This is a genomic window from Streptomyces sp. NPDC050164, from assembly GCF_044459945.1.
Taxonomy (GTDB): Bacteria; Actinomycetota; Actinomycetes; order Streptomycetales; family Streptomycetaceae; genus Streptomyces; species Streptomyces coeruleorubidus_A.
This window is the reverse complement of record NZ_JBITJK010000009.1, coordinates 54567-111325: the sequence shown is the minus strand read 5'-3', so window position 1 is coordinate 111325 and position 56759 is coordinate 54567. Positions and strand designations below refer to the sequence as shown.

Genomic DNA, 56759 nt, shown 5'->3' with positions numbered 1-56759 from the left:
GAGCGCGCCGCGCACCGTACCGCACCCTTCCCGCTGGCCATGCGGGGTGGCGGTCAGTTCGGGCACGGCAAGGCGCTGTGGGCCGGGGCCGAAGGTGACCTGGCGACCCTGCGGCTGCTGGCCGAACGGGCGGAGGCGGCGGGGCGCAAGGCGGGTGTGCCGATGGGGGAGCACCGCCGGTACAGGCCCCACCTGTCGGTGGCACGGAGCCGGGAGGCCGGGGACGTGCGAGCGTATGTGGACGGCCTGGGGGGATTCACGGGCCGGACCTGGACGGTGGACGAGCTGGTGCTGGTGCGGAGCAATCTGCCGACGTCGGGGGTTCCGGGGGAGCAGCCCCGGTACGAGGCGGTCGGCCGGTGGCCGCTCGGCGGCGCCGGTTAGGCTCGGTGTCGTGGACCCGAAAACCCGCAACCGGATCATGGCCGGTGTGCTTGTGCTGATGTTTTTCGTCGTCGCCTTGGCTTCCGTGCTTGGAAAGTAGGGCGGTGGGGGAACTGCGGACGGCCGCTTTTCGGCTGCGGGCCGGTGGGGCTGGTCGCGCAGTTCCCCGCGCCCCTGAAAGAAGGGCATGCGCCCCCACGGAACTACCAGGCGAAGGCCTCCGGTGACGGGCCCGGGCCCGGGAAGATCTCGTCCAGGGCGGTCAGGAGCTCCTCGGACAGCTCCAGCTCGGCCGCGCGCAGGGCGGAGTCGAGCTGCTCGGCCGTGCGGGGGCCGACGATCGGGCCGGTCACGCCTGGGCGGGTGAGCAGCCAGGCCAGGGCGGCCTCGCCGGGCTCGACGCCGTGCTTGTCGAGCAGGTCCTCGTAGGACTGGATCTGCGCTCGCTTGGCGGGGTCGGCGAGCGCGTCGGCCGCGCGGCCGGAGGTGCGGCGTCCGCCCTCGGCCTCCTTCCTGATCACACCGCCCAGCAGACCGCCGTGCAGCGGCGACCAGGGGATCACGCCGAGCCCGTAGTCCTGCGCGGCCGGGATGACCTCCATCTCGGCACGCCGCTCGGCGAGGTTGTACAGGCACTGCTCGCTGACGAGCCCTATGGTCCCGCCCCGCCGGGCGGCGATCTCGTTGGCCTGGGCGATCTTGTAGCCGGGGAAGTTCGACGACCCGACGTAGAGGATCTTGCCCTGCTGGACCAGGACGTCGATCGCCTGCCAGATCTCCTCGAACGGCGTGTCCCGGTCGATGTGGTGGAACTGGTAGACGTCGATGTAGTCGGTCTGGAGCCGCTTGAGGCTGGCGTCCACGGCACGCCGGATGTTGACTGCGGAGAGCTTGTCGTGGTTGGGCCAGGCCGGGCCGTCGGCGCCCATGTTGCCGTACACCTTCGTGGCGAGGACGACCTTGTCGCGTCGTCCCTCGCCCTTGGCGAACCAGTTGCCGATGATGCTCTCGGTACGGCCCTTGTTCTCGCCCCATCCGTAGACGTTGGCGGTGTCGAAGAAGTTGATGCCCGCGTCCAGCGCCGCGTCCATGATGGCGTGGCTGTCGGTCTCGTCGGTCTGCGGGCCGAAGTTCATGGTGCCGAGGACGAGCCGGCTGACCTTGAGTCCCGTGCGTCCGAGCTGCGTGTACTTCATGCTGCCCAAGCCAACGTCTTGAAGTGCGCTCCAAGCAAGCACGTGTTGGGTTCGAGGGGCGCGGAAGTCAGTCGCGGGGGAACTCGTCGGTTTTGAGAACGAGGTCGACCACGGTTCCGGTGAGGTCGATGTCGGCGCCGAAATCGACCCTGGTCCTCATGGCGTAGTCGCCGTCCTTGGGATGGGTGTAGAGGTAGCACCGGCCCTGGTAGGGGTCGGCGATGAGGTAGACGGGGACTTCGGCGGTGGCGTAGGCGGACTTCTTCGGACCGTAGTCGTTGGCCGCCGTGCCTTGGGAGATGATCTCGGCGACGAACTCGACATCCTCGTGGCGCCAGCGCCCCTCGTCGTCCTTTGCCGCGGAGGCGCTGAGCTTGGCCACGTCCGGGCAGAAGCCGTTCTCATGGCCGGGGAAGTCGATACGTACGTCCGAGAACACCCTGACGTCCATCCCGAACCTGTCCTCGACGGCTCGTACGATCCGTCGGATGATCTCCCAGTGGGTGTCGCGCTGCGGCGTCATGTGGACATTGCCCCCGACGATCTCGACCCTGAATCCTTCGGGGACGGGCATCCTCTCAAGCCGCTCGAACCACTCGTCCAGGCGCTTGGTGTTGGCGTCGGCCATGGCGATCCTGTCGTCTACGACGGTCATCGTGGCGCTCCTCCCCGGCCACCCCATGGACGTGGGCAGCCGCGCAGTACAACGATACGCACCGTGACCAGGACACGAGGAAGAGCGCATATGCCAGAGCGGCCCGACATCGACCACCTCGTCCAGCTGCTCCGCACCACCCTCGGCGACAGCCTCCTCGGCATCTACCTCCACGGCTCCGCCACCCTCGGCGGCCTACGACCGCACAGCGACATCGACGTCCTGGCCGTCGTACGGGACCGCACGACGCACGCCCAACGCCGGGCCTTGGCCGAGGAGTTGCTCAAGGTGTCCGGCGTGGACGGGCGGCGGTACATCGAGCTGATCGTCGTCGTGCAGGACGACGTACGGCCCTGGCGCTACCCGCCGACCTGCGACTTCCTCTACGGCGACTGGCTGCGGGCGGACTACGAGCGCGGAGTGATCCCGGCCCCCGAGCCCACCCCCGACCTCGCGCCCCTCCTCACCATGGTCCTGCGCGCCGACGCCCCGCTCCACGGGCCGCCGCCCGCCGACCTCCTCGACCCCGTCCCGCACGAGGACCTCAGGCGGGCCATCGTCGCCGGTGTGCCCGAGCTCATGGAGGAACTGGACATCGACACCCGCAACGTGCTGCTCACCCTCGCCCGGATCTGGACCACCCTCACCACCGGGAGCATCCGCTCGAAGGACGCGGCAGCCGAGTGGGCGCTCGACCGGCTCCCCGCCGAGCACCGGCCCGTCCTCGCCCGCGCCCGGGCCGTCTACCTGGGGGAGGAGGAAGAGCGCTGGGACGACCTGGCGCCCCGGCCCTGCGCGGAGTTCCTGACCCGGATGATCACCGAGAGTCACTCCTCGTAGGGCTCGCCCAGGTCCCAAGCCTGGTACATCGCCTCGGCGAAGGCCGCCGCGATCTTGTGCTCGCCGCTGTCGTTGGGGTGAGTGCCGTCGTAGGTGTCGGCGTGGACGTCGTACGACGGTGGGGTCGAGGCCAGGAGGACGGGGGAGCCGGGCTCGTCGAGGTCCGCGGCGGTCTTCGCCAGCAGTTCGTTGAAGCGGGCGACCTCGGCGGCGAAGGCCGGGTCGGACTCGGCCCGCACGTTCGGGGTGACCGGCAGCCACACCATCCGCACCCGCCGGTTCGCCGCCCGTGCCTCGGCCGCGAAGGCCCGGACGTTCTCGGCGGTCTGCTCGGCGTTCGTGTAGAAGCCCAGGTCGATCAGGCCGAGGGAGACCAGGAGCACGTCCGCGCGGCACGACCGCACCGCCTCGCCGATCAACGGCGCCATGTGCAGCCAGCCCTCGCCCCAGCCGGCCAGGTGGGCACGCGGGAAGTCCGGGTCGGCGTACGCGTACGAGGTCGGGGCGTCGGCGAGCTTGTCGTGGAGCGTCTCGCGCGGGCCGACGAGGGTGAAGGGGCGGCCGTAGGACCGGCACAGGTGCTGCCACATCCGGTAACGCCACGTGTGTTCGCCCGCGCTCCCGATCGTCATGGAGTCACCGACGGGCATGAACCTGAGCATCCGCTCATCATGGACGATCAGACCGCCGGACGGGATGTGAGTCGGACCACGCGCCGCGATCGGCCAGATCCCCGCAACCGCTGGGGGTGTTGGCCACGAGCGTGTGTCCATCCAGTCCCGCTCCTGCGCCGACCGGGCCACTCGGCGCTGCGCGGCCTGCTGGACGCCGTCGCCCCCGGCGGCACGCCGCTCTTCGCCACCCCCTACCAGCCCGACGACACCGTGCTGCGAGCACTTCGCCTGCCGTGGCACCCCCTCGCCGCACTCTTCGTCATCGAAGGTCCAGCGTGATCTGTCCGCCCGTGATCCGTTACGCGCGATGAACCGCGGAGCGGGATGGCAGGCTTGGGGGCATGCGCCGACCGTTCGCCACTCTTGCCGCGGCTCTCCTCGTGGGCGTCTTCGCCGTGCCCGCCTCCGCCGCCGACGGCGACGAGGACTTCACGATCAAGGACCCGCGCATCACCGAGTCCAGCGGTCTGGCCGCCTCCCGCCTCCACCCCGGCATCTACTGGACGCACAACGACAGTGACGACGGTCCCTACATCTACGCCGTCGACAGCAGGACGGGCGAGACCGTCGCCCGCCTCACCCTCACCGGCGTCGGCACGCCCCGGGACGTGGAGGCCGTCTCCGTCGGCCCGGGCAACCGGATCTACGTCGGCGACATCGGCGACAACCTCGGCGGCAGCTGGCCCCATGTGTGGATCTACGAGCTGCCCGAGCCCAAGACGCTGAAGGACCAGACGATCCGGGCCACGCAGTACGTCGTGAAGTACTCCGACGGGGCGCGGGACGCCGAGTCCCTCGTCGTGCATCCGAAGACGGGCCGCGTCTACATCGTCGACAAGAACGAGCAGGGCGGGCACCTGTACGAGGGGCCCGCCGAGCTCTCGGCCTCGGGCACGAACGTCTTCCGGCCCGTCGCGGCCGTGCCCGACCTGGAGGCCACCGACGCCACGCTCTCCCCGGACGGCGAACACCTCGTCGTACGCAGCTACTTCGGGGCGATCGCGTACGACTGGAACGGCGGGAAGATCAAGCGGAAGGAGCGGCTCGGCGTGCCGTTCCTCGGGCAGGGGGAGTCCGTCACCTACACCGCCGACGGGACGAGGATCATGTACGGCGCCGAGGGGGCCGACAGCTCGGTGGAGGGGCAGGACGTGCCCGGTGGCTCCGATTCCTCCTCCGGCAGCGGAAGTTCGGCCGCAGGGGGCAAGGACGACGACGGCGACGGGCTCGGCGGCAACCTCAAGACCGGCGCGATCGCCGTGGCCGTGGCCTGCGCCGCCCTGCTCGGTCTGCGCGGGCTCAGGCGGCGCAAGTAGCAGCCGGAGGCGACGGCTTACGAGGCCGACTCGCCTCGGCGCTGCGCCACCAGCACCTCCAACCCGTCCAGGATCCGCTGGAGTCCGAAGCCGAAGTGGTCGAAGTCGGGCCCGAAGGTGTCCTCGGAGAGGGAGGCCATGACCGGGTAGCGGCCCGAGGCCAGGACCTTCTCCAGCACCGGCACCTGCGCCTGCCAGAACTCCGCGTCCGTCAGGCCCGTCCGGCGCTCCGCCTCCTGCTGGTAGAGCTGCGTGCGCGCGGCCCCGACGACGTACCCGTCGATCATGATGATCGCGGAGACCAGCTCGGGGTCGGTCAGCCCCATGGGGCGGATCAGGGTCAGGACCTTCTCCATGCCGTCCAGGGCGCTCGGGCCGAGGATCGGGCGGGACTGGTTGACCTGGAGCAGCCAGGGGTGACGGCGGTAGAGGGCGAGGGTCTCGCGGGCCATGGCCTCCAGGGCGGCGCGCCAGCCGCCGTCGCCCAGGTCGGCCGGATTCTCGGAGGGGCGCTGGACCCGGTCCAGCATCAGGTCGAGCAGCTCGCCCTTGCCGGGGACGTACCGGTAGAGCGACATGGTGCCGGTGCCGAGTTCGGCGGCGACGCGGCGCATGGAGAGCCCCTCCAGACCCTCCGTGTCCGCGACCTGGACGGCCGCTTCCACGATCCGGTCCACGGTCAGGGTCGGTTTGGGGCCGCGGCTGGGGCGTCGGCCGGTGTCCCACAGCAGTTCGAGGGTGCGGGCGATATCACCGCTGCCGCTGGTCTCCGTACTGCCCGTACTGCCCGTGCCGCTCGTACCGCTCGTGCCGCTCTCCATGGAGCCCAGCTTAGGTCCCCGGCGAAAAACTGGGTACGGCGTACGCGTAATCGGGTACGCTGTACCCAGTTCGCGGCACAGGGCACGAGCACACGGGAGGGGCGGCATGGACGGATACGCGGTGCGGGCCGAGGCGCTGGAGAAGCGGTACGGCGAGAAACGCGCCCTCGACGGCTTCGACCTGGCAGTACGCGAGGGCACGGTGCACGGCCTGCTCGGGCCGAACGGGGCGGGCAAGACCACCGCCGTCCGCATCCTGTCCACGCTGATCCGGCTGGACGGGGGCAGTGCGACGGTCGCCGGCCTCGACGTGGCCCGGCAGCCGCGCGAGGTGCGGGCCCGGATCGGGCTCACCGGGCAGTACGCGGCGGTGGACGAGGTGCTCACCGGCCGGCAGAACCTGGAGATGTTCGGCCGGCTGTTCCACCTGGGCGGCAAGCGGGCCAGGCTCCGAGCGACGGAACTGCTGGAGCAGTTCGACCTGACCGACGCCGGCGACCGGGGCGTCGGCAAGTACAGCGGCGGCATGCGGCGCCGCCTCGACCTCGCCGCGTCGATGATCCTCGCCCCGGCCGTCCTCTTCCTCGACGAGCCGACGACCGGTCTCGACCCCCGTAGCCGCGGGGAGGTCTGGGAGTCCGTACGGGCGTTGGTGGCCGGCGGCACGACCGTGCTGCTGACCACGCAGTACCTGGAGGAGGCCGACAAGCTCGCCTCCCGCATCACCGTCATCGACCAGGGGCGGGCCATCGCCGACGACACCCCGGACGGGCTGAAGAACCTGGTCGGCGGCGACCGTATCGAGGTCGTGGTCGCCGAGCGGGCCGAGATCCCGCGGGTGGTGAAGGTGGTCGCCCGGGTCACGGACGGCGAACCCGAGGCGGACGAGACCGAGTTGCGGGTGCACGCCCCGGTCACCGACCGGGTCACGGCGCTCACCGAAGTGGCGCGGACCCTCCAGGACGAGGGCGTCCGCGTCGAGGACATCGGGCTGCGCAGGCCCAGCCTCGACGACGTGTTCCTGCGCCTGACCGGACACCGGACCGAGAAGGAGGCCGCAGCGTGAGTGCCGTCGACCTGAGCACCCCGAGCACGCGGAGCGGTGCGTACTGGCTGCTCGCCGACTGCTGGAACATCGTCCGCCGCGGCCTGACCCACTACCAGCGCCAGCCCGTCAACATCGCCTGGCAGCTGGGCTTCCCGATCCTCTCCGTGCTGCTCTACGGCTATGTCTTCGGCAGCGCCATGAAGGTGCCGGGCGGCGGGGACTACACGGACTACCTGATGCCCGGCATGTTCGCGATGACCATGGCGTTCGGCTTCATCAACACGGCGACCCTCGTGGTCCACGACTCCACCAAGGGCGTCATCGACCGCTTCCGCTCCATGCCGATGGCGTCCTCCGCCGTGGTGGCGGGGCGCGGTGTCACCGATCTGATCGCCGCCTGCGCCGAGTTGGCCATCATGATGCTCACCGCGCTCGCCATGGGCTGGCGGCCGGACGGTGGCCTCGGCTTCCTGGCCGCGTTCGGGCTGCTGCTGTGGCTGCGGTTCGCGCTGATCTGGATCGGTGTGTGGCTCGGCCTGCTCGTGCCCAACCCGGAGGCGGCGGGCGGCCTGTTCGCGGTCGCCTTCCCGCTGACCATGATCTCCAGCATCTTCGTCGCGCCGCAGGACATGCCCGACTGGCTGGGCTGGGTCGCGGTCTGGAACCCGATCTCCTCCACGGCGGCGGCGACCCGCGAACTGTTCGGCACGCCGGTCGGCGGTGACACCTGGGTCGAGCAGCACGCGCTGCTGATGGCCGGGGTGTGGCCGGTGGTCCTGACGCTGATCTTCCTGCCGCTGGCGGTGCGGCGGTTCAGGAAGCTGAGCCGTTGACGCACGAGGCCACAGGCGGCTCGGGGCGAATCAGCAGGGCGGTACGAACTGGTCGACCGTGATCTCGGTGGCGTGCGACCAGCCTCAGTAGCCCTTGTCCTCGGCGGTCGTCCGGGTCGGGTCGTACACGCGCCACCAGATGCGGTTGCCGTCCGGCCCGCGCTCGCCCAGGATCGAGCAGTGCACCTCGGCCGTGTCCCCGGCCAACTTGTTGTAGCCGCCCTGGGAGCCGAAGGACGGAACGTCGCGCGGGATGGGCCGCACGCCCGGCTGCGAGTCGGTGAACCATCCGACGGCGGGCGCGGCGGGTGCGGCGGGCGCCGGCTCGGCCGCGTGTGCCGCGCCGGGCAGCCCGCCCACGGTGAGGACGGTGGCCGCGGCCACCGCCGCGGCGCTCAGGTTGCGTATCGACAGGCGTCGCACTGTTCTCCTCGTGGACGTGGATCACTGATGGCCGGCAAACGACGCCAGGCGGGGCAGCGGAGCCTTGTCACCCTCAGAGGTCTCCGGGTCCACCCCTCCGTTCGTATTGACGTGCTCATTGCGACATGGCTTCCATGGGGGTGCGGGAGTGGGAGCGCTCCCACTGGATTCCGGCCCGCGCCCCCGAGAGGAAGCAGCCATGTTCCGCACTCTGCGAAGAGCGCTGTGCGTCGCCGCGGCGCTCCTGTTGCCCCTGGCCGGTACGCAGTCGGCACACGCCGACGTCGACGCACGGGCCGGCGCCGGCTACTGGCACACCAGCGGCCGGCAGATCCTGGACGCGGCCGGGCAGCCGGTCCGTATCGCCGGCGTCAACTGGTTCGGCTTCGAGACCGCGAACCACGTCGTCCACGGCCTGTGGGCCCGCGACTACAAGAGCATGATCGACCAGATGAAGTCGCTGGGCTACAACACCATCCGGATGCCCTACAGCGACGACATCCTCAAGCCCGGCACCATGCCCGACAGCATCAGTTACGACGGCAAGAACACCGACCTGCGCGGGCTGACGTCCTTGCAGGTCCTGGACCGGATCGTGGCGTACGCCGGACAGGCCGGGCTCAAGATCGTCCTCGACCGGCACCGCCCGGACGCGGCGGGCCAGTCGGCGCTCTGGTACACGGCGTCGGTCCCCGAGTCGACCTGGATCGCCAACCTCAAGTCCCTGGCGACGCGTTACCAGGGCAACCCCACGGTCGTCGGCATCGACCTGCACAACGAGCCCCGCGACCCCGCCTGCTGGGGCTGCGGCGACACGGCCCGGGACTGGCGGCTGGCCGCCCAGCGCGCGGGCAACGCGGTGCTGTCGGTCAACCCCGAGCTGCTGATCATGGTCGAGGGCGTGCAGTCGTACAACGGCGCGGGCGGCTGGTGGGGCGGCAATCTCATGGGCGTCGCCCAGTACCCGGTCCAGCTGGACGTCCCGAACCGGCTGGTGTACTCGGCGCACGACTACGCCACGTCGGTGGCCCAGCAGCCGTGGTTCAGCGACCCGTCCTTCCCCGCCAACATGCCGGGGATCTGGGACAGGTACTGGGGCTACATCTTCAAGCAGAACATCGCGCCGGTGTGGCTCGGCGAGTTCGGTACGACGCTCCAGTCGGCGGTAGACCAGAAGTGGCTGTCCACGCTGGTGACGTATCTGCGGTCGACGTCGGCGTACGGCGCCGACAGCTTCCACTGGACGTTCTGGTCCTGGAACCCCAACTCTGGTGACACGGGCGGGATCCTGAAGGACGACTGGCAGACCGTGGACACCGTGAAGGACGGGTACCTGGCGGCCATCAAGGCGCCGGGCTTCGCGGGCGGCGGTTCCGGGCCCGACCCGGGCGGCCCGGGTGGTGGCACGGCCGCATGTTCTGCCGCCTACACCGTCAGCAGCGACTGGGGCGGCGGTTTCAACGCCGAGGTCAAGGTGACCAACACGGGCAGTGCGCCGCTCAAGTCCTGGAAGGTGAGCTGGACCTGGACCGGCTCCCAGAAGGTCACCAGCATGTGGAACGCGTCGCACACCCAGAGCGGCGCGGCCGTCACGGCTGTGAACGCCACGCACAACGGGAGCGTGCCGACGGGAGGTTCGGCGAGCTTCGGCCTGGGCGGTGCGCCCGGGGGCGGGGGTGTGCCGAGCGTGAGCTGCACGGCGACCTGACCGCGGGGTGAGGCGGGGGCGCCCGACGCCGGTGTTCGCGCGGCGCGGGGTGCGGACGCGGGCGCCTCCGTCGGTGGGGAGACGTGTCGGAAATCGCCAGAACACCCCTATTTCTTAAGGGGCTTGAAGCGTGCGATGACTCGATTCGGTCAAGTCTTGGTCGAATACGTACGTGCATGGCGTCCTCTTCCGAAACGATGCGGCACGGACCGTGTGACACACGGTCCTGACCCCCCTCACCGTTCTGAGAGAACTCCATGAGAAGAAGCGCAGCCGTCCTGTGCGGCGCGACCGTCGTACTGGCCGGGACGCTCACCGCCGTCCCCGCCAGCGCCAGCGCGTCGCACTCCGCGAACACCGCCCAGGCCACGAAGGTCACTTGGAAGAAGTGCGGCACGGAGGACTACCCGACGCTCCAGTGCGCGTCGGTGAAGGTGCCGCTCGACTACGCGAAGCCGCAGGGGAAGCAGATCACGCTGGCGCTGTCCCGCGTGCCGCACACCGCGAAGAAGTACCAGGGCCCGCTGCTGGTCAACCCCGGCGGCCCCGGCGGCAGTGGCCTGACGCTGGCCGGTTTCGTCGCGTCCTCCCTGCCCAAGGAGGTCGCCGCCCAGTACGACGTCGTCGGCTTCGACCCGCGCGGCGTGGGCAAGAGCCAGCCCGCCCTGGACTGCAAGCCGGGCTACTTCAACCCGGTGCGCCCCGACTCCGTACCCAGCACCCCGGCGATCGAGAAGGCCAACCTCGACCGCGCCAAGTCCTTCGCCCAGGCTTGTGGCAAGAAGTACGCGGACGTCCTGCCGTACATCAACACGGTCAGCGCCGTGAAGGACATGGACTCGATCCGCAAGGCCCTCGGCGCCAAGAAGATCAACTACTTCGGCTACTCGTACGGCACCTACCTCGGCGCGGTCTACGCCAAGCTGTACCCCGAGCGGGTGCGGCGCCTGGTGCTGGACTCGATCGTCGACCCGACCGGGGTCTGGTACGACGCCAACATCAAGCAGGACTACGCCTTCGACAAGCGCCACAAGGCGCTCATGGCGTGGATCGCCAAGTACGACTCCACGTACAAGCTCGGCACCGACCCGGCGAAGATCGAGGCCAAGTGGTACGCCATGCGGGCGGCCCTGGCCAAGAAGCCCGCGGGCGGCAAGGTGGGCGCCTCCGAACTGGAGGACATCTTCATACCCGGCGGCTACAACAACGCCTACTGGCCCACCCTCGCCCAGACGTTCGCGGCGTACGTCAACAAGAAGGACACCGCCGCGCTGGTCAAGGCGTACGACAGCATCGCCGCCATCGACGCCTCCGGCGACAACGGCTACAGCGTCTACACCTCGGTGCAGTGCCGTGACGCGTCCTGGCCGCGCGACTGGAACCAGTGGCGCAAGGACAACTGGGCGGTGTACGAGAAGGCGCCGTTCATGGCCTGGAACAACGCCTGGTACAACGCCCCGTGCGCGTTCTGGCCGACGAAGTCGCTGAAGCCGGTGAACGTCTCGAACGCCAAGCTCCCGCCGGTGCTGCTGTTCCAGGCGACGGACGACGCGGCCACCCCGTACCAGGGCGGTGTCACCATGCACCGGCTGCTGCGCGGCTCCAGCCTGGTGGTGGAGCAGGGCGGCGGCAACCACGGCATCACGCTGAGCGGCAACGCCTGCCTCGACAAGCACCTGGCTGCGTACCTCACCAGTGGCAAGGTGCCGCACGGCAGCGGCGTGGCCGATGCGGTCTGCCAGAAGCTGCCCGACCCCAAGCCGCAGGCCTCGGCGCAGAAGACGCCGAGCACGACCCAGTCGGCCGTCGCTGCGGTCGGCGACACCCTGCGCGGGATCCTGGGGTCCGGGGTCTGAGCGTGCCCGTGTGAGCACCGCCTGACGTGACATGAGGGGCGCCCGGTATCTGCCGGGCGCCCCTTGCGTCGGCTACGTGCGACCGCTGCCTGCGTACGACGCGATCAAGCGCGCCAGATGCCGCCCAGCCGCCTCCAGCGGGGTCTCGCCGCGGGCGACCAGGGACGCCGGCGGGCGAACGCCTCGGCCGCCGCCTGCTCGATGCCGGGGCGCCGGCCGCCGTGCCGACGACGGTGGAGGTGACCGGGCAGCCGTCGAGCCAGGGTCCCGCCCTCGACTTCTGCACGCCGCGGATCGAGACGGGGCGGCACTCCGGCGACGCCGAGCGGAGCGCGAGAAGGGCGCCCCGCACGAGCGGGGCGCCCTTGTGTCACGTACGGGAGAAGATTCAGAGCTTCTCGATCACGTAGTCGACGCACTTCGTGAGGGCCTCGACGTCCGCCGGGTCGATCGCCGGGAACATCGCGACGCGCAGCTGGTTGCGGCCGAGCTTGCGGTAGGGCTCGGTGTCGACGATGCCGTTGGCGCGCAGGACCTTGGCGACGGCGGCGGCGTCGACCTCGTCCGTGAAGTCGATCGTGCCGATGACCTGGGAGCGCTTGGCCGGGTCGGTGACGAACGGGTTCGCGAACTTGACGTCCTCGGCCCAGCCGTACAGCGTCCGCGCGGACGTGGCGGTGCGGCGGACCGACCAGTCCAGGCCGCCCTGGCCGTTGATCCACTCCAGCTGCTCGTTGAGGAGGAACAGGGTGGCGAGGGCCGGGGTGTTGTACGTCTGGTTCTTGCGGGAGTTGTCGATCGCGGTGGGGAGCGAGAAGAACTCCGGGACGTGGCGGCCGCTCGCGTGGACGCGCTCGGCACGCTCGATCGCGGCCGGGGAGAAGACGCCGATCCACAGGCCGCCGTCGGAGGCGAAGGACTTCTGCGGGGCGAAGTAGTAGACGTCCGTCTCGGCGATGTCGACGGGGAGGCCGCCGGCGCCGGAGGTGGCGTCCACGAGGACCAGGGCGCCCTCGTCGGCGCCGGCCACGCGCTTGATCGGCATGGCGACACCGGTCGAGGTCTCGTTGTGGGTGAAGGCGTAGACGTCGACACCCGCCTCGGCGACCGGCTCGGGGTGGGTGCCGGGGTCGCTGGAGATGACGTCCGGCTCGGCCAGCCAGGGCGCGAGCTTGGCGGCCTTGGCGAACTTGGAGGAGAACTCGCCGAAGCTGAGGTGCTGCGACTTGTTCTCGATCAGGCCGTGCGTCGCGATGTCCCAGAACGCGGTGGAGCCGCCGTTGCCGAGGACCACCTCGTAACCGTCGGGGAGCTGGAACAGCTCGCGGATGCCCTCGCGCACCTTGCCGACCAGGTTCTTGACGGGGGCCTGGCGGTGGGAGGTGCCCATGAGGGAGGTGCCGGTGGCGGCCAGGGCGTCCAGCGCCTCCACCCGCACCTTGGAGGGGCCCGCGCCGAATCGACCGTCGGCGGGCTTGATGTCAGCAGGAATCTGGATCTCAGCCACGCTCTGGAGGTTAGCCGGTGAGGAAACCCGGGCGAAACGTGGTCCGTCGGGTGAGACGGGTTTCGTGTCGGTGTGGGACTGGTTTGCTGGACCCATGACGGATCTCGAGGTCGGGTTGCGCAGGGCCGTCCGAGGTGACGTCCGCTTCGACGTCACCTCCCGGGCACTGGTCACCATGGACGCCTCCAACTACCGCCGGGTCCCGTTCGGCGTTGTCGCCCCACGCGACGCCGACGACGTGGCCGGCGTGCTGGAGGTGTGCCGGGCCCACGGTGTGCCGGTGGTGGCGCGGGGCGGGGGGACGTCGATCGCCGGGCAGGCGACCGGCACGGGGGTGGTGCTGGACTTCACCCGGTACATGAACCGGCTCGTGTCGCTGGACCCCGAGGCGCGTACGGCCGTCGTGCAGCCGGGGCTGGTGCTCGACCGGCTCCAGGAGGCGGCGGCCCCGCACGGGCTGCGGTTCGGGCCGGATCCGTCCACGCACAGCCGGTGCACGCTCGGCGGCATGATCGGCAACAACTCCTGCGGCTCGCACTCGGTGGCGTGGGGGACGACCGCGGACAGCGTGCGCGAGCTGGACGTGGTCAGCGCGCGCGGGCGGCGGCTGCGGCTCGGGCAGGACTGGGCCGGCGCGCCGGACGGCCTGCGGGATCTGGTGGACGGCGAACTGGCCCGGTTGCGCACGGGCTTCCCGGAGCTGCCCCGCCGCATCTCCGGGTACGCGCTGGACGCCCTGCTGCCCGAGCGGGGCGCCGACGTGGCCCGCTCCTTCTGCGGTTCGGAGGGCACGCTGGGCGTGCTGACGGAGGCGGTCGTACGACTGGTCGAGGCCCCCCGCGCGCGTGCGCTGGCCGTGCTGGGCTACGCCGACGAGAGCGCGGCGGCCGAGGCCGCTGCCGGGCTGCTGCCATTCGGCCCGCTGACGGTGGAGGGCATGGCGGCGGACCTGGTGCCGTCCGCGGCCGCGCTGCCGCGCGGCGCGGCCTGGCTGTTCGTGGAGAGCGGCGGGGAGTCGGCCGAGGAGGCACGCGCGCGTGCGGAGGCGATCGTGCGGGCGGCCGACGTCGCGGACGCCCTGGTGGTCACCGACCCGGCCGGGCAGCGCGCGCTGTGGCGGATCCGGGAGGACGCGAGCGGTACGGCGACGCGGATGCCCGACGGGAGCGAGGCGTGGCCGGGGTGGGAGGACTGCGCGGTGCCGCCCGCCCGGCTCGGGGCGTATCTGCGGGACTTCCGCGCGCTGCTCGGCGCGCACGGGCTGCGCGGGACGCCGTACGGGCACTTCGGGGACGGCTGCATCCACGTCCGTATCGACTTCGACCTGCTGACGGAGCCCGGTGTCGCCCGGTTCCGCCGCTTCTCGGAGGAGCTCGCGGAGCTGGTGGTGGCGCACGGCGGTTCGCTGTCCGGGGAGCACGGGGACGGGCAGGCGCGGGCGGAGCTGCTGCCGAAGATGTACGGGCCGGAGATGGTGGGCCTGTTCGAACGGGTGAAAGGGGTGTGGGACCCCGACGACCTCCTCAACCCCGGCATGCTGGTCCGCCCCGCGCCCCTGGACGCCGGCCTGCGCTTCTCCGTCCTCCCCCGCGAGCCCGTCGACGTCGCCTTCGGCTACCCGTCCGACGGCGGTGACTTCTCGGCGGCGGTGCGGCGCTGCGTGGGCGTCGCCAAGTGCCGTACGACGTCGGTGTCCGGCTCCTCGGTCATGTGCCCGTCCTTCCGGGCGACCGGCGCGGAGGAGCACTCCACGCGCGGGCGGGCCCGGCTGCTGCACGAGATGCTCGCGGGTGAGGTGGTGACCGACGGCTGGCGTTCCACCGAGGTGCGGGACGCGCTGGACCTGTGCCTGTCCTGCAAGGGCTGCCGCTCGGACTGCCCGGTGGAGGTGGACATGGCCACGTACAAGGCGGAGTTCCTCCATCACCACTACGCCGGCAGGCGCCGCCCGGCCGCGCACTACGCGATGGGCCGGCTGCCGGTGTGGCTCCGGGCCGTGACCCGTACGCGCACGGCGCCGCTGGTCAACGCCCTCGCCCGGATGCGGCCCTTCGCCTGGGCCGCGAAACGGCTGGGTGGGATCGCCCCCGAGCGGGAGCTCCCGCGGGTGGCGACACGGACGTTCAGCCGGTGGTGGGAGCGCAGGCGGGGCGAGGCGGCTGCCGCCGGGCGCGGCCGTCTCGTCGTGTTGTGGCCCGACACCTTCACCGAGTACCTCTCGCCCTCCGTCGGACAGGCCGCCGTCCGCGTGCTGGAGGCGGCCGGGCTGCGCGTGGCGCTGCCGCCGACCGTGCACCTGGCGAAAACGCCGGTGGGCGACGGCAGGACGGTCGCCCTCGACCCGCTGTCCCTGCTGCGGGGCCGGGGCCGGGTCTGCTGCGGCCTGACGTACGTGTCGACGGGGCAGCTGGACCGCGCCCGGGCCGTCATGCGGCGCACGCTCGACCTGATGGAGCCGGTGCTGGAGACCGACGCCCCGGTCGTGGTCCTGGAGCCGAGCTGCGCCGCCGCCCTGCGCACGGACGTCCCCGAGCTGCTGCACGACGACCCGCGCGCGGCCCGCCTCGCCGCCAAGGTCCTCACCTTCGCTCAGACGCTGGAGCGCCACGCCCCCGGCTGGACACCGCCGCGCGTGGACCGCCCGGTGGCCGGCCAGACCCACTGCCACCAGCACGCGGTGCTGGGCGACGCCGCCGACCGCCGGCTGCGTGGGGCCGCTCTGCTCTCCGGCGAACTGAGTGGCGGCTGCTGCGGTCTCGCGGGAAACTTCGGCTTCGAGAAGGGCCACTACGAGGTGTCCGCGGCCTGCGCGGAGGAACAGCTCCTGCCGTCGGTACGGGGCGCCCCGGACGGCACGGTGGTCCTGGCGGACGGCTTCTCCTGCCGGACGCAGCTGGAGCAGCTGGCGGGGGTGCGGGGGAGGCATCTGGCTCAGGTGCTGGCGGCGGCGCTGGAGGGAGCAGACAGTGAACGGGAGGCCGAGCGGTGAACCGGGGCGGGTGGCCGTACTGTCCGACATCCACGGCGTTCTCCCCGCCCTGGAGGCCGTGCTCGCCGAGCCGGACGTCGCCGCTGCCGAGCGCATCGTGCTCACCGGCGACATCGCGGCCGGCCCGCAACCGCGGGAGGTCGTCGAGCTGCTGCGGGCGCAGGGCGACCGTGTGCTGTGGGTCGCCGGGAACGCCGACCGCGAGCTGGTCGAGATCCGCAGGGGAGAGCGGACCCGGTTCCCCGACGCGATCAGCCCGTACGCGGCACGGCAACTGACCCCCGGCCAGGTCGACTTCCTCGACTCCCTGCCCACGTCCCTGACTCTCACCGTCCCCGGCCACGGCAAGGTCCTCTTCTGCCACGCCACACCCCGCGACGACGAGGAGATCGTCCTGGTCGACTCCCGCCCGGCCCGCTGGACCGAGGTGTTCGCCGGCCTGGACGACGACATCCGCACGGTGGTGTGCGGCCACACCCACATGCCCTACGCCCGTCTGGCCCACGGCCGCCTGGTGGTCAACCCGGGCAGCGTCGGCATGCCGTACGGCCGACCCGGCGCCCACTGGTGCCTGCTGGGCCCGGGCACCGACCTGCGCGTCACGCCGTACGACATCCCGGCCGCGACCGCGCGGCTGATCGCCGAGTGCGCGTACCTGGACATCGCCGACTGGGCCGGCTACCACCTCAACGCCCGCGCGAGCGACGTGGACGCGCTTGAGGCGTTCGGGCCACGGGACGGGCGGACCCGAGTGTCTGAACCGGGGCAGGGACGGAGCCGCTCCTAGGCTCGCGGGACCAGCCACCGCCCGCCGAGGGCCGCTGCTCGAAGGAGCCCGCTCATGAGCGTCCGCGTCCAGCCGATCACCCGCGACGAGCATCTCGCGTTCGTCACGGCCCGCCCCTCCGCCAGCCACACCCAGGTCCCCTCCTGGGGCGAGGTGAAGCCCGACTGGCAGGCCGAGAGCCTCGGCTGGTTCGACCAGGGCGGACAGCTCGTCGGCGCGGGACTGGTGCTGCTGCGGCCCCTGCCCGGGCCGCGGTTGCCCGGACTGCCGCGGTACCTCGCGTACCTGCCCGAAGGCCCGCTCCTCGACTGGCACGAGCCCGGCCTCGAACGCCTGCTGGAGCCGATGGTCGCCCACCTCGGGCGACGGGGCGCCTTCGCGGTGCGGATGGGCCCGCCGGTCGTGGTGCGCCGCTGGAGCGCCGAGACGGTCAAGGCGGCGATCGCGGACCCGGCCGCCCGGCGGCTGCGCGACGTGCGGGCGACGTCGTACGAACCCCGCGCCGGCCAGGTCGCGGACAGCCTGCGCCGCATGGGCTGGCGGCAGACCGCACCCGGCGGCGAGGACGGCTTCGCCGCCGGTCAGCCCCGGTACGTCTTCCAGGTGCCGTTCGCCGGACGGTCGCTGGAGGACATCCACAACGGCCTGAACCAGCAGTGGCGGCGCAACATCAAGAAGGCGGAGAAGGCCGGCGTGAAAGTCGTGCGCGGTGCTCTGGAGGACCTGCCGGCCTTCCACGAGCTGTACACCGAGACCGCCGAGCGGGACGGTTTCCTCCCGCGCCCGCTGCCGTACTTCCATCGCATGTGGAACGCGCTCACCGCCGAACACCCGGACCGGATGCGGCTCTACCTCGCGTACCACGACGGCGAGGTGCTCGCCGCCGCCACCATGCTGACCGTCGGCGACCACGTCTGGTACTCCTACGGCGCCTCCGCCGACCGTCGACGCGAGGTCCAGCCGAGCAGCGCCGTGCAGTGGCGCATGATGTGCGACGCCCACGAACTCGGCGCCGCCGTCTACGACCTGCGCGGCATCACCGACACCCTGGAGGAGTCCAGCGATCTGGTGGGCCTGCTCCGCTTCAAGGTGGGCACCGGCGGCGAGGCCGTCGAATACCTCGGCGAATGGGACTACCCGCTCAACGGGCTGCTGTACAAGGCGCTGAACCTGTACCTCGCCCGCCGCTGAGAGCCCGCATTCCGAGACAGTGGCATAAGCGGTTTACGCGCCTGAGTGAGTCCATTACTCTGAACTCGACAGTACATCGTGATGCACACGAGCGTGCACAACGGTGTACGTACGCAGCCGAGCCGAGCACAGGACCGCCCGTGACCACCCCCGACAGCGCCATCACGCCCCAGCCCGCGACAACGACCACTGCCGCCGCTGCGGCCGCACCGGCCGCCGGGCCGGGGCGGCTGGGCTCCCTCGGGCCGGTGGCCCTGGTGTTCGCGGGCGGGATCTCGGTGCAGTTCGGCGGTGCGCTGGCCGTGATGCTGATGCCGAGGGCGGGCGCCCTCGGGGTGGTGGCGCTCCGTCTGCTCGTGGCTGCGGTCGTCCTGCTGCTGGTCTGCCGACCGCGGCTGCGCGGCCACTCGCGCACCGACTGGGGCACGGTCGTCGCCTTCGGCATCACCATGGCCGCGATGAACGGCCTCTTCTACCAGGCCGTCGCCCGCATCCCGCTGGGCCCCGCGGTCACCCTGGAGGTCCTCGGCCCGCTCGCCCTCTCGGTCCTGGCGTCCCGCCGCGCGATCAATGTGGTGTGGGCGGCGCTCGCCCTGGCCGGTGTCTTCCTGCTCGGCGGCGGAGGCTTCAGCAGCCTCGACCCCACAGGAGCGGCCTTCGCCCTGGGTGCCGGCGCCATGTGGGCGGCCTACATCATCTTCAGCGCTCGTACGGGCCGCCGCTTCCCGCAGGCGGACGGCCTGGCGCTGGCGATGGCGGTGGGGGCGGTGCTGTTCCTGCCCCTGGGCATCGCCGAGTCGGGAGCGAAGCTGGTCGACCCGGTGACGCTGGGCCTGGGCGCGGCGGTGGCCCTGCTCTCCTCGGTCCTGCCCTACACCCTCGAACTGCTCGCCCTGCGCCGCCTGCCCGCCTCCACTTTCGCGATCCTCATGAGCCTGGAACCGGCCATCGCCGCGACGGCCGGCTTCCTCCTCCTCGACCAGGCCCTCACCACCATGGAGGCCGCCGCGATCGCCCTCGTCATCGCGGCGAGCATGGGGGCGGTACGGACCCAGGTCGGCCGCGGCCGCGGGAAGCCGGCGGCGCTGGAGGATGCGGGGCTGGAGGGGTGACAAGGGCTGACACGACGAGCTGAGTTGCCGATGGGTGATGAGGCAGCAGGCGAGTTTCAGGAACGCCAACAGGACCACCTACCGGCAGCGCAACACCGTCGAGCGGTGCATCGACAGGCCCAAGCAGCGGCGCGGTCTGGCCACTCGATAAGACAAGACCGCCACGATGTACCCGGCCGCATTCCGACCCGTCCCTGGAAATGACGGTCTCGGCGTGTGCCGCCCTTGGTCCGTCCGCTGATCCGAAGAAACGGCCGAGCCCCAAGGCGCCTCTACCGCGGCTGGTATGCGCGCGCCACCCGAAATCCCACGTCGTCGATCCGGTACGTCGGATGACTGCGGCGCCGGACAGAGGAACGGCAACTCCAGTGCTCGTCCGCCCAGCCACCGCCCCGCAGCACCCGGTAGGTGCCATAGACCTCGGCGTCATAGACGTCCCAGCACCACTCCCAGACATTGCCCAGCATGTCGTAGAGGCCCCACGCGTTGGCCTGCCTGCCGCCCACGGGACGGATCCGCTCCTCCGAGTTGCCGCGGTACCAGGCGATCTCATCGAGCCGCCCGTACCGCGGCCCACTGCTGCCGGCCCGACAGGCGTGCTCCCACTCGGCCTCGGTCGGCAGCCGGTACCCGTCACCGGAGACGTCCCAGTCGACCGACTCGGAGTCATCGCCCAGGCGATACGAGGGCGTCAGTCCTTCCGCCCGGGACAGCGCGTTACAGAACCGGACCGCGTCCCACCACGACACGCCCTCGACGGGCAGCCGGTCGTCGTGAGCGGCACTCGGCCGCTCACCGGTGACCTGGGCGTACCACGCCTGAGTGACCGGGACCGCCGACATCCGGAACGACGCGACCTCGACGCCCCAACTCCGCTGCGTCCGCCGGTCGGACAGCGTCACCCGCCCCGCCGGAACGGTCACCATCTCGTTCCGCACGCCCACGCCTACCCCCATGCCGAGCCACTCTATGCCTCGGTTCAAGCGTTGCTCGCGCTGCGGCGCGCCTGACCGCCATTCCTCGTACAGCCGCTCGGCGACCGGGCACCCCCTTGCCAGGCGCGGGTGAGCTTGCACGCCGTGACCACCCAAGTGACCACGGACATCACCGGGTTGGTCGCGAACTTGCCGTCGACGAAACCGGTGAGTACGGACGCCGGGAAGACGAAGACCCCGGCGATGAGGGGCACCATCGCCCCGAACGACTTCGCGGCCCGGCGCAGCAGGTCCCGGCGGGCCGACGGAGCCGTCAGGGCCGTCAGGGCGCCCACGACCACCGGGAGCGTCACGGACAGCACGAGCACGCTGATCCATGACTGGTTGGCCCGGGCGCGCGCGATGTCCCCGACGGAGTGGGAGATCTTGTAGGCCACCGGCACCCACACCACCGAGGACCGGGCGAGGGCGGGTAGGGGCGGGGTGGAGGCGACGGTACGGCCCGGGCGGAGGCGGCGGGTAAGGCTGCCCGCCGTGCGGGTCGTAAGGCGGCTGCCCGCCCGGATTCCAGTCGCTCATCCTTGTGTCTCCCTCGATGCGTGACCACTGCGCGACCAAGTGAACGAGCGCGCCCCAGAATGTATTGATAGCGCCCCGAAGCACACGCTTTCAGCTACTCCACACTTTCATGCAAGCACGCTTGCTTGTTTCTGCCCTCGCTGCCATGCTCCTCAGCACGCCGCACCACCCCGCATCACCCCGCACACCGCCGTGCCTCGAGGGGAGCGCCCGTGTCCGATCCGACGTCCGTGATCGACGACCTGCACGAGGAGAGCGAGGAACTCGACCGCTTCGTGGCCGGGTTGGGCTCGCCGCGCTGGGCGCTCGCCACCCCCGCGCCCGGCTGGACCGTCGCCCACCAGATCGCCCACCTCGCCTGGACGGACCGCTCGGCCCTGCTCGCCGTCACGGACGCCGACGGCTTCCGCGCCCTGGTCGAGAAGGCCCTCGCGGCACCGGGCTCCTTCGTCGACGAGGGCGCCGAGGAGGACGCCGGTCTCCCGCCCGCCGAACTGCTCGCGCGGTGGCGCCACGGTCGTACGGCGCTGGAGAAGGCGCTGCGGGCCGCCCCGCCCAAGGCGCGCTTCCCCTGGTACGGCCCACCCATGTCGGCCGCCTCCATGGCGACGGCCCGTCTTATGGAGACCTGGGCCCATGGGCGGGATGTGGCCGACGCCCTCGGTGTGGTGCGCCCACCCACCGACCGGCTGCGGCATGTGGCCTGGCTCGGGGTGCGGACCCGGGACTTCGCCTACGGCGTGCACGGACTGACTCCGCCGACCGATCCCTTCCGCGTCGAACTCCGGGCCCCCTCCGGCGACTTGTGGACATACGGCCCCGAGGGCGCCCCGCAACGCGTCACCGGGCCCGCCCTCGACTTCTGCCTCCTGGTCACCCAGCGCGCCCACCGCGCCGACCTCGCCCTGCGCGCCGAGGGTCCCGACGCCGACCGCTGGCTGGACATCGCCCAGGCCTTCGCGGGCCCGCCCGGCACCGGCCGCCCCGCGAACGGGGCCGCGCGGTGACCCTCCGCATCGGCAACGCCTCCGGCTTCTACGGCGACCGCTTCGACGCCATGCGCGAGATGCTCACCGGCGGCGACCTGGACGTCCTCACCGGCGACTACCTCGCCGAGCTGACGATGCTCATCCTCGGCCGGGACCGGCTGAAGGACCCCGGCGCCGGATACGCCCGTACCTTTCTGCGGCAGTTGGAGGACTGCCTGGGGCTCGCCCACGAGCGGGGCGTGAAGATCGTCAGCAACGCCGGCGGGCTCAACCCGGCCGGACTCGCCGCCTGCGTACGGGCGTTGGCCGACCGGCTCGGCATCCCTGTGCGCGTCGCACATGTGGAGGGTGACGACCTCACCGCCGCCTTCCCCGGCAGCCTCGCCGCCCACGCCTACCTCGGCGGCTTCGGCATCGCGGCGTGTCTGCGGGCGGGCGCCGACATCGTCGTCACCGGGCGGGTGACGGACGCAGCACTCGTCACCGGGCCGGCCGCCGCCCACTTCGGGTGGCAGGAAACGGACCACGACCGGCTCGCGGGGGCCGTCGTCGCCGGGCATGTGCTGGAGTGCGGGGCGCAGGCCACCGGCGGCAACTACGCCTTCTTCCGGGACGGCGACGTCCGCCGGCCCGGCTTCCCGCTCGCCGAGCTCCACGAGGACGGCTCTTGCGTCATCACCAAGCACCCCGGCACCGGCGGCTTCGTCGACGTCGGCACGGTCACCGCCCAACTGCTGTACGAGACGGCCGGCGCCCGGTACGCGGGGCCGGACGTCACCGCCCGGCTGGACACCGTGCGGCTCGGCCAGGACGGGCCCGACCGGGTGCGGATCGAGGGAGTGCGCGGTCAGGCGCCGCCGCCCACCCTCAAGGTCGGGCTCAACAGGCTCGGCGGCTTCCGAGGCGAGGTCGTCTTCGTGCTCACCGGCCTCGGCATCGAGGCCAAGGCCGCCCTCGTGCGGGAGCAGATGGAACCCGCCCTCGGCAAGGCCGCCGACGTGCGCTGGGAGCTGGTCCGCACCGACCGGCCCGACGCCCCGAGCGAGGAGACGGCGAGCGCGTTGCTGCGGCTCGTCGTACGGGACCCCGACCAGGAGGTCGTCGGGCGGGCCCTGAGCGGGGCGGCCGTGGAGCTGGCGCTCGCCAGTTACCCCGGCTTCCATGTACTGGCGCCACCCGGAAAGGGCTCGCCCTATGGGGTCTTCGAGGATGTGTACGTCCCCCATGGTGCCGTCGACCATGTGGCCGTCCTCCATGACGGGCGCCGGGTCTCCGTGCCGCCGGTCCACGACACCGCCGTACTCGACGAGGTGCCACAACCGCCCCTGCCACAGCCGCTGCCGCCCGGGCCCACCCGGCACGCCCCCCTCGGCCTCGTCGCGGGCGCCCGCAGCGGCGACAAGGGCGGCAACGCCAACGTCGGTGTGTGGGCCCGCACGGACGACGCCTGGCGGTGGCTCGCGCACGAGCTGACGGCCGACCGGCTGCGGGAGTTGCTGCCCGAGAGCCGTGAACTGCCCGTCACCCGGCACGTCCTGCCCAACCTCCGCGCCCTCAACTTCGTCGTCGAGGGCATCCTCGGCGCGGGCGTCGCCGCCCGGCACCGCTTCGACCCGCAGGCCAAGGCCCTCGGCGAATGGCTGCGCTCCCGCCACCTGGACATACCGGAGGCCCTTCTGTGACCGTCCTGACCTCCGCGCTCGACCCGAGCAGCCCCGAGTACCGGGCCAACCGCGAGGCCATGCTCGCCAAGCTCACCGAACTCGACGCCGAGCACGCCAAGGCCGTCGCGGGCGGCGGCGAGAAGTACGTCGAGCGGCACCGGCGGCGCGGCAAACTCCTCGCCCGCGAACGCGTCGAGCTGCTCCTCGACCCCGACACGCCCTTCCTGGAGCTGTCCCCGCTGGCCGCCTGGGGCAGCGATTACACCGTCGGCGCCTCGCTCGTCACCGGCATCGGTGTCGTCGAGGGAGTGGAGTGCCTGATCACCGCCAACGACCCGACCGTGCGCGGGGGAGCGAGCAATCCCTGGTCGCTGAAGAAGGCCCTGCGCGCGAACGACATCGCCCTCGCCAACCGGCTGCCCTGCATCAGCCTGGTCGAGTCCGGCGGCGCCGATCTGCCGTCCCAGAAGGAGATCTTCATCCCCGGGGGCGCCGTCTTCCGGGACCTGACCCGGCTGTCCGCCGCCGCGATCCCCACCCTCGCGGTCGTCTTCGGCAACTCCACCGCCGGAGGCGCCTACGTCCCCGGCATGTCCGACCACGTGATCATGGTCAAGGAGCGCGCGAAGGTGTTCCTCGGCGGTCCGCCGCTGGTGAAGATGGCCACGGGGGAGGAGAGCGACGACGAGTCCCTGGGCGGTGCCGAGATGCACGCGCGCGTGTCGGGCCTCGCCGACCACTTCGCCGTCGACGAGCACGACGCGCTCCGGCAGGCACGCCGCGTGGTCGCCCGCCTCAACCACCGCAAGGCGTACGGCGATCCAGGACCGGCCACCTCCCCGAAGTATGACGAGGACGAGCTTCTGGGGATCGTGCCCGGCGACCTCAAGATCCCCTTCGACCCGCGCGAGGTCATCGCCCGCATCGTCGACGCCTCCGACTTCGACGAGTTCAAGCCGCTGTACGGGACGAGCCTGACCACCGGCTGGGCCACCCTCCACGGCTATCCCGTCGGCATCCTGGCGAACGCCCAAGGCGTCCTCTTCAGCGAGGAGTCCCAGAAGGCCGCCCAGTTCATCCAGCTCGCCAACCAACGCGACATCCCGCTGCTCTTCCTGCACAACACCACCGGCTACATGGTCGGCAGCCAGTACGAGCAGGGCGGCATCATCAAACACGGCGCGATGATGATCAACGCGGTCAGCAACAGCCGCGTCCCGCACCTCTCCGTCCTCATGGGCGCCTCCTACGGCGCCGGTCACTACGGCATGTGCGGTCGGGCCTACGACCCGCGTTTCCTCTTCGCCTGGCCCAGCGCCAAGTCGGCCGTGATGGGCCCGCAGCAGCTCGCGGGCGTGCTGTCGATCGTCGCCCGGCAGTCGGCGGCGGCGAAGGGACAGCCGTACGACGAGGAGGCGGATGCCGCCCTGCGCGCCATGGTGGAGCGGCAGATCGAGTCCGAGTCGCTGCCGATGTTCCTGTCCGGGCGGCTGTACGACGACGGCGTCATCGACCCGCGCGACACCCGCACCGTCCTCGGCCTGTGCCTCTCCGCCATCCACACCGCCCCTTACGAGGGCGCGCGCGGCGGCTTCGGCGTCTTCCGGATGTGAGGGAACAGATGATTTCCACCCTGCTGGTCGCCAACCGGGGCGAGATAGCCTGCCGTGTCTTCCGCACCTGCCGCGAGCTGGGCATCCGCACGGTCGCCGTGCACTCGGACGCCGACGAGAACGCCCTCCACGCGCGCGTGGCCGACACGGGCGTACGACTTCCGGGGGCCGCGCCCGCCGACACCTACCTGCGCGGCGACCTGATCGTGAAGGCCGCCGTCGCGTCCGGCGCCGACGCCGTGCACCCCGGCTACGGCTTCCTCTCCGAGAACGCCGGCTTCGCCCGGGCCGTCCTGGAAGCGGGCCTGGTCTGGATCGGCCCGCCCCCGCAGGCCATCGAGGCGATGGCGTCCAAGACCCGCGCCAAGCGGCTCATGGGCCTGAAACCCCTCACCGACGTCACCGAGGCCGACCTGCCGGTCCTGGTGAAGGCGGCAGCGGGCGGCGGCGGCCGTGGCATGCGCGTCGTACGGCACCTGGCGGACCTGGACGCCGAACTGGCCGCCGCACGCGCCGAAGCGGCGAGTGCCTTCGGCGACGGCGAGGTCTTCGTCGAGCCGTACGTGGAGAACGGCCGCCACGTCGAGGTGCAGATCCTCGCCGACACCCACGGCACCGTCTGGCCGCTCGGCACCCGCGACTGCTCCCTCCAGCGCCGCCACCAGAAGGTCGTCGAGGAGGCCCCCGCACCCGGACTGCCCGAGGCGCTCCAGGAGGAGGTGAGCGCCCTCGCCGTACGGGCCGCCCGAGCCGTCGACTACGTGGGCGCCGGCACGGTCGAGTTCCTCGTCGCCGACGGCAGGACCCACTTCCTGGAGATGAACACCCGCCTCCAGGTCGAACACCCCGTGACGGAAGCCGTGTTCGGCCTCGACCTGGTCGCCGAACAGATCCGCGTCGCCGAGGGCCACCCCCTCGAAGACACCCCGCCACGCGCGCGTGGCCACGCCGTGGAGGCCCGCCTCTACGCCGAGGACCCGTCCCGCGACTGGTCCCCCCAGACCGGCCGCCTGCACCGCCTGTCCGTACCGGAAGGCATCCGCCTCGACACCGGTTACACCGACGGCGACGACATCGGCGTCCACTACGACCCCATGCTCGCCAAGGCCGTGGCCCACGCCCCCACGCGCACGGAAGCCATCCGCAAGCTCGCCTCCGCCCTGGAACGGGCCGTGATCCACGGCCCCGTCACCAACCGCGACCTCCTGGTCCGCTCCCTGCGCCACCCGGAGTTCACCGCGGCCCGCGTGGACACCGGCTTCTACGACCGCCACCTGCCGGACCTGACCGACCCGTCCCCCGACCCGCACGCCCCCCTGGCAGCCGCCCTCGCCGACGCCAGGAGCCGCTCCCGCTTCGGCGGCTGGCGCAATGTCCCCTCACAGCCCCAGACCAAGCGCTACCTGATGGCGGGCGAGGAGCACGAGGTCCACTACCGGCACACGCGCACGGGCCTGGAGGCGGACGGCGTACGGGTGGTACAGGCCGACGCGCACCTCGTGGTCCTCGAAGTGGACGGAGTCCGGCGCAAGTTCGAGGTGGCGCGCTACGGCGACCGGATCCACGTGAACAACACCGCCCTGACGGCGCTGCCCCGCTTCCCCGACCCGACGACCCAGCACGTCCCCGGCTCCCTCCTGGCCCCCATGCCGGGCACGGTCGTCCGAGTGGCCGACGGCGTCACCGCGGGAACGCCCGTGAAGGCCGGAGCCCCCCTGCTGTGGCTGGAGGCGATGAAGATGCAGCACGGGATCGCGGCACCGGTTACAGGAATTCTGAGTGAGCTGTGTGTTGTACCCGGACAACAGGTAGAGCCGGGCGCGCTGCTGGCGGTGGTGACAGAAGCCTCTTAGGGGCGCGGGGAACCGCGCGACCAGCCACATACGGCTCGCACCCGAAAGGACTCCCCATGGACACCGAAGACCACAAAGCCCTGCGAGAGGCAGTCGCCGCACTCGGCAACCGCCACGGCCGCCCCCACGACCCCGCACAACTCTGGTCCGAGGCAGGCAAACTAGGCTATCTGGGCGTCAACCTCCCCGAGCAGTACGGAGGAGGCGGCGGAGGCATCTCCGAACTCTCCATCGTCCTGGAAGAGCTCGGCGCGGCCGGCTGTCCCCTCCTCATGCTGGTCGTCTCACCGGCCATCTGCGGCACGGTGATAGCCCGCTTCGGCACAGACGCCCAGAAACAGCACTGGCTCCCCGCCCTGGCCGACGGCACCCGCCTCATGGCCTTCGGCATCACGGAACCCGACGCCGGCTCCAACAGCCACCGCATCACCACCACGGCACGAAAAGACGGCGACGACTGGGTCCTCACCGGCCGCAAGGTCTTCATCTCCGGCGTCGACATCGCGGACGCGACCCTCATCGTCGGCCGCACCGAGGACGCCCGCACCGGCCGCCTCAAGCCCTGCCTGTTCATCGTCCCGCGTGACGCACCCGGCTTCACCCGCCGCCCCATCGACATGGAACTCAACGCCGCCGAGAAGCAGTTCGAGCTGACGCTGGACGACGTGCGGCTGCCCGCCGACGCACTCGTCGGCGACGAGGACGCCGGGCTCCTCCAGCTCTTCGCCGGCCTCAACCCCGAACGCATCATGACGGCCGCCTTCGCGATCGGCATGGGCCGCTACGCCCTCGCCAAAGCCGTCGAGTACGCCCGCGAACGACAGGTCTGGAACACCCCCATCGGCGCCCACCAGGCCATCGCCCATCCCCTGGCCCAGGCGCACATCGACCTCGAACTCGCGCGCCTGATGATGCAGAAGGCGGCCCGGCTGTACGACGCGGGCGACGACATGGGCGCGGGCGAGGCCGCCAACATGGCGAAGTACGCGGCGGGGGAGGCCTGTGTGAAGGCCGTGGACCAGGCCGTGCACACCCTCGGCGGCAACGGCCTCACCCGCGAGTTCGGCCTCGCCTCGCTGATAACGGCCGCGCGTGTGGCTCGTATTGCCCCGGTGAGCCGGGAGATGATTCTCAACTACGTCTCCCACCAGAGCCTGGGCCTGCCCAAGTCGTACTGAGACGGCCCGCGCGCGAGGAGGAACCATGTTCCGCAGCCAGTACGCAGACGTTCCGCCCGTCGAACTGCCCATCCACGACGCCGTCCTCGCCCGGGCCGCGGAGTTCGGCGACATACCTGCGCTGATCGACGGCACCGACGGCACCACCCTCTCGTACGAGCAGGTGGACCGGTTCCACCGGCGCGTCGCCGCCGCCCTCGCCGAGGCCGGGGTGCGCAAGGGCGACGTCCTCGCCCTGCACAGCCCCAACACCATCGCCTTCCCGACCGCCTTCTACGCCGCCACGCGCGCGGGTGCCACCGTCACCACCGTGCACCCGCTCGCCACCGCCCAGGAGTTCGCCAAGCAGCTGACGGACTGCGCGGCCCACTGGATCATCACCGTCTCACCGCTGCTGGACATCGCCCGCCGGGCCGCCGAACTCGCGGGCGGCGTACGCGAGATCTTCGTGTGCGACAGCGCGACCGGACACCGCTCCCTGATCGACATGCTGGCCTGCGCCGCCCCCGAGCCGCAGGTTGCCATCGACCCCGTGGAGGACGTGGCGGCCCTGCCGTACTCCTCCGGGACCACCGGCACGCCCAAGGGCGTGATGCTCACCCACCGGCAGATCGCCACCAACCTCGCCCAGCTCGAACCGGTCATGCCGGCCGGCCCGGGCGACCGCATCCTCGCGGTCCTGCCCTTCTTCCACATCTATGGTCTGACGGCCCTCATGAACGCGCCCCTGCGCCGGGGCGCCACCGTCGTCGTCCTGCCCCGCTTCGACCTGGAGACCTTCCTCGCCGCCATCCAGAACCACCGCATCACCGGCCTGTACGTGGCCCCGCCGATCGTCCTCGCCCTCGCCAAGCACCCGGCCGTCACGCAGTACGACCTGTCGTCGCTGAAGTACATCCTCAGCGCCGCCGCCCCCCTGGACGCACGGCTCGCCGTCGCCTGCTCCGAGCGGCTCGGCCTGCCGCCCGTCGGCCAGGCCTACGGCATGACGGAACTGTCGCCCGGCACGCAAGCCGTACTGGGAGTACCGAAAGGGGCGACACTGGTCTGTGATTACCCTGTTACGATTAGTGATACGTTCGGCCCTCTCAGAAGCCGCACGTCTACCGCCGGGCTGGCGGGAAGTCAGGTCTGTGGAGCTGGTGTGAGACTGCTGGGCGGGACACCGCCCCTCGCCTTGACCGGGGCAGCGACTGGCGTCGAAGCAGAAAGGCCGATCCGTGAGGGTCGGTCTCCTGCCGCTCGCGGCGGGGGCAGGCCAACAAGTACAAGGGCTTCCTTGGGAGCCTGGTGCACGGCGGCACAGCGAAAACCAAGCCGTTGCCGTGGGTACGACAAGGCGCTCCGGCGGTCAGCCCCGGAGCGCCACGTCGTACGCCACCCGACTGCCACCGACCTCTCCGAGGCGGAGATCATGATGTACGTCGCCGAACGCGTGGCCCCCTACAAGCGGATCCGGCACGTCACCTTCATCGACGGCGTCCCCCGGGCGGCCTCCGGCAAGATCCTCCGCCGACAGCTCAGGGAGCGCGCATGACCCTGGTCGGCAGGGCACGCGCGCGTGCCGTCGAGACCCTCACCCTCGACTCGCCCCACAACCGCAACGCCCTGTCGGCGGCCCTCGTCGGTGAACTGGCCGACGCGCTCACGGACGCCGGCCAGGACAGCGACGTCCGCGCGGTCGTCCTCACCCACACCGGCAACACCTTCAGCGCGGGCGCCGACCTCCGCGACCCCCCGCCCCCCGAGGCGCTGGTCGGCCTGCTGCGGCGGATCGTCGAACTGCCCAAGCCGGTCGTCGCCCGGATCACCGGCCACGTCCGCGCGGGCGGCCTCGGCCTCGTGGCCGCCTGCGACATCGCGGCCGCCTCCACCGAGGCCACCTTCGCCTTCACGGAGGTCCGCATCGGCGTCGCCCCCGCGGTCATCTCCCTGCCGCTGCTCCCGCGCACGGACCCGCGCGCGCTGGCCCGCCACTACCTCACCGGCGAACGGTTCGACGCGGCGGAGGCAGCCCGCACGGGCCTGCTCACCACCCACGCCGACGACGTGGACACGGCACTGGCCCCCATCCTGGACGGCCTGCGCAGATCCGCCCCCGACGCCCTGGCCGAGACGAAACGACTGCTCACGGCTAGGGTGCTGGAAGCCTTCGACAGGGACGCGGCGGGTCTGACCGCGCTCTCGGCCCGGCTGTTCTCCTCCCCGCAGGCCCGCGAGGGGATGACGGCCTTCCTCGAACGACGGGATCCGGCATGGGTGGTGTGAGGACATGGGCGGTGTGAGCACGGCCGACCGCGCGGAGAGAGTCCCCAAGCAGGACCGCAGCCGGGCCACCCGGAAGCGGCTCCTGGAAGCCGCCGTGGCCTGCCTCGCCGAACACGGCTGGGCCGGCTCCACGGTCTCCGTCGTCGCCGAACGCGCCGGTGTCTCCCGCGGCGCCGCCCAGCACCACTTCCCGACCCGCGAGGACCTCTTCACGGCGGCCGTCGAGTACGTCGCCGAGGAACGCTCCACGGCCCTGCGCGCCCTGTTCCCCGAGGGCGCGGCCGGAGACCGCCACGCGGTCGTCGCGGCCCTGGTCGACCTCTACACGGGACCGATCTTCCGCGCGGCCCTCCACCTCTGGGTGGCCGCCTCCAACGAGGACCAGCTCCGCCCCCGCGTCACCGAACTCGAATCCCGCGTGGGCCGCGAGACCCACCGCATAGCCGTCGACCTCCTGGCCGCCGACGAATCCGTCCCCGGCGTCCGCGAAACCGTCCAGGGCCTCCTCGACATGGCCCGGGGCCTGGGCCTGGCCACCCTCCTCACGGACGACTCGGCACGCCGGGAGCGGGTGGTCGAGCAGTGGGCGGGGCTGCTGGAGCAGGCGCTGGGCGGCGTCAGGGACTGAGCCGCTCCACGCGCCAGCTCCCGTCGGCCCGCTCCACGTACCGCAACCGGTCGTGCAGCCGGTTCTCGCGGCCCTGCCAGAACTCCACCGTCTGCGGAGCCACCCGGAAACCGCCCCAGTTCGGCGGCACGGGCACCTGCTCGCCCTCGGGGTAGCGGGCGGCCAGCTCGGCGTACGCCCCGTCGACGTCGGCGCGCGTGGCGATCACCGAGGACTGCGCGCTGGCCCACGCGCCGAGCTGCGAGCCGTGCGGCCGGGTGCGGAAGTACGCCGCCGTCTCGTCCCGCCCGGTACGCCGCGCGATCCCGGACACGATGACCTGCCGGGCCATCGGATGCCAGGGGAACAGCAGCGAGACGTACGGGTTCTCCGCCAGGTCACGCGCCTTGCGGGAGTCGTAGTTCGTGTAGAAGACGAAGCCCTGCTCGTCGAAGTGCTTCAGCAGGACCGTGCGGGAGCTGGGCCGGCCCTCGGCGTCGGCCGTGGAGACGATCATGGCGTTCGGCTCGAACAGCCCGCCGTCCGTCGCGGCCTGTTTGAACCAGCGCGCGAACTGCTCGACGGGGGTGGCGGCCAGCTCGGTCTCGGAGAGGCCCTCGGCCCGGTACTGCTTGCGCATCGAGGCCAGGTCGAAGGGGACGGCGTCGCGGTCGGTCACCCGGTCATCTTGCCGTATGGACGGTGTCCTTCGTCACTGCCTGGCACTGAGTGCCGTGAACCCTCCCCAACAGTGGCACTCGGGGTTATCGTTTCCGTGCCGTTCCGGTTGGGTGACCGCCAGCCGCACGGGGCATCACAGGGGAGACCGGCCAGGACCGCGAGTCGCCGCACACGACCGTGGATCCACTGGACGGCCGCCCGCTTCGCAAGCTGACTGACACATGGTTCGTTCGTCCCACCCCACATCACACCATCTGTCGCTTACATCACGAGGAGCCGCCTGATGTCCGACTTCGTACCCGGGCTCGAGGGAGTCGTCGCATTCGAGACGGAGATCGCCGAACCGGATAAGGAGGGCGGCGCACTCCGGTACCGGGGCGTCGACATCGAGGACCTCGTCGGACACGTCTCCTTCGGCAACGTCTGGGGCCTGCTCGTCGACGGCGCCTTCAACCCCGGCCTGCCCCCCGCCGAGCCGTTCCCCATCCCCGTCCACTCCGGCGACATCCGCGTCGACGTCCAGTCGGCCCTGGCCATGCTCGCGCCCGTCTGGGGCCTGAAACCCCTCCTGGACATCGACGCCGAACAGGCCCGCGAGGACCTGGCCCGGGCCGCCGTCATGGCCCTGTCCTACGTCGCCCAGTCGGCCCGCGGCCAGGGCCTGCCGATGGTCCCGCAGCGCGAGATCGACAAGGCCCACTCCGTCGTCGAGCGCTTCATGATCCGCTGGCGCGGCGAGCCGGACCCCAAGCACGTGGCGGCGGTGGACGCGTACTGGACGAGCGCCGCGGAACACGGCATGAACGCGTCCACGTTCACGGCGCGCGTGATCGCCTCGACGGGCGCGGACGTGGCGGCGGCCCTGTCGGGAGCCGTCGGTGCGATGTCGGGTCCCCTCCACGGCGGCGCCCCCTCCCGCGTCCTGCACATGATCGAGGAGATCGAGCGCACGGGCGACGCCGAGGCCTACGTCAAGCAGACCCTCGACAAGGGCGAACGCCTCATGGGCTTCGGCCACCGCGTCTACCGCGCCGAGGACCCGAGGGCGAGGGTCCTGCGCCGCACGGCCCGCGAACTGGGAGCCCCCCGCTTCGAGGTCGCCGAGGCCCTGGAGAAGGCGGCCCTGGCGGAACTCCACGCCCGCCGCCCCGACCGGGTCCTGGCCACCAACGTCGAGTTCTGGGCAGCCATCGTCCTGGACTTCGCCGAGGTCCCGGCCCACATGTTCACGTCCATGTTCACCTGCGCCCGCACGGCCGGCTGGTCCGCCCACATCCTCGAACAGAAGCGCACCGGCCGCCTGGTCCGCCCCTCGGCCCGCTACACCGGCCCCGGCACCCGCAACCCCCGCGAGATCGAGGGCTATGAGGACATCGCCCACTGACCCCTCTCACACACGGCCTCACCCGGCTCCGGGTGAGGCCGTGTGCACGTCTCACCCCGTGAGCCGGTCCAGCTCCTCACCGATCGCCTCCCGCAACGGCTGATGCCGCGCCCCGAGCGCATACCGCTCCTCGCTCCACATCTCCCGCGGATAGAGCCACACGGGCAGCCGTACGAGATCCTCGGGCTCCCAGTCGTACCGCGGCCACACATGCGCGTGCAGGAACCCGTCGGCGTTCCCGAGAATCTCCAGATTGACCCGCAGAAACCCCGACTCCATCCGCCGACAGGCCCGCTCGACGGCGTCACCCAGCCGCTCCATGCCCCCGAGAAACGCCAGCCGCCTGCTCCGCGGCAGCTCCGACAGCCGCTCCACCGCGGGATCGTCGGTCAGCAACACCGAGTAGCCAGGCAGAAACTGCACATCGCCGATCACCGCGAACCCGGCGTCCAGCCTCCGCATCACGGCCGGATTCCCGCCCTGGAGAGCGCTGCCGATCCGATCGTCGCGCCACTCACCCACCACCATCCCCCCCCCCGGAAAACGCAGACGACCCGCGAGCCTGGTCCTCCAAAGGAGGAGCCGGCCGGACGTACCGGCGACTCGCGGGTCGGGTGACTGCTGGAGATTGGGCCGGCTGCACGTTTCGCTCACGTGCTGGTCCGGCACCGCACTGTGTGTGGTGTCGGGCCGCTAGCCCGCAGCCACCTCACGCGTCCGGTATTCATACATCTGCCGAACCACCTCCTCTCTCGTGTACCTGGAACCCTAGGAAACGGTCCGGCCTCGGATCAACCGTTTTTCTGAGACCTTGACCCCATGACGCGACGACGGGCGATTCTCAGCGGTTCGGTGTTCGAGGAGCGGATCGGGTACGCCCGGGCCGTGGTGGACGGGGACTGGGTGCATGTGTCGGGCACGACCGGGTTCGACTACTCGGACATGACGATCTCCGACGACGTCGTGGAGCAGGCCGAGCAGTGCCTGCGGAACATAGGGGCCGCGCTGGAGGAGGCGGGGTGTTCCTTCGCGGACGTCGTGCGGGTGCGGTACCTGCTGCCGGAGCGGGAGGACTTCGAACCGTGCTGGCCGGTGCTGCGGAAGTGCTTCGGTGAGGTGCGGCCGGCCGCGACGATGTTGGTGTGCGGGCTCGCGGATCCCCGGATGAAGATCGAGATCGAGGTGTACGCGCGGCGCGGGAGTGGTACTGGGGCCTTGTCGTTGATCGACTGAGCCCGCGGCAGGCCGCCCTCCGGGCGTTGACGTGGGGATCGCCGCCGTACAACGATTCCTTCAATGTTGTGGGAACTCGGTGTGCGCTGGGTCACGTTCGAGTTGAATGATTGCAAGTAGCGAACCGACGTGCCGTACGTGCGGACGCAGCCTGCAGGGGGTCCAGGTGAGTGCTTCCCGGCGTAGTGGGACCACCGACGAGCTGGGGCCGGACGAGCCCGAGCGGGACAATTCGGATGGTTCGGATCTGCTTGCCGCGCTGCTGGACGGCATGGACGCGGCGCTGTGCGCCTTCGACGCGGACGGGGTCGTGACGCACTGGAACCGCGAGGCCGAGCGGATCCTGGGATGGAGCGCCGACGAGGCCGTGGGACGGCGAGGCCTCGCCGGGTGGGCCGTGCGCAGCGCGGACGCCGAGGAGGTCGAGGGGCGGCTGCTGTCCGCCATGCACGCGCCGGGGCGCCAGGTGCACGAGTTCGCGCTGCTGACGAAGGACGGCGGGCGGATCCTCGTACGGACGCAGTCGGCGGCCGTACGGGGTCCGGACGGAAAGCCCGCGGGTGTGTACTGCGCCTTCAGCGAGGTGCACGCGCAGATCGATCTGGAGCGGTCGATCGCGCTGAGCGAGGCGCTGTTCGAGGACGCCAGCTGGGGTGTCGTGCTCGTGGACGTCGACCTGCGGCCCGCCGTGGTGAACGCGCACGCGGCCAAGGCGCTGGGCACGGGGCGTACGTCCGTGCTCGGGCGGCCCCTCGGGGAGCTGCTCGCGCAGGGTGTGGAGGAGCTGGAGAGCGCGCTTCAGCATGTGCTGGCGGAGGGCGCGCCGCCCGCGCCCGCCGAGGTGTGGGTGACGGTGCGTACGCCCGAGGGGGAGCGGCGGCGGTGCTGGCGCAGCGGTTTCCTGCGGCTGGCCTCGCCGCTGGCGGAGGAGCCGGTTCCGCTGGGCGTGGGCTGGCTGTTCCAGGACGTGACGGAGGCCAAGCAGGCCGAGCAGGAGGCGTCGCTGCTGCGGTTCCGTACGCAGCAGCTGCACCGGGCCGCCCGGGCCGCCGCCGAGTGCGAGGACCCGGCGGAGGCCGCGACCGTCCACCTGGACTTCGCCCTGGCCGGTTTCGCCGACCACGCGCTGATCGACCGGGTGGCCGGCGGTGCGCTCACCGACACGGAGACCGAGGGGCCGGTGCGGCTGGTGCGGGTCGCCGCGACGCCCTCCGGAGCGCCGGGTCCGAGCAATCTCGCCGACCGCGCGGGCCTGCCCGTGCGGTACGCCGAGGGGCATCCGGCCCTGCAGTGCGTGGAGCGGGTCGGCGCGCTGCGGGCGAGCGCGGGCGGCGCCTCGCCCGAGCAGGCCCGGGAGTGGGCCCTGGCCCGCCAGTGGCCACCGAACGCCGTGCACGCCCTGTGCGCGGTGCTGCGCAGCCGGGGGCGGACGCTGGGTGTCGTGACGTTCCTGCGGGGCGCGGGGCGCAGTGCCTTCGAGCGGTCCGACGCGATGTACGCGGAGGACGTGGCGGTGCGGATCGCCGCGGCGCTGGATCTCGCGGGGTTGTCGGACGAGCAGTGAGGCGTTGGCCTCAGTGCCGGTAGAAGATCCGGTCCCGGTACTGCTCCATCACTCGCCCGTTCCAGTCATGGCCCCCGTCGACGTTCCCGGAGCGCAGGAGCGGGGGCTCGACGCCGCGGTCGGCGAGCGTGGCGGCCGTCGTCGCCATGACGGCCTGGAGGAGGGCCGAGGTGACGACCGTGGAGGCGGGGGCGAAGGGGGCGGGCACGTTGTCGAGGGTGAGCTCCGCGTCGCCGACCGCGATCTTCGAGTCGAGGACGAGATCGCAGTGGTCCTTGAGATGCGTACCCGAGGCGTGCCGGGACTTCGTCTCCGAGGCGTACGCCACCGACGTCACGCCGATGACCTTGACGCCCAGGGCGCGCGCGGTCATGGCCATCTCCACGGGGAGGGCGTTGCGCCCCGAGAGGGAGATGATCAGCAGGGCGTCGCCCTCGCGCAGCGGGGAGCTGTCCAGGACGGCGCTCGCGAGGCCGTCGACGCGTTCCAGGGCGGAGCCGAGCGGCGCGGGCATGACGTCGACGCCGACGACACCGGGCACGGCGAGCAGGTTCATCAGGGCGAGACCGCCGGCGCGGTAGACGAGGTCCTGCGCGGCGAGTGAGGAGTGCCCGGCGCCGAAGGCGAAGAGGCGGCCGCCGTTCTCGACGGTGTCGGCGAGGAGCGTCCCGGCCGCCGTGATGCCGTCGGCCTCCTCGTCGCGGACCCGCCGCAGCAGGCCGATCGCGGCGTCGAGGAACTGGCCGGCCGGCGCGCGGTCGCTCATACGGGGTCCCTTCGGGCTGGCCTCGGGCGAGTGTCGCGCATCACGGTGCGGTCTGGACCAGTGCGGTGTCAATACGGCCGTGAAAAGCTCGGCAGGGGCCGTGAGCGCGCTTCGTACGGCTGTGAAAGGCTCCGTCCTACCCCTGCGCGGGCCGGGGTAACCCCCGCTTTCCCTCCCGCGGCACGGTTGTCGGTGGTATCCGGCAGAATTGGGTGCAGGGCCAGCGCACACGCCGGTGAGCCGTCCAGCCTCCGGCAGATCTCATTCGAGGGGCACGTATGTCCGGACTGATCGACACCACGGAGATGTATCTCCGCACCATCCTCGAGCTGGAGGAAGAGGGTGTGGTCCCCATGCGCGCCCGTATCGCCGAGCGGCTGGACCAGAGCGGACCGACGGTCAGCCAGACCGTGGCGCGGATGGAGCGCGACGGCCTGGTGTCCGTCGCCAGCGACCGGCACCTGGAGCTCACCGACGAGGGCCGCCGTCTCGCCACGCGCGTGATGCGCAAGCACCGGCTCGCCGAGTGTCTGCTCGTCGACGTGATCGGTCTGGAGTGGGAGCAGGTCCACGCCGAGGCGTGCCGCTGGGAGCACGTGATGAGCGAGGCCGTGGAGCGCCGCGTCCTGGAGCTGCTGCGGCACCCCACGGAGTCGCCCTACGGCAACCCGATCCCGGGTCTGGAGGAGCTCGGCGAGAAGGACGGCGCCGACCCGTTCCTGGACGAGGGCATGGTGTCGCTGGCCAGTCTCGACCCGGGTGCCGAGGGCAAGACGGTCGTGGTGCGCCGGATCGGCGAGCCGATCCAGACGGACGCGCAGCTGATGTACACGCTGCGTCGGGCGGGCGTGCAGCCCGGCTCGGTGGTGAGTGTGACGGAGTCGGCGGGCGGCGTGCTGGTCGGCAGCGGTGGCGAGGCGGCCGAGCTGGAGTCGGACGTCGCCTCCCACGTGTTCGTCGCCAAGCCCTGAGCCCGGCCACGGACCCGGCCCGGGGTGGTCGCCAACTTCTGTTGTGCGTGGGGCGGTTGTGGTATTGGCGGGATCCCGTCGGATCCAGGATCCAGTCCGTCGAATGGCAGCGCTCGCACGCTTCCCGTGCGACGCTGTCGCGTGAGGCATATGACCTGAGGGCTCTTGGCCGCGGCTCGACAGCGATGTCGCCCGGCCGGGGAGGGGGCGCAAGGATGTGCCGTGGAGACGCAGAGGGCCCCGGCGCCGTGTGGCGCCGGGGCCTGTCCTCCCCTGTGCTGACCCGGAGCCCCGAGCTCTCAGGGTCATCCCCCTCGGACCGGTTTCCCCGAGCGGTCCGCCTCCCGCTGAAGATCTCCCCGCGGTCGAGGCGATCAATCCTTGAGGGTGGTCACTCGAACGAGGGGTGTTGCCCGCGAGAACGACATCCTCGAATGCTCATTCGATAATCTGCGGTGACGAACCAACCGGAATGTGCGCTACAGGGATGTGCACACCGACAGGAACCACAAGGAACGGCAACAGGCACAGCAGGCAGAACAGTTCACAGGACCGACCGGTCCGAGACGGCCGCGGTCCGCGCGAAGCTTGGGGGGTGCCAGGACATGGCGCGACGCATCGACGTGACCGGGACGGGCGGCGTACGCCTCGCGGCCTGGGAGTTCGGCGACCCGCCAAAGACAGATCCGGCCGGATCCGATCCGGCGCGGGACGTGCCGGACGGCTCCCCGGGCGTGCTGTTACTCCACGGCCTGATGGGCCGCGCCTCGCACTGGGCGTCCACCGCCCGCTGGCTCTCCGGCCGGTACCGGGCAGTCGCCCTCGACCAGCGCGGCCACGGCCGCAGCGACAAGCCCCCGCAGGGCTCCTTCACACGTGACGCCTACGTCGACGACGCCGAGGCCGCCCTCGAACAGCTCGGCCTCGCCCCGGTCGTCCTCATCGGCCACGCCATGGGCGCGCTGACCGCCTGGCAGCTCGCCGCCAAGCGCCCCGACCTGGTCCGTGGCCTGATCATCTGCGACATGCGGGCCTCCGCGCTCGGTGCCGCCTCGCAGCGCGAGTGGGCCCAGTGGTTCAAGTCCTGGCCGCTGCCGTTCGCCACGCTCGCCGACGTCCGCAAGTGGTTCGGCGAGGACGATCCCTGGGTGGAGCGGCCCAACCCGGCCCGCGGCGAGTTCTACGCCGAGGTGATGGCCGAGTCCCCGGACGGCTGGCGCCCGGTCTTCGACCCGGAGCAGATGCTCCGCTCCCGCGAGACCTGGGTGTACGACGCGCACTGGGAGGAGCTGACCCAGGTCCGGTGCCCCGCCCTGGTGGTGCGCGGCCTCGACGGCGAGCTGGGCCGGGCCGAGGCCCAGGAGATGGTCCGCGTCCTGTCCCGCGGCCAGTACGCGGAGGTCGCCGACGCCGGCCACCTGGTCCACTACGACCAGCCGGAGGCCTGGCGCGCGGCGATCGAACCGTTCCTGGACTCCCTCGGCACCGGCTGACAACCCCTAGTCACCCCTTGCTGACCGCCGTCAGGATCTCCGGCAACCGCCGGGCCGTCTGCGGAGCGGCGAGCCGCAGACCCACCGCCGTGAGCGCCGCCGCGTACGCCGTGCCCACCGGCAGCAGCAGCCACGTCCAGTCGTCGCCCTCGGCGCTCACGTTCAGCCAGATCGTGAGCGCGATGACGGGCGCGCACAGCACGGCGGCGGCGATCATCCCGCCGAAGATGGAGATCCAGGCGAGCCCGGTCTGCCCGGGGGCGACGTTCTTGTACCCCTCCTGCGGGATGGAGTACGGGAAGCGGGCGGACGTCCACGCCCCGGTCGCGAGCATCGCGCCGAGCAGCGCGAAGGACAGCCCCAGCGCCTCGGGCAGCCGCCGCCAGTCGCCGAGCATGGCGGTCGTCACCACGGTGACGAGCGTGGCGTACGGCAGGGTGATCAGCAGCAGGGCCAGGGCGCGGGCACGCAGCTCGACGTAGGCGTCGCGGGTCGACGAGATCGTCATCGCGACCATCCAGAACGCCGAGGTGTCCTGCCCGAACTGGTTGTACATCTGGATGCCGAGCATCCCGGCGGCGAAGCAGGCGAAGTACACGGACCCGGTGCCCTGCCAGGCGTTGAACACCGGCACGATCAGGCCGATGGCCAGCGACGTCACCCAGGCCGCCTTGGTCTTGGGGTCGCGCCACACGTACCGCAGGCTGCGCTCCATGACGGTGCCCGTACGGCCCGCGGGCAGCAGCCGCCCGAGCCCGGTCGACGTCCGCTGGCGGGCGGCCGACTCCGCGGCCGGCAGGGTCGATCCGTCGGGCGAGGTCATCAGCCGGGTCAGATGCCGCGACCACACCGCGAGCAGCGCGGCCAGCGCGCCCGCGGTCAGCGCCAGTTGCGCGGCGGCGAGGCCGTACGACCCCTCGCCCACCGCGTGCACGGCCGCGATCGCCGACGCGGGCGGCACCCACTGGAGCACGTCCGCCGCCGGGTCGAGCTCGCCCAGCCCGGACGCCCCGAGCCGCTGCGCGCCGAAGTTGACGACCTGCGCCCCGATCGCGATGACCAGTCCGCTCAGCACCGCGAGGTCCCGCCCCTTGCGGCTGGTCAGCAGCCGTACGTTGGCGGCGGCGACGGCCCGCGCGAGGGCCACGCACACCAGCAGCGCCAGGGCGACCGCGACGACGCCCACTGCGAACGCCGCCCCGCCCCGGGCCACCGCGACCACGGACCCGATCAGCAGACACAGCGTGAACAGCGGCCCGATGCCGACCAGCGACGCCGTGAGCAGGGCCTGCACCAGCGGCCGGGGCCGCAGCGGCAGCATCACCAGCCGGGTCGGATCCAGCGTCTCGTCACCGCTGGGGAAGAACAGCGGCATCACCGCCCAGCCGAGCCCCAGCACCGCCGCCACCAGCACGACCAGCGACTCGACGTGCGCGTGGCCGCGCAGCGCGATCAGGCCGATCAACTGCAGCGCGGCGAACAGCAGGGCGAAGACGGCCGACGCGATGTAGGCGGCCTTACGCCCGCCGGACTGCCGCAGCCCGTTGCGCAGCAGTGACAGCTTCAGCCGTACGAAGACCGGTGTGATCGTGGAGTCGCTCACCGGGACCCGCCGCCCAGCCAGTCGAGATCGGACCCGGCGTCCCGGCTCTGCGCCCCGACGAGCTCCAGGAACGCCCGCTGCAACGAGGGCGCGTCACCCCGCACCTCAGCCAGCGTCCCATGCGCACGGATCCGCCCGGCGGCCATGACGGCCACCCAGTCGCACAGCGACTCGACGAGCTCCATGACGTGGGAAGAGAACACGACCGTGGCGCCCGAGGCGGTGTACCGCTCCAGGACGCCCCGGATGGTCTGGGCGGAGACAGGGTCGACGCCCTCGAACGGCTCGTCCAGGAACAGCACTTCGGGATTGTGGAGGAGAGCCGTGGCGAGCCCGATCTTCTTGCGCATGCCGGTCGAGTAGTCGACGACGAGCTTGTGCTGGGAGCCCGCCAGATCGAGGACGTCGAGGAGCTGTGTGGTCCGCTTGTCGACCTCGGCACCGGGCAGCCCGCGCAACCGCCCGCTGTACGCCAGCAGTTCCCGCCCCGACAGCCGCTCGAACAGCCGCAGCCCCTCCGGCAGCACCCCGATGCGCGCCTTCACCTCGACGGGGTCCCGCCACACGTCGTGCCCCACCACCTCGACGGTCCCGTGATCGGGCCTGAGCAGCCCGGTCACCATCGACAACGTGGTGGTCTTCCCGGCCCCGTTCGGCCCGACAAGCCCGATGAACTTGCCCGCGGGCAACTCCAGATCGACCCCGGCAACAGCGACCTGCTGCCCGAACCGCTTCCAGAGCCCCTGTACACGCACAGCGCTGGAACCCACCGCATCTCCCTCCGTCAGCCTGAACCCTACGGTGGGAAAGCGAACCCAAGACGCCGCTTCTTATGGCGTGATTGTTCGTACCGGACGATGTGGGTGCTGTTCCGGCGGGTGGTGCCGCCGATCGAGGTGAAGCGTCCACAGGGCGGGGCAGGCGGCGGGCGGGTGACCGCGAAACGCTCGCCGCGATCATCTTCGTGGCCACCTCGGGCTGTACCTGGCGGCATGCCCGCCGAGCCGCTCAGCCCTTGTCGGCGTGGAGCTTGTCGAGCTCCGTGTGCGGGGCGGTCAGGGGAAGCCGGGTGAGGCTTGCGTCGGTCAGGCTCCTACCACCCGGTGCACAATTCACCAGCACAGCCCTGCGAGGAATGCGAACCGCCACGCAGTTGACCGCCCCAACACACTCATTCGGATTCAGCGACGGATAATCGTGATCTGCTCTTCGAAGGAGCTTTGGGTGCGGGACTCCGTCCTGATTTGATTTGACTCGTCCGAACCGACCGGCGGCAGGTTCACCTCGATGTTGCATGTCTGTGTCTGCGCACCGGCCACGGTTGTGGTGGCTGTGTTGCCTGTTCCCGTCCCACCGGTAGCATTACCCACGCTTTGGGTGCACAGAGCGCCCGCCGGTACCGGTACGGCGACGACGGGGGCGGGCCTGCTGGTCTCTTCGACCTTGCTGAAGTGCTTCTTGCGGTGATACTTCTTGACAAAGAGATCGTCGGAGTGGCCGTGGTGGGACTTTCCGGCGTGCGCGGGGCGGGAATCGTGCTCGTGCCCGGCGGGGAGATCCTCGGCATGGGCGCTGCCCACGGCGGAGACAGTGAGCGCGCCGATCGCTGCACTGAGTAGGGCGGTCTTCGTGCCAAGGCGCATGTGAGCCTCCATGCAGTAGGTGTCCAAGGTTTTGTCCATGGGCGCCCTGTCCAACGCGGCTGTGGCAATTTCGTTCTCGTGCATTCACCCGTTTGCTTCACGAAAATGTGTGGCGACCTACAACGGCTATCACAAAGAGGCGGATCGGCCTTGATGGCCGTCTCCGGGGCGGAAGTGAACGTTCGGTCCTGCGTGGGGACATCGCCGTGGATCGTGTCGGATGAGTTTGGGACCGAATGGAGCCGTAGCTGCCGCAGCCTGAGCGGCGCTTTCGCTATCCAGGCCGCAAGCCGCACGAGGTCCTGCTCGCTGAACTCAACGGCCTCGTCCCCGTGGCGCAGGAGTCCGACGGTGGACAGCAGGCCGCTGCGGGTTCCTGCCGTCCGCGGCTGCTCGTCGAAGGTGACGACGACCTTCTCCGCGGCGCTCGGGGTCAGCGTGAGCTGATTCCCGTGGGGTAGCCCTAGGAGGCGACGAGGGTCAGTTCGCTGCGGAGCATGCCGCCGAGGCCGATGTCCGAGCCCTTCTTCTGCCGTGCAGCTCCGTCAGCCGGGCGGTGACGTGCTCGGCGGCCGAGTTGATGACCGCGTCGGCGCCGACCGCCAGCGCGGTCTCCAGTCGCTCGGGGATCACGTCGTCGACGACGACGTGATCGACGCCGCGGAGCTTCAGTCGGATGGTGGCGCCCAGGCCGATGGGCCCGGCGCCGAACACCACGACCTTGTCGGTCGGCTTGACCTCGGCGCGGGTGACGCAGTGGCGGGCGGCGGCCATCGGTTCGTTCAGCGCGGCGTCCTCGATGAGCAGGTACTCGCTCATGCCGCCGAACTTCCCGCCAAGGCTTGGACGGTGGGATCAACGGCTCGGCGATCTCCCACAGTCCGTCCGGAACCCGCAGCCGCCACGAAACGGCAACCAGGCAGACCAACAGGCGCTTACCGGTCCCTGCCGCATGCGTAGGCCAACGGCGAGATCAACTCCTCCGCGTCCGGCAACCACCGATTCGCAGGCGTAGGCCGGCAGGCCCACTGCACAGCCCCCCGAGACCCGAACCGCGTAGGCGGCGCGGCCACATACGCGCCCTCACCCAGCACGGTCAGATCCAGCGACGACAACGACCACCCCAGCTTCCGCACCAGATCAGGCACCTTCACGGACGCCCCCGGCAGCACGAAGAACTCCATCCGCCGATCCGGCGTGAGCGTCACCGGCCCCAGCGTCAGCTCCATCCGCTCCATCCGCGCCAGCGCGAGAAACCCGGCGGTCTCCGGCACGGAAATCGCATCGAACGTACGCCCCGTCGGCAGCAGGATCGACGCCGTCGACTGCTTCTGCCACATCCGCCGCGCGACGGTCGCACTGCCCGTCGCCTGCGACTCCCAGTCCGGGCGCGCCGGGTGCGACCCGGGTGCCGGGCACGCGGCGTCACCGCAGGAGCAGCGCTGAGCGCCGTCGGCGGCTTCCAGCCAGGTGCCGGGGAACACGTCCCAGTGGCGCTCCTCGGCGTAGCGGACAGCGGTCTCCAGCAGCGATTCCCCGCGCTGCTTCGGGATCTGAGCGGCTTCGGTGCCGGCGATCGTCTCTTCCACGATGAACACAACTCCGGGCGTCAACAGGGGTTACGCCCACCCGCGTGCGCGGGGAGGAGCATCGCCCCTGTAGTCGGGGCGCATGGGTGCATGTGCGGGGGCGCGCGGGAGGAACCGTGGCCGGAGGTGGGTAGCCACGAGTGGGGCCGGCAGCAGCCGTTACCCCGGCAATCCTCACATGCCTCGCATTTTCGCCTGGTCGGCGGGGCATTGATCTTCACGGCCGGATCTTTTCGCCGGGACGTGAGAGGGCTCGGCCGCGGAAGACACGTCAACTCGGTGCGTGGGCAGGCACCGCAGCCACAGGGGGTACGCCATGGCCGCAAGGCCGCTCGTCGCCCGGCAGCCGAACGAACGGCTCCAGGCGCTCATCCAGGAAGCCGGATGCTCCAACGCCGGCCTCGCCCGCCGGGTCAACATGTGCGGTGCCGAGCACGGCCTCGACCTGCGCTACGACAAGACGTCGGTGGCGCGCTGGCTGCGCGGGCAGCAGCCGCGGGGACGGGCCCCGGCGATCATCGCCGAGGCGCTCGGCCGCAAGCTCGGCCGTACGGTCACGATCGACGAGATCGGCATGGCCAACGGCAAGAACCTCGCCTCGGGCGTGGGTCTCCAGTTCTCGCCGACGGTACTGGGGGCCATCGAGCAGGTCTGCGAGCTGTGGCGCAGTGACGTGGGGCGGCGGGACTTCCTGTCCGGCTCCTCCGTCGCCGCCTCCGCGCTGGTCGAGCCCAGCCGTGACTGGCTGATCTCCGCACCCGACAGCCAGGTGTCGCGCTCGGCGGGGCCGCGGGTCGGGCAGTCCGACGTACAGGCGGTGCGGGCCATGACGCAGGCGCTGGTGGATCTCGACCACCAGTACGGCAGCGGGCATGTGCGGCCGGTCGTCGTGCACTACCTCAACAGCGTCGTCTCTGGGCTGCTGGCGGGGTCGTACCGGGAGGCGGTCGGGCGGGACCTGTTCGCCGCGGTGGCCCGGCTGACGGAACTCGCCGGGTACATGGCCGTGGACACCGGGCAACCCGGTCTGGCCCAGCGCTACTACATCCAGGCGCTGCGGCTCGCCCAGGCGGCCGGGGACCGGGGCTACGGCGGGTACGTGCTCGCCGCCTCCATGAGCCATCTCGCCGCGCAGCTCGGGAATCCGCGGGAGATCGCGCAGTTGGCGCGGGCGGCGCAGGAGGGGGCGCGGGGGCGCGTGACACCGCGTGCGGAGTCGATGTTCCACGCGGCGGAGGCGCGCGGGCACGCCCTGATGGGCGACGCGCGCGCCGCCCAGACCGCCGCCGGGTGCGCGGTGAGCGCCCTGGAGGCGGCCGATCCGGCCGCCGGGGACGACCCGGCGTGGATCGCGCACTTCGACGAGGCCTATCTCGCGGACGAGTTGGCCCACTGCCACCGGGATCTGGGGCAGGCCGAGGCGGCGGCCCGGTGTGCGCAGGAGTCGCTGGCCGGGCATCCCGAGACGCGGGCGCGCCGCCGGGCCATCGGTTATGTGCTGTTGGCCACGGCGCAGGTGCAGCAGCGCGAGATCGAAGAGGCGTGCAGCACCGGGATGAAGGCCGTCGAACTGCTGGAGGGGCTGCGCTCCAACCGGGGCGCCGAGTACCTGGAGGACTTCCAGCAGCGGCTGGAGCCGTACCGGGACGAGGCGGTGGTCAGGGAGTTCGGGGCGCGGCTGGACCTTCAGGCGGCGGCGTGAACACAGCATCTGCGGATGCGTGAACGTTCGGGAAACGGCCGCTTGACGCGCGGGAGGTGACATGAGCGGCGTGCCGTGACCCGGTTTTGTTACCGCGATCACAGGGCAGGAGGTCACGTCCTGTGCTGCGTGGCACCGGGCTCCGGGGACCCGGTAGCGTGACCCGACGATTCACAAGGTCCCCCATTAGTAGGAGTCCCGGTGACGCAGAGTGGACAGGGCGAGGAGCCCTCGGCGCGCCCCGCGCGCGAAGGCATCGTGCTGCCCTCCGACGGTGGTGAGCCCCTGCTGCCGGGTATGACGGGCGGATCCGGTGACGCGCCCTCCGGCCGCCGGTCCGGCCCGCCCCCGACCGGCCAGACCCCGGCCTCCGCCCCCGCCGAGGGGCAGACCTGGGGCCAGCCGTGGGGCCCCGACCAGCAGACCCCGCCCGCGCAGCCGGGCCAGAGCTGGCAGTCCCCGCCGCCCCAGCCACCGGCATGGGACGCCCAGCACCCCACCTCCGGCACACCGGGCCCGGGCGCGCTGCCCCCGGAGGGCACCCAGCCCCCGAACCCGTACGCCGACCCGTACGCCGACCCGTACGGCGCACCCGCGGGCGACCCTCGGTACGGCGCTCCTGCGGGCGGAGCGCCGCTGCCTCCGGAGGGCGCGGGCGGGCAGCCGCCTCAGCAGGCCGACGCGTACGGGCCTCCCGCTGGGGGCGCCCTGCCTCCGGCCTCCGGTGCGTACGGGCCCGCCGGCGCGGGTGGTCCGCAGCCGCAGGCCGCTGACGCGTACAACTCCCCTGCCGGGGCGCCGGGCCCTCAGGGGATCGGCGGGTACGGGACCGGACCTGCCGGGGGACAGCCGCCTCATCAGCCCCACGGGTACGGGACCGGCTCCGCGGGTGGGCAGTCGCCTCAGCAGGCTGACGCCTACAACTCCCCTGCCGGGGCGCCGGGCCCTCAGGGGAATGGCGGGTACGGGACCGGACCTGGCGGCGGGCAGTCGCCGCAGCAGTCCGACGCGTACGGATCTCACGCCGGGGGCGCCCTGCCTCCGGCCTCCGGTGCGTACGGGTCCGCTGCCGCGGATGGGCCGCAGCTGCCGGGTTCCGACAGACACGGTCCCGCTGCCGGACGTGCCCCCCTGCCCCCGGCCGCCGACGAGGGGGCGACCCAGTATCTGCCGCCCGTCGCCGCCAGCCCTGCCGACGAGGGGGCGACGCAGTACATACCCCCGGTGGGCCCGGGTGCGCTGCCGCCCGAGATGCCCGCCGAGCAGAACTCCGAGGCGACGCGGTTCCTGGGCACCGGGCCGCTGCCGCCCGCCTCGAACCCGGACTCCGAGGCGACGCAGTACATCGCGCCGGTGCCCGGCGGGGACCAGCAGCCGCCCGCCGGGTTCGAGAACCTCTTCCGCAGCGAGCCCGGCGCCGAGAGCCCGGCCGCGGCCACCCAGCAGCTGCCCCGCTTCGAGCAGCCGCAGCCGCCGCCCCACCCGCAGTCCCACCCCCAGCCCTCCTACGCCCCGCCCGGCGGCGGCCACTCCGGCGGCGGCCGGTCCGGTCGCGGTGGCCGTAGCTCGCGCGTGCCGGTCATCGCGGCCGTCGGCATCGGCATCGCCGTCCTCGGCGTCGGCGCCGGCGCGCTGCTCGCCGGCGGCGGAGGCGGTGACGACGACGGCGGCGACAACAAGGCCGTGGCCGCCTCGGCGCCCGCGTCGGACGGTTCCGCCTCGCCGTCCGCCGACCCGGCCCGCGCGCAGGCGGTCGAGCTGGACAAGCTGCTCGCCGACAGCGGCGACAGCCGCAGCACCGTGATCAACGCGGTGGCCGACGTCAAGGGCTGCGACAACCTCGCCCAGGCCGCCAAGGACCTGCGCGACGCGGCGAAGCAGCGCACCCAGCTGGTCACCCGGCTCTCCGGCATCACGGTCGACAAGCTGCCCGACCACGCCGCGCTGACCACCGCCCTCACCAAGGCGTGGCAGGCCTCGGCCTCGGCCGACAACCACTACGCGGCCTGGGCCGACCAGACCGCCGGCAAGAAGGGCTGCAAGAAGGGCCAGGCCCGTGTCACCGGCCAGACGCAGGCCGGCAACCGGGCCAGCGGTGTCGCGAGCGCCGAGAAGGCCAAGGCGGCCAAGCTGTGGAACGGCATCGCGAAGACGTACGGCCTGACCGAGCGGCAGCCGACGCAGCTGTGAGGTGATCCCGATCCGGGAGTGGACTGCCGAGCCCGGGCTCAGTAGTTCACGTCGGCGTTCTCAAGCGTCTTCGTCGTGTCGACGAAGCCCTTCCGCGCCGACACCAGCCGTCCCTCCCGCACCACCTGAAGGGTCACGTTCGCATTGACCAGGCGCGGGAAGCCGACGGAGGCGAGCTTGTCCTGGAACTGCCAGCGAAGCGTCGGCGTGAGCCCGCCCGTGCTGATCCTGAGGCCGTCGTCGAGGGCCTCCGTGACCGTGTCGGCGGTCACCTCCCCGGCGCCGAGCGACTCGACGACCTCGCGGAACACGGTGTAGGCGATCCACGTGGTCTGCACTCCGGCGTCCGCGGGGTCGATGCGGTTGTCGCCGAAGGCCTCCTCCTTGATCACCCGCTTCATCGCGTCCCAGCGGGGATCGCTCGCCACCGGGTACCAGCCGGTGATGTACGAGCCCTCGTACGGCCCGGACGCCCCGCCGGTCGCGTCGATCACCGTCTGGTCGACGCTGCCGAGCACGGTGGCCGTCCGTACGTCGGGATAGTCCCCGCGGGCCCGCCGGAAGGAATCCATGAAGGTGCCGTTGCGGTCCCCGAGCGCGGGCACCACACAGCCCTCGTTCCCCGGGGCCGTGGTCGTCGTCCGCAGCGCCAGATCGGCATGGCCGTCGTACTCGGTGGCGTCCTCCGCCGCCCGCTGGTCCCTCGCGGCCTTGTGCCCGCCCGCCTTCAGGCCGGAGTCGAGCAGCGGGGGCAGCTGGTCGCCCGCGATGGTGTCGGGCCGGATCAGCGCGACCGGCCCGCAGGCGCCGGCGAGCGCGCTGCCGAGACCGGCGAGCAGCGCGGGCTGGCCGCCGTTGACGGGGTAGGACAGGGGGCTGGTGAACTCGGCGTTGGTGATGCCGTAGCCGCCTATGTACGGGATGCCCGCGCCCTCCAGGGAAGGGAAAAAGGAGTCGGCGTACTGGCTGTAGGATCCTACGACCGCGACGACGTTCTCCTTGGCGGCCCGCCGGGCGCACTTGGCGGCGGCCACGCTGTCGTTGTGGTCGTTGCAGGTCAGCACGTTGAGCTTGCGGCCGTTGATCCCGCCGTGGGAGTTGACCCAACGGGCGTAGGCGCGGGCGAAGGCGGGCATGCCGGGCTTGTTGGTGGCCTTGGTCTCCTCCGGAGCCCAGGTCATGACGGTGATCGGGTCGCCCCCGGCATCCCCCGTGGTGCCGGGGACGACCCCGCAGCCGGCGAGGAGAGCCGCGCACGCGACCGCCGTGCCCGCGGAGAGGACGCCGTTTCTGGCGTGACGGGTGAGGAGGCCGGGGAGGAATGTGCTGCGCTTGCGTCGCCTGCCGGTCATGGTTCCGCACGATTCCGCCACATCGCTAACCCGGGAGTGATCTTGAGTCAACAATTGGTGACGCACAGGTGAATTGCAGGGGTCGGTGTGACCGATGTGGAGGGGAACGTACGATCGATGACCGTGCAAGCTTCGGAGAACTCTTCCCGTCGTGGCCGTCGCTCATCCACCATGGGCGGCATGCCTGTCAATGACATGCCGTGGTGGCGCTGGCGCAGCAACGTGCGCTCGGCGCTGCACATGCTCTCCGATCCCGAGTTCCAGCGGGACGTCTGGCTGGCCGGCGTGGACGGCTACGGCGACGTGACCGACGCGGTGTACCGGCTGGTCGAGGACACCTGGCTGGACCACTGGTCCGCCGAGAAGTACGTCGGCACGATCTTCCGCGACTCGCAGGAGGCGGCCCTCGTCGACACCGCCGTGCTGCGGGTGCTGCGGATCATGCACCAGGTGGGGCCGGACGCTCCGGTCGCCACGTACCTCGAACACCAGGCCTGGTCCGAGGCGGTGCGGGCGGCCCGGGACGCGCATGTGCGGCTGGCCACGAGCGACGGCGAGGAGCCGGACACGCCGCCGCGCAGCCTGGACGTGCTGCGGATCATGACCAGGTCCGCGTAAGCGGGACGTTTGCCGCTCGTGTCGGTCCTTGTGGGAACCTGTCCTGCATGAACGAGCAGTCCACCCGCGCCGAGGTCCCGGCCGACCAGTACGTCCTCACCCTCTCCTGCCCGGACAGGAAGGGCATCGTGCACGCCGTGTCGAGCTATCTGTTCATGACCGGCTGCAACATCGAGGACAGCCAGCAGTTCGGCGACCACGACACGGGACTGTTCTTCATGCGCGTCCACTTCTCGGCGGACGCGCCGGTGACCCTGGACAAGCTGCGGGCCAGCTTCGCGGCGATCGGTGACTCCTTCCAGATGGACTGGCAGATCAACCGGGCCGACGAGAAGATGCGCATTCTGCTGATGGTCAGCAAGTTCGGGCACTGCCTGAACGACCTGCTGTTCAGGGCGCGGACCGGGGCGCTGCCGGTGGAGATCGCGGGCGTGGTGTCCAACCACACGGACTTTGCGGAGCTGGTGGGCTCGTACAACATCCCCTTCCACCACATTCCGGTGACGAAGGACACGAAGCCGGAGGCGGAGGCCCGGCTGCTCGACATCGTGCGTGATGAGGGTGTCGAGCTTGTCGTTCTCGCGCGGTACATGCAGGTGCTCTCGGACGACCTGTGCAAGGCGCTTTCCGGGCGGATCATCAATATCCACCACTCGTTCCTGCCGAGCTTCAAGGGGGCGAAGCCGTATCACCAGGCTCACGCCCGGGGTGTGAAGCTGATCGGGGCGACTGCTCACTATGTGACGGCTGATCTTGACGAGGGGCCGATCATCGAGCAGGAGGTCGAGCGGGTCGGGCACGACGTGACGCCGGAGGGGCTGGTCGCGATCGGGCGTGACGTGGAGTGTCAGGCGCTGGCCCGGGCTGTGAAGTGGCATGCCGAGCGGAGGATCCTGCTCAATGGGCGGCGGACTGTGATTTTCGCCTAGGAGCTCGGTTCCTACATCCTGCTCAGCGATGCGGCTGCGAACAGGACATCCCTGATCGCCTCTCTGTCTCCCACCTGGCCCGCTGCCGCCTCCTGCGGGGGGACGTGGCCCGCCGCCAGGCGGCAGAACTCGACGCCGTCCAGGGCCACGTGGGCCACCTCGTGTTCGGCGGAGCCCTTCGCGGCCGGGGAGTCGAGAGGGATCAGCCACTCGCCGCCGCCCGAGCCCTCGATCTCCAGGCGCAGGCTGCGGCCCGGTTCGCCCGCTGTCACGAGGTGGCGGTGGTGGGCGGGTGCGGCCAGGCCGCCTCGGCGGCGGTCGGCCAGGGCGTTCGGCAGCATGCGGGCGGTCAGGTCGATCATGCGGTGCAGATGGCGCGGCGAGGGCGGGTCGTACGGGTAGTCGACCGCGTCCGCGATGTCCTCCGCGTGCACCCAGCACTCGAAGGCCCGGTCGAGCATCGCGTCGTGCAGGGGCAGCTCGAAGTCGCCGTACGACACCGGCATCCCGCCGACGCCGCTGCCCGTGAAGGACACCGTCCGGACGAGGCTGTGGCTCTGCTCCCGCCAGGGCGCCCGCACGGCGCGGGTGGGCGGGAAGTGGGAGGCGCTCCAGTAGGCCTCGGTGCGGGCCGCCGGGGTCGGGTGCCGGGACGTGACGTCGCCCAGCGGGTCGTCGAGGCCGAGCGCGACCGCCACCAGCCCGTCCACGCTGAGCAGATGCGCGATGACGCCGGCCACGGTGGTACGGCGGCTCGTGGCCTCGTCGGCCCGGAACCAGCGCAGCCGTACCGGCGCGTGCCACTCGGCGTCGCCGAAGTCCTGGAGCAGGGCGTCCAGGCGCGCGGTCTCGGCGTCGTACGCGGCGGCCCAGTCCGGCACCGGGATGCGCGGCGGGCGGCGCTCCAGGCAGGACTCCAGGACCCGCGTGCGCAGGCCCGGGTCCAGGTCGAGGCTGTCGGGGCGCTGCAGCAGCCCGACCGCCTCGCGCAGCCGCCGAGCCTCGTCGGCACACGCGCCGCACTCGCCGAGGTGCTCCTCGACGGCCGTGGCCTCCTCCGCCGAGCAGGCGGCCAGCGCCCAGGCGCCGAGCAGGGCCTTCAGCACGGGGTGCTCGAACACGGGCCGTACGGGCGGCGGCGGTGCCGCGTCACCCGGTTCCTCCAGCGCGGGCAACGGCAGCCCGCTGTCCTCGACGGAGGCCCGGGGCATGGGGATCCGCGGCGGGCGTCCGGGCTCCTGCCCGTCGCCGCGCTCGAACCCGCCGGCCCTGTCCGGTCGGCTCGTTCCGTCCGGTCCTGAAGGGGAGCCAGGGGCAACCGCGTTGTGAGAACTTTCGCCGCTTTCGTCTTGAATGCCGCCCTCGCTCTGGGTGTTGCCCTTCTTCTCGTGCCCGTCATTGCCCGCGCCGTCGTACTCCTCGAACCCGTCCGGCCCGTTCACAGCGCACCCCCGTATCCGGGCGGTGCGCCCGGGGCCTCGGAGTCGTGGGCGGTGGACAGGAGTTGCAGGCCCAGGCGGAGGCGGCGGCGGGCCTCGTCCTCGGTGATGCCGAGGTCGGTGGCGGTCTGGCGGTAGTCGCGGCGCTGGAAGTAGGCCCGCTCCAGGGCCGAGCGCAGCGGGACCGGCATGGACTGGACGATGTAGTCGGCGCGGGCGGCGACCGAGGCCCGGCGCACCTTGTGCTCCAGGTCCTCCGTGGTGCCGCCGCCCTCGCGGGTGAGGGCGGCGGTCTCGGTGGCGCGCAGGCGCTGGACGGCCAGGCGGCGCGTCAGCGCGGCGACCCAGGTGCGCAGAGGGCCCTGTTTCGGGTCGTAGGTGTCCGGATGCTCCCAGACGTGGATGAAGACCTCGCGTGTGATGCCGTCGGCGGCGCGCTCGTCGCCGAGGACGCGGTGGGCGAGGCCGTGCACGAGGGAGGCGAACCGGTCGTAGAGCTCACCGAGGGCGGCGGCCTCCCCGCGGGCGAGCCGCTGCTGCATCTTGCGGTCCCAGCGAGGCGATACGTCCTTTTTCGCCATGCGGCCCCCTCATCCCCTGCCCATGTGCCGCGCCCGTGCCCTGTACCAGCCTGTGTCCGACGTCTCCCCGAATGTAGTAGGCACGTCCGGTAGCGCACGCCCCTTTGCGGCAATGTGCGCCCCCTGACTGGCCGCAGGTAGTAGGGGACCACCGACGCTCGTGCCGGGTGCCGTCATGCCGCGCCTACCCATCCGCCCTCTGATCAGACCTGACTGAAGAGGATCGAACAGGATCGAAGTCGACTAAAACAAGCCTCTTCTGCCGGGGATCCGTTTTTCGGGTTGTGTTTCAGGGAACGGCCGCTGGGCAGCCGCGCTGCAAGGAAGCGTAGGGACTGCTTCCGTTTTGGCGATCGAAGGGCGTGGTGGTGACCTTCAAAGTGACCGGCGGTGAGCAGGGCGTATGGGCCGTGCTCCAGGTGTCGGGCGAGCTGGATCTGGTGACGTCGCCGGTGCTGCGGCAGCGTGTGCACGACGCGGTGGCGGAGGGGCACCACTGTCTCGTCCTCGACCTGTCCGAGGTGTTCTTCTGCGATTCCAGCGGCGTCGGCGTGCTCATCGCCGCCCGCCGTCTGATCCGCTCCTGCCAGGGCCGGCTGCGGCTCGTGCTGCCCGCCCGGGGCGCGGCCGACGGATCCCACGTCAACCGGGTCCTCGGCGCGCTGGGCGTACGCAGGCTGTTCGACGTGTACGGCGACGTGGACGCGGCCCTGGGTGACGAAGGCGAACCCCTGTCCGCGTGAGGGGCCGGTGACGCACGGTAGGGCGAGTGTTGCCGTTCCGACACGCTGTTGTCCCGGAATTCCCCCGGTCTTGGCACAAGTGACGTTTTCCCGCGCCCGAACGGCCCCCTCCGTCGTACGCTCCGAGCGAGACGCACCCCACCTGACGTAAGGCGGCCCGAAAGAGACATGGTCAGCAGCGAGTACGAGCGCAGGATCGCCGCCCGGTTCGCCACCTTCGACCAGGACGGCAACGGCTACATCGACCGCGAGGACTTCTACGGCGCGGCCAAGGCGCTGCTCACGGAGTTCGGCGTAGCGGCCCGGTCCGACAAGGGACAGGCGCTGTACGGCGGCGCCGAGGGCTTCTGGCAGGGCATGGCCGGGATAGCGGACCGCGACGGCGACCAGCGCATCACGCGCGAGGAGTTCGTGGGCGGCGCGGTCAAGCGCCTGCGCGACAACCCAGACCGCTTCGCCGAGATCGCCCGCCCCTTCCTGCACGCGTCCCTGGACGTCGCCGACACCGACGGCGACGGCGCGGCGACGGTAGAGGAGGTCGCCCGCGTCCTGAAGTGCCTCGGCGTCCCCGAGGACGTCGCCGGCACGGCCTCCGCCACGCTCGACGCGGACGGTGACGGCAGGGTCGGCGAGGCCGAGGTCGTGTCCGCCTTCGCCCGCTACTTCACCGTGCCCGAGTAGGGTCACGTGCGCGAAGGGAGTCACGTGCCCGAATAGCGCTCGCGCAGCTTGTACTTCAGCACCTTCCGCAGGGTCTCGCCCCGCGGAAGGGCGTCCACCACCTCCAGCCGCTCCGGCAGCTTGTGCACGGAGAGTCCCTCGGCGCGCAGGAAGGCGGTCGCGGTCGCGAGCGTCAAGGCCTCGGCTCCCGGCGGCTGTTCCACCACCGCGCACACCAGCTCCCCGCGCGCCGCGTCCGGCAGCCCGATCACCGCCACGTCCCCGACCGCCGGATGCCGGTGCAGCAGGTCCTCGATCTCCTGGGCCGAGATGTTCTCGCCCTTGCGGATGATCACGTCCTTCAGCCGGCCGGTGAGGACCAGGTGTCCGGTGTCCGTGAGCTGCCCGAGGTCGCCGGTGCGCAGGAACCCGTCCTCGTCGAAGGCCTCGGCGGTCTGTCCCGGGTCCAGATATCCCCGGCACACGGCCTCCCCGCGCAACCGCACCTCCCCGTCCACGATCCGTATCTCCATCCCCTCCGGCGGCCGCCCCTCGGTCGTCGCCAGCAGCTCGGGGGTGTCGTCGGGCGCCCCCATGGTGATCATCGGCACCTCGGTCATGCCGTAGCCGTGGGTGAGCTGCACGCCCATCTCATTGATCACGGCGTAATAGAGCTCCGGCGGCTTGGGCGCCCCGCCGCCCGCCAGCAGCCGCAGTGAGGGGATGATCGGAATCCCCGGCTGCTTCCGCTGCTCCGCCAGGAACATCGAGTAGAACGCCGTCGACCCGCCCGCCATCGTCACCCCGTGCCGCCGGTAGGCCTCCAGCGCGTCCGGCAGCGCGAACTGCTCGAACAGCACCGCCGGGAAGCCGTACAGCAGCAGCATCACCGTGTAGTCGGGCCCGCCTATGTGGGCGTAGGGGAAGGCGATCGACCCCACGTCGTGCGCCGAGGGTCGCAGGGCGTGGGCGAGGCAGGAGCCGCCCGCGATCAGGGAACGGTCCGTGTGCAGCACGCCCTTGGGGGCGGAGGTCGTGCCGGACGTCCAGTAGATCCAGCGGACCGCGGTGCCCTCGCCGGGCGGGGGCGGCAGCACGGACGGATCGCCGTCGGGCAGGTCGTCGCAGGCCTCGAAGACGCCCCTCGCGCCCAGCCGCCGGGCCATCTCCGTGTGGTCGAAGCCGCGCCACTCGCCCGGCACCGCGAAGAACTCCGCCTTCGACTCCCGCAGTGCGAAGCCGACCTCGCGGTCCCGGTAGAAGGGGATCACCGGGGTCTGCACGGCGCCGAGGCGGGCCAGCGCGAAGGAGAGCAGGGCCGTCTCGATGCGGGTGGGCAGCTGCCAGGCGACCACCGTGCCGGGGCGTACGCCCATGCCGTACAGGCCGGCCGCGACCCGCTCGGTGCGCGCGTGCAGGGCGCCGAAGGTCAGCGTGCGCCCCCCGGGTCGCTCGTCCTGGAGGAAGAGCGGGCGGTCGGGGGTGAGCGCGGCGCGCCGGGTGACCAGCTCCCACAGCGTGCGGGACGAACTCAGGGCGTGCGGGGTCTCGTTCACGTCTGCCCCCTGCTCCTTGGCTGACGGGTCGTCAGGTGGGATGCTATCTGACGATGCATCAGATAAGTACCGTCCGGCGGAGGGGACCCATGGCGACCGAACTGCCCCGCATCATCAGCGTCGACGACCACGTGATCGAGCCCGCCCACCTCTTCGACACCTGGCTGCCGGCCAAGTACCGCGACCGCGGCCCCAAGCCGCTGACCGCCGGGATCGGTGAACTCGCCTACGTCGGCGGCAAGTACCGCATCACGATGGACCCGGACGGCCCGCCCACCGACTGGTGGATCTACGAGGACCTGATGTTCCCGTACAAGCGCAACATCGCCGCCGTCGGCTTCGACCGCGACCAGATGACCCTGGAGGGCATCACCCGCCAGGAGATGCGGCCCGGCTGCTGGGACCCGAAGGAGCGCCTGAAGGACATGGACCTCAACCATGTCGAGGCCAGCCTCTGCTTCCCGAGCTTCCCGCGGTTCTGCGGCCAGACCTTCGCCGAGGCACACGACAAGGAGGTCGCCCTGGCCTGCGTGCGCGCCTACAACGACTGGATGGTTCAGGAGTGGTGCGGGGACAGCGGCGGGCGGCTCATCCCGCTGTGCCTGATCCCGCTGTGGGACGTCGAGCTGGCGGTCGCCGAAATCCGGCGCAACGCCGCGCGCGGGGTGAAGGCGGTGACCTTCTCCGAGATCCCCACCCACCTCGGGCTGCCGTCCATCCACTCCGGCTACTGGGACCCGTTCTTCGCGGTCTGCCAGGAGACCGGGACGGTCGTCAACATGCACATCGGGTCCTCGTCCCAGATGCCGGCCGCCTCCCCGGACGCCCCGCCCGCCGTCCAGGCCTCGCTCAGCTTCAACAACGCGATGGCCTCGATGATGGACTTCCTCTTCAGCGGGGTACTGGTGAAGTTCCCGCGCCTCAAACTCGCCTACAGCGAAGGGCAGATGGGCTGGGTCCCCTACGCCCTGGAGCGCGCCGACGACGTCTGGGAGGAGCACCGCGCCTGGGGCGGCGTCCGCGACACGATCCCCGA

The 56759-nt window shown here is 71.4% G+C and carries 51 protein-coding genes and 1 pseudogene (2 of these 52 cut by a window edge); 32 read left to right on the top strand and 20 right to left on the bottom strand.

All coding sequences use genetic code 11. The annotated features are described in order from the left end of the window. Window positions 1-384: the 3' portion of an RNA 2',3'-cyclic phosphodiesterase gene (gene thpR / locus ACIBNA_RS15910; protein ID WP_399165799.1), read on the top strand. Its footprint begins 189 nt before the window's first position; the window shows 384 of its 573 coding nt (coding positions 190-573); its start codon lies beyond the left edge, outside the window; its stop codon occupies window positions 382-384. 203 nt (window positions 385-587) lie between these two features. Here thpR and ACIBNA_RS15905 read toward each other — a convergent pair whose 3' ends face one another. Continuing rightward, window positions 588-1580 (bottom strand): aldo/keto reductase, encoded by a 993-nt coding sequence (locus tag ACIBNA_RS15905; RefSeq protein WP_399165798.1) that lies wholly within the window; start codon window positions 1578-1580, stop codon window positions 588-590. Window positions 1581-1647: 67 nt separating this feature from the next. Beyond that, complete coding sequence (locus tag ACIBNA_RS15900) at window positions 1648-2235, bottom strand: Uma2 family endonuclease (RefSeq protein ID WP_274817154.1); 588 nt, start codon at window positions 2233-2235, stop codon at window positions 1648-1650. A 90-nt stretch (window positions 2236-2325) separates the two neighbouring features. On the opposite strand from ACIBNA_RS15900, the gene ACIBNA_RS15895 reads away from it, so the two are divergent. Then, window positions 2326-3075 carry an aminoglycoside adenylyltransferase family protein gene (locus tag ACIBNA_RS15895; protein WP_399165797.1) on the top strand — a complete coding sequence of 250 codons (750 nt, stop codon included), beginning with the start codon at window positions 2326-2328 and terminating at the stop codon, window positions 3073-3075. Here ACIBNA_RS15895 and ACIBNA_RS15890 read toward each other — a convergent pair. After that, window positions 3063-3737 carry a GDSL-type esterase/lipase family protein gene (locus ACIBNA_RS15890; protein ID WP_399165796.1) on the bottom strand — a complete coding sequence of 225 codons (675 nt, stop codon included), beginning with the start codon at window positions 3735-3737 and terminating at the stop codon, window positions 3063-3065. The two genes, ACIBNA_RS15895 and ACIBNA_RS15890, sit on opposite strands and share 13 nt — an antisense overlap. A 353-nt stretch (window positions 3738-4090) precedes the next feature. On the opposite strand from ACIBNA_RS15890, the gene ACIBNA_RS15885 reads away from it, so the two are divergent. After that, window positions 4091-5065 carry a WD40 repeat domain-containing protein gene (locus tag ACIBNA_RS15885; protein ID WP_399165795.1) on the top strand — a complete coding sequence of 325 codons (975 nt, stop codon included), beginning with the start codon at window positions 4091-4093 and terminating at the stop codon, window positions 5063-5065. A gap of 17 nt (window positions 5066-5082) precedes the next feature. Here ACIBNA_RS15885 and ACIBNA_RS15880 read toward each other — a convergent pair whose 3' ends face one another. Then, on the bottom strand, window positions 5083-5886 hold the full coding sequence (locus ACIBNA_RS15880; protein ID WP_399165794.1) for a TetR/AcrR family transcriptional regulator: 804 nt from the start codon (window positions 5884-5886) through the stop codon (window positions 5083-5085). A 106-nt stretch (window positions 5887-5992) separates the two neighbouring features. Here ACIBNA_RS15880 and ACIBNA_RS15875 point away from each other — a divergent pair, with 106 nt between their 5' ends. Both ACIBNA_RS15875 and ACIBNA_RS15870 read left to right on the top strand, forming a co-directional pair. After that, window positions 5993-6952 (top strand): ATP-binding cassette domain-containing protein, encoded by a 960-nt coding sequence (locus ACIBNA_RS15875; RefSeq protein ID WP_399165793.1) that lies wholly within the window; start codon window positions 5993-5995, stop codon window positions 6950-6952. After that, window positions 6949-7767: an ABC transporter permease gene (locus ACIBNA_RS15870; protein ID WP_399165792.1), complete on the top strand. Its 819-nt coding sequence runs from the start codon at window positions 6949-6951 to the stop codon at window positions 7765-7767. Before ACIBNA_RS15875 ends, ACIBNA_RS15870 begins: the two co-directional genes overlap by 4 nt. Before the next feature lie 84 nt (window positions 7768-7851). On the opposite strand, the gene ACIBNA_RS15865 is transcribed toward ACIBNA_RS15870, so the two are convergent. After that, complete coding sequence (locus ACIBNA_RS15865) at window positions 7852-8190, bottom strand: hypothetical protein (protein ID WP_399165791.1); 339 nt, start codon at window positions 8188-8190, stop codon at window positions 7852-7854. Between the two features lie 199 nt (window positions 8191-8389). On the opposite strand from ACIBNA_RS15865, the gene ACIBNA_RS15860 reads away from it, so the two are divergent. Both ACIBNA_RS15860 and ACIBNA_RS15855 read left to right on the top strand, forming a co-directional pair. Further along, window positions 8390-9898 carry a cellulase family glycosylhydrolase gene (locus tag ACIBNA_RS15860; protein WP_399165790.1) on the top strand — a complete coding sequence of 503 codons (1509 nt, stop codon included), beginning with the start codon at window positions 8390-8392 and terminating at the stop codon, window positions 9896-9898. Between the two features lie 257 nt (window positions 9899-10155). Next, on the top strand, window positions 10156-11754 hold the full coding sequence (locus ACIBNA_RS15855; RefSeq protein ID WP_399165789.1) for an alpha/beta hydrolase: 1599 nt from the start codon (window positions 10156-10158) through the stop codon (window positions 11752-11754). 388 nt (window positions 11755-12142) lie between these two features. Here the strand turns inward: ACIBNA_RS15855 and serC are convergent, their stop codons facing one another. After that, a complete protein-coding gene (serC, locus tag ACIBNA_RS15850) occupies window positions 12143-13261 on the bottom strand; it encodes a phosphoserine transaminase (RefSeq protein ID WP_399165788.1) in 1119 nt (372 codons plus the stop codon). 94 nt (window positions 13262-13355) lie between these two features. On the opposite strand from serC, the gene ACIBNA_RS15845 reads away from it, so the two are divergent. From ACIBNA_RS15845 to ACIBNA_RS15830, 4 genes are all read left to right on the top strand, one after another. Then, entirely contained in the window at window positions 13356-16250 is a 2895-nt protein-coding gene (locus tag ACIBNA_RS15845; protein WP_399165787.1) for an FAD-binding and (Fe-S)-binding domain-containing protein, read from the top strand. Beyond that, the gene (locus ACIBNA_RS15840; protein WP_399165786.1) at window positions 16228-17037 is read left to right on the top strand and encodes a metallophosphoesterase family protein; all 810 of its coding nucleotides are present in this window, start codon (window positions 16228-16230) and stop codon (window positions 17035-17037) included. Before ACIBNA_RS15845 ends, ACIBNA_RS15840 begins: the two co-directional genes overlap by 23 nt. Window positions 17038-17091: 54 nt before the next feature. Further along, window positions 17092-18228 carry a lipid II:glycine glycyltransferase FemX gene (locus tag ACIBNA_RS15835; protein WP_399165785.1) on the top strand — a complete coding sequence of 379 codons (1137 nt, stop codon included), beginning with the start codon at window positions 17092-17094 and terminating at the stop codon, window positions 18226-18228. Window positions 18229-18368: 140 nt separating this feature from the next. Further along, a complete protein-coding gene (locus ACIBNA_RS15830) occupies window positions 18369-19340 on the top strand; it encodes an EamA family transporter (protein ID WP_399165784.1) in 972 nt (323 codons plus the stop codon). Window positions 19341-19612: 272 nt separating this feature from the next. On the opposite strand, the gene ACIBNA_RS15825 is transcribed toward ACIBNA_RS15830, so the two are convergent. Both ACIBNA_RS15825 and ACIBNA_RS15820 read right to left on the bottom strand, forming a co-directional pair. Next, window positions 19613-20296: a formylglycine-generating enzyme family protein gene (locus tag ACIBNA_RS15825; protein WP_399165783.1), complete on the bottom strand. Its 684-nt coding sequence runs from the start codon at window positions 20294-20296 to the stop codon at window positions 19613-19615. A 23-nt stretch (window positions 20297-20319) separates the two neighbouring features. Continuing rightward, the gene (locus tag ACIBNA_RS15820) at window positions 20320-20712 is read right to left on the bottom strand and encodes a hypothetical protein (protein WP_399165782.1); all 393 of its coding nucleotides are present in this window, start codon (window positions 20710-20712) and stop codon (window positions 20320-20322) included. 354 nt (window positions 20713-21066) lie between these two features. Between ACIBNA_RS15820 and ACIBNA_RS15815 the strand changes: the two genes are divergently transcribed. From ACIBNA_RS15815 to ACIBNA_RS15780, 8 genes are read left to right on the top strand one after another with little or no spacing between them, the layout of a single operon-like run. Further along, window positions 21067-21861, top strand: a complete 795-nt coding sequence (locus ACIBNA_RS15815; protein ID WP_399165781.1) for a TIGR03084 family metal-binding protein — start codon at window positions 21067-21069, stop codon at window positions 21859-21861. Then, entirely contained in the window at window positions 21858-23525 is a 1668-nt protein-coding gene (locus tag ACIBNA_RS15810; protein ID WP_399165780.1) for an acyclic terpene utilization AtuA family protein, read from the top strand. The genes ACIBNA_RS15815 and ACIBNA_RS15810 overlap by 4 nt, the downstream gene beginning before the upstream one ends. After that, window positions 23522-25120, top strand: coding sequence for an acyl-CoA carboxylase subunit beta (locus ACIBNA_RS15805; RefSeq protein WP_399165779.1), 1599 nt, complete (start codon window positions 23522-23524; stop codon window positions 25118-25120). Before ACIBNA_RS15810 ends, ACIBNA_RS15805 begins: the two co-directional genes overlap by 4 nt. An 8-nt stretch (window positions 25121-25128) precedes the next feature. Beyond that, window positions 25129-26973, top strand: coding sequence for a biotin carboxylase N-terminal domain-containing protein (locus ACIBNA_RS15800; RefSeq protein WP_399165778.1), 1845 nt, complete (start codon window positions 25129-25131; stop codon window positions 26971-26973). 56 nt (window positions 26974-27029) lie between these two features. After that, entirely contained in the window at window positions 27030-28151 is a 1122-nt protein-coding gene (locus ACIBNA_RS15795) for an acyl-CoA dehydrogenase family protein (RefSeq protein WP_399165777.1), read from the top strand. Window positions 28152-28176: 25 nt separating this feature from the next. Next, on the top strand, window positions 28177-29688 hold the full coding sequence (locus ACIBNA_RS15790; RefSeq protein WP_399165776.1) for an AMP-binding protein: 1512 nt from the start codon (window positions 28177-28179) through the stop codon (window positions 29686-29688). After that, window positions 29685-30419 (top strand): enoyl-CoA hydratase family protein, encoded by a 735-nt coding sequence (locus ACIBNA_RS15785; RefSeq protein WP_399165775.1) that lies wholly within the window; start codon window positions 29685-29687, stop codon window positions 30417-30419. Before ACIBNA_RS15790 ends, ACIBNA_RS15785 begins: the two co-directional genes overlap by 4 nt. 4 nt (window positions 30420-30423) lie before the next feature. Beyond that, window positions 30424-31047: a TetR/AcrR family transcriptional regulator gene (locus tag ACIBNA_RS15780; RefSeq protein ID WP_399165774.1), complete on the top strand. Its 624-nt coding sequence runs from the start codon at window positions 30424-30426 to the stop codon at window positions 31045-31047. Here the strand turns inward: ACIBNA_RS15780 and pdxH are convergent. Beyond that, complete coding sequence (gene pdxH / locus ACIBNA_RS15775) at window positions 31037-31705, bottom strand: pyridoxamine 5'-phosphate oxidase (protein ID WP_399165773.1); 669 nt, start codon at window positions 31703-31705, stop codon at window positions 31037-31039. The two genes, ACIBNA_RS15780 and pdxH, sit on opposite strands and share 11 nt — an antisense overlap. A 285-nt stretch (window positions 31706-31990) precedes the next feature. Between pdxH and ACIBNA_RS15770 the strand changes: the two genes are divergently transcribed. Further along, window positions 31991-33091 carry a citrate synthase 2 gene (locus ACIBNA_RS15770; protein ID WP_399165772.1) on the top strand — a complete coding sequence of 367 codons (1101 nt, stop codon included), beginning with the start codon at window positions 31991-31993 and terminating at the stop codon, window positions 33089-33091. A 51-nt stretch (window positions 33092-33142) separates the two neighbouring features. Here ACIBNA_RS15770 and ACIBNA_RS15765 read toward each other — a convergent pair whose 3' ends face one another. Further along, window positions 33143-33619: a diadenosine tetraphosphate hydrolase gene (locus tag ACIBNA_RS15765; RefSeq protein WP_399165771.1), complete on the bottom strand. Its 477-nt coding sequence runs from the start codon at window positions 33617-33619 to the stop codon at window positions 33143-33145. Between the two features lie 291 nt (window positions 33620-33910). Here ACIBNA_RS15765 and ACIBNA_RS15760 point away from each other — a divergent pair, with 291 nt between their 5' ends. Together ACIBNA_RS15760 and ACIBNA_RS15755 are read left to right on the top strand one after the other, a co-directional pair. Beyond that, window positions 33911-34324 (top strand): RidA family protein, encoded by a 414-nt coding sequence (locus tag ACIBNA_RS15760; RefSeq protein WP_399165770.1) that lies wholly within the window; start codon window positions 33911-33913, stop codon window positions 34322-34324. 166 nt (window positions 34325-34490) lie between these two features. Further along, the gene (locus ACIBNA_RS15755) at window positions 34491-35888 is read left to right on the top strand and encodes a PAS domain-containing protein (RefSeq protein WP_399165769.1); all 1398 of its coding nucleotides are present in this window, start codon (window positions 34491-34493) and stop codon (window positions 35886-35888) included. Between the two features lie 10 nt (window positions 35889-35898). Here ACIBNA_RS15755 and ACIBNA_RS15750 read toward each other — a convergent pair whose 3' ends face one another. Further along, the gene (locus ACIBNA_RS15750) at window positions 35899-36654 is read right to left on the bottom strand and encodes an SIS domain-containing protein (RefSeq protein ID WP_399165768.1); all 756 of its coding nucleotides are present in this window, start codon (window positions 36652-36654) and stop codon (window positions 35899-35901) included. A 278-nt stretch (window positions 36655-36932) separates the two neighbouring features. Between ACIBNA_RS15750 and ACIBNA_RS15745 the strand changes: the two genes are divergently transcribed. Then, on the top strand, window positions 36933-37625 hold the full coding sequence (locus ACIBNA_RS15745) for a metal-dependent transcriptional regulator (protein WP_010035781.1): 693 nt from the start codon (window positions 36933-36935) through the stop codon (window positions 37623-37625). A 605-nt stretch (window positions 37626-38230) separates the two neighbouring features. Then, on the top strand, window positions 38231-39118 hold the full coding sequence (locus ACIBNA_RS15740; RefSeq protein ID WP_399165767.1) for an alpha/beta fold hydrolase: 888 nt from the start codon (window positions 38231-38233) through the stop codon (window positions 39116-39118). Window positions 39119-39128: 10 nt separating this feature from the next. On the opposite strand, the gene ACIBNA_RS15735 is transcribed toward ACIBNA_RS15740, so the two are convergent. Then, a complete protein-coding gene (locus ACIBNA_RS15735; protein ID WP_399165766.1) occupies window positions 39129-40721 on the bottom strand; it encodes a transporter in 1593 nt (530 codons plus the stop codon). Continuing rightward, window positions 40718-41509 carry an ABC transporter ATP-binding protein gene (locus ACIBNA_RS15730; RefSeq protein WP_399165876.1) on the bottom strand — a complete coding sequence of 264 codons (792 nt, stop codon included), beginning with the start codon at window positions 41507-41509 and terminating at the stop codon, window positions 40718-40720. Before ACIBNA_RS15730 ends, ACIBNA_RS15735 begins: the two co-directional genes overlap by 4 nt. A 69-nt stretch (window positions 41510-41578) precedes the next feature. Here ACIBNA_RS15730 and ACIBNA_RS15725 point away from each other — a divergent pair. Beyond that, window positions 41579-41709, top strand: a pseudogene (locus tag ACIBNA_RS15725) (IS5/IS1182 family transposase); the annotation flags it as partial. Between the two features lie 193 nt (window positions 41710-41902). Here the strand turns inward: ACIBNA_RS15725 and ACIBNA_RS15720 are convergent. The 3 genes from ACIBNA_RS15720 to ACIBNA_RS15710 all read right to left on the bottom strand — a co-directional run bounded on the left by ACIBNA_RS15720 (window position 41903) and on the right by ACIBNA_RS15710 (window position 43962). Next, on the bottom strand, window positions 41903-42448 hold the full coding sequence (locus tag ACIBNA_RS15720) for a hypothetical protein (protein WP_399165765.1): 546 nt from the start codon (window positions 42446-42448) through the stop codon (window positions 41903-41905). 396 nt (window positions 42449-42844) lie between these two features. After that, window positions 42845-43183 carry a zinc-binding dehydrogenase gene (locus ACIBNA_RS15715; RefSeq protein WP_399165764.1) on the bottom strand — a complete coding sequence of 113 codons (339 nt, stop codon included), beginning with the start codon at window positions 43181-43183 and terminating at the stop codon, window positions 42845-42847. A gap of 116 nt (window positions 43184-43299) precedes the next feature. Then, window positions 43300-43962 carry a bifunctional DNA primase/polymerase gene (locus ACIBNA_RS15710; RefSeq protein WP_274822073.1) on the bottom strand — a complete coding sequence of 221 codons (663 nt, stop codon included), beginning with the start codon at window positions 43960-43962 and terminating at the stop codon, window positions 43300-43302. A 307-nt stretch (window positions 43963-44269) separates the two neighbouring features. On the opposite strand from ACIBNA_RS15710, the gene ACIBNA_RS15705 reads away from it, so the two are divergent. After that, window positions 44270-45655, top strand: coding sequence for a transcriptional regulator (locus ACIBNA_RS15705; protein ID WP_399165763.1), 1386 nt, complete (start codon window positions 44270-44272; stop codon window positions 45653-45655). 201 nt (window positions 45656-45856) lie between these two features. Then, window positions 45857-47845, top strand: a complete 1989-nt coding sequence (locus ACIBNA_RS15700; protein ID WP_399165762.1) for a hypothetical protein — start codon at window positions 45857-45859, stop codon at window positions 47843-47845. Between the two features lie 38 nt (window positions 47846-47883). Here ACIBNA_RS15700 and ACIBNA_RS15695 read toward each other — a convergent pair whose 3' ends face one another. After that, on the bottom strand, window positions 47884-49197 hold the full coding sequence (locus ACIBNA_RS15695) for an ABC transporter substrate-binding protein (RefSeq protein WP_399165761.1): 1314 nt from the start codon (window positions 49195-49197) through the stop codon (window positions 47884-47886). A 117-nt stretch (window positions 49198-49314) separates the two neighbouring features. Here ACIBNA_RS15695 and ACIBNA_RS15690 point away from each other — a divergent pair, with 117 nt between their 5' ends. Both ACIBNA_RS15690 and purU read left to right on the top strand, forming a co-directional pair. Then, window positions 49315-49815 carry a hypothetical protein gene (locus ACIBNA_RS15690; RefSeq protein ID WP_399165760.1) on the top strand — a complete coding sequence of 167 codons (501 nt, stop codon included), beginning with the start codon at window positions 49315-49317 and terminating at the stop codon, window positions 49813-49815. Window positions 49816-49862: 47 nt separating this feature from the next. After that, complete coding sequence (purU, locus tag ACIBNA_RS15685) at window positions 49863-50744, top strand: formyltetrahydrofolate deformylase (protein ID WP_399165759.1); 882 nt, start codon at window positions 49863-49865, stop codon at window positions 50742-50744. An 11-nt stretch (window positions 50745-50755) separates the two neighbouring features. Here purU and ACIBNA_RS15680 read toward each other — a convergent pair whose 3' ends face one another. Next, window positions 50756-52186: a zf-HC2 domain-containing protein gene (locus ACIBNA_RS15680; RefSeq protein ID WP_399165758.1), complete on the bottom strand. Its 1431-nt coding sequence runs from the start codon at window positions 52184-52186 to the stop codon at window positions 50756-50758. Next, window positions 52183-52764, bottom strand: coding sequence for a sigma-70 family RNA polymerase sigma factor (locus ACIBNA_RS15675; RefSeq protein WP_399165757.1), 582 nt, complete (start codon window positions 52762-52764; stop codon window positions 52183-52185). Before ACIBNA_RS15675 ends, ACIBNA_RS15680 begins: the two co-directional genes overlap by 4 nt. 362 nt (window positions 52765-53126) lie before the next feature. Here ACIBNA_RS15675 and ACIBNA_RS15670 point away from each other — a divergent pair, with 362 nt between their 5' ends. Further along, window positions 53127-53507 carry an STAS domain-containing protein gene (locus ACIBNA_RS15670; RefSeq protein ID WP_274817106.1) on the top strand — a complete coding sequence of 127 codons (381 nt, stop codon included), beginning with the start codon at window positions 53127-53129 and terminating at the stop codon, window positions 53505-53507. 168 nt (window positions 53508-53675) lie between these two features. Next, window positions 53676-54188: an EF-hand domain-containing protein gene (locus ACIBNA_RS15665; RefSeq protein WP_399165756.1), complete on the top strand. Its 513-nt coding sequence runs from the start codon at window positions 53676-53678 to the stop codon at window positions 54186-54188. Window positions 54189-54208: 20 nt separating this feature from the next. Here ACIBNA_RS15665 and ACIBNA_RS15660 read toward each other — a convergent pair whose 3' ends face one another. Further along, window positions 54209-55723: a class I adenylate-forming enzyme family protein gene (locus ACIBNA_RS15660; RefSeq protein ID WP_399165755.1), complete on the bottom strand. Its 1515-nt coding sequence runs from the start codon at window positions 55721-55723 to the stop codon at window positions 54209-54211. 89 nt (window positions 55724-55812) lie between these two features. Between ACIBNA_RS15660 and ACIBNA_RS15655 the strand changes: the two genes are divergently transcribed. Beyond that, window positions 55813-56759 carry the 5' portion of an amidohydrolase family protein gene (locus ACIBNA_RS15655; RefSeq protein ID WP_399165754.1) on the top strand. Its footprint extends 250 nt past the window's final position, so only the first 947 of its 1197 coding nucleotides appear in the window; its start codon is at window positions 55813-55815; the stop codon falls past the right edge of the window.

Coding starts and splice junctions, on each gene's coding strand:
- ACIBNA_RS15905 (WP_399165798.1), bottom strand. CDS start 1,580: ATGAAGTACACGCAGCTCGGACGCACGGGACTCAAGGTCAGCCGGCTC.
- ACIBNA_RS15900 (WP_274817154.1), bottom strand. CDS start 2,235: ATGACCGTCGTAGACGACAGGATCGCCATGGCCGACGCCAACACCAAG.
- ACIBNA_RS15895 (WP_399165797.1), top strand. CDS start 2,326: ATGCCAGAGCGGCCCGACATCGACCACCTCGTCCAGCTGCTCCGCACC.
- ACIBNA_RS15890 (WP_399165796.1), bottom strand. CDS start 3,737: ATGCTCAGGTTCATGCCCGTCGGTGACTCCATGACGATCGGGAGCGCG.
- ACIBNA_RS15885 (WP_399165795.1), top strand. CDS start 4,091: ATGCGCCGACCGTTCGCCACTCTTGCCGCGGCTCTCCTCGTGGGCGTC.
- ACIBNA_RS15880 (WP_399165794.1), bottom strand. CDS start 5,886: ATGGAGAGCGGCACGAGCGGTACGAGCGGCACGGGCAGTACGGGCAGT.
- ACIBNA_RS15875 (WP_399165793.1), top strand. CDS start 5,993: ATGGACGGATACGCGGTGCGGGCCGAGGCGCTGGAGAAGCGGTACGGC.
- ACIBNA_RS15860 (WP_399165790.1), top strand. CDS start 8,390: ATGTTCCGCACTCTGCGAAGAGCGCTGTGCGTCGCCGCGGCGCTCCTG.
- ACIBNA_RS15855 (WP_399165789.1), top strand. CDS start 10,156: ATGAGAAGAAGCGCAGCCGTCCTGTGCGGCGCGACCGTCGTACTGGCC.
- ACIBNA_RS15845 (WP_399165787.1), top strand. CDS start 13,356: ATGACGGATCTCGAGGTCGGGTTGCGCAGGGCCGTCCGAGGTGACGTC.
- ACIBNA_RS15835 (WP_399165785.1), top strand. CDS start 17,092: ATGAGCGTCCGCGTCCAGCCGATCACCCGCGACGAGCATCTCGCGTTC.
- ACIBNA_RS15825 (WP_399165783.1), bottom strand. CDS start 20,296: ATGGGGGTAGGCGTGGGCGTGCGGAACGAGATGGTGACCGTTCCGGCG.
- ACIBNA_RS15800 (WP_399165778.1), top strand. CDS start 25,129: ATGATTTCCACCCTGCTGGTCGCCAACCGGGGCGAGATAGCCTGCCGT.
- ACIBNA_RS15795 (WP_399165777.1), top strand. CDS start 27,030: ATGGACACCGAAGACCACAAAGCCCTGCGAGAGGCAGTCGCCGCACTC.
- ACIBNA_RS15790 (WP_399165776.1), top strand. CDS start 28,177: ATGTTCCGCAGCCAGTACGCAGACGTTCCGCCCGTCGAACTGCCCATC.
- ACIBNA_RS15785 (WP_399165775.1), top strand. CDS start 29,685: ATGACCCTGGTCGGCAGGGCACGCGCGCGTGCCGTCGAGACCCTCACC.
- ACIBNA_RS15780 (WP_399165774.1), top strand. CDS start 30,424: ATGGGCGGTGTGAGCACGGCCGACCGCGCGGAGAGAGTCCCCAAGCAG.
- ACIBNA_RS15770 (WP_399165772.1), top strand. CDS start 31,991: ATGTCCGACTTCGTACCCGGGCTCGAGGGAGTCGTCGCATTCGAGACG.
- ACIBNA_RS15765 (WP_399165771.1), bottom strand. CDS start 33,619: ATGGTGGTGGGTGAGTGGCGCGACGATCGGATCGGCAGCGCTCTCCAG.
- ACIBNA_RS15760 (WP_399165770.1), top strand. CDS start 33,911: ATGACGCGACGACGGGCGATTCTCAGCGGTTCGGTGTTCGAGGAGCGG.
- ACIBNA_RS15750 (WP_399165768.1), bottom strand. CDS start 36,654: ATGAGCGACCGCGCGCCGGCCGGCCAGTTCCTCGACGCCGCGATCGGC.
- ACIBNA_RS15745 (WP_010035781.1), top strand. CDS start 36,933: ATGTCCGGACTGATCGACACCACGGAGATGTATCTCCGCACCATCCTC.
- ACIBNA_RS15740 (WP_399165767.1), top strand. CDS start 38,231: ATGGCGCGACGCATCGACGTGACCGGGACGGGCGGCGTACGCCTCGCG.
- ACIBNA_RS15720 (WP_399165765.1), bottom strand. CDS start 42,448: ATGCACGAGAACGAAATTGCCACAGCCGCGTTGGACAGGGCGCCCATG.
- ACIBNA_RS15715 (WP_399165764.1), bottom strand. CDS start 43,183: ATGAGCGAGTACCTGCTCATCGAGGACGCCGCGCTGAACGAACCGATG.
- ACIBNA_RS15705 (WP_399165763.1), top strand. CDS start 44,270: ATGGCCGCAAGGCCGCTCGTCGCCCGGCAGCCGAACGAACGGCTCCAG.
- ACIBNA_RS15695 (WP_399165761.1), bottom strand. CDS start 49,197: ATGACCGGCAGGCGACGCAAGCGCAGCACATTCCTCCCCGGCCTCCTC.
- ACIBNA_RS15690 (WP_399165760.1), top strand. CDS start 49,315: ATGACCGTGCAAGCTTCGGAGAACTCTTCCCGTCGTGGCCGTCGCTCA.
- purU (WP_399165759.1), top strand. CDS start 49,863: ATGAACGAGCAGTCCACCCGCGCCGAGGTCCCGGCCGACCAGTACGTC.
- ACIBNA_RS15675 (WP_399165757.1), bottom strand. CDS start 52,764: ATGGCGAAAAAGGACGTATCGCCTCGCTGGGACCGCAAGATGCAGCAG.
- ACIBNA_RS15665 (WP_399165756.1), top strand. CDS start 53,676: ATGGTCAGCAGCGAGTACGAGCGCAGGATCGCCGCCCGGTTCGCCACC.